This is a genomic window from Actinoallomurus spadix, from assembly GCF_024055725.1.
Lineage (GTDB): Bacteria > Actinomycetota > Actinomycetes > Streptosporangiales > Streptosporangiaceae > Actinoallomurus > Actinoallomurus spadix.
Map to the genome: position 1 here is coordinate 1 of NZ_JAMXMX010000021.1, position 56,290 is coordinate 56,290.

At 71.1% G+C, this 56,290-nt stretch carries 54 protein-coding genes (1 of these 54 cut by a window edge); 22 read left to right on the forward strand and 32 right to left on the reverse strand.

Features of this window, described 5'->3' with window-relative positions:
- Positions 1–61 precede the first annotated feature (61 nt).
- Positions 62–2,239, forward strand: coding sequence for an MMPL family transporter (locus NE235_RS26750; protein ID WP_252807816.1), 2,178 nt, complete (start codon positions 62–64; stop codon positions 2,237–2,239).
- A 79-nt stretch (positions 2,240–2,318) separates the two neighbouring features.
- Here NE235_RS26750 and NE235_RS26755 read toward each other — a convergent pair whose 3' ends face one another.
- Both NE235_RS26755 and NE235_RS26760 read right to left on the reverse strand, forming a co-directional pair.
- Complete coding sequence (locus NE235_RS26755; protein ID WP_252807818.1) at positions 2,319–3,320, reverse strand: 1-aminocyclopropane-1-carboxylate deaminase; 1,002 nt, start codon at positions 3,318–3,320, stop codon at positions 2,319–2,321.
- Positions 3,317–3,976 carry a GntR family transcriptional regulator gene (locus NE235_RS26760; protein WP_252807820.1) on the reverse strand — a complete coding sequence of 220 codons (660 nt, stop codon included), beginning with the start codon at positions 3,974–3,976 and terminating at the stop codon, positions 3,317–3,319. Before NE235_RS26760 ends, NE235_RS26755 begins: the two co-directional genes overlap by 4 nt.
- A 181-nt stretch (positions 3,977–4,157) precedes the next feature.
- Between NE235_RS26760 and NE235_RS26765 the strand changes: the two genes are divergently transcribed.
- Entirely contained in the window at positions 4,158–4,982 is an 825-nt protein-coding gene (locus tag NE235_RS26765; protein WP_252807822.1) for a HipA family kinase, read from the forward strand.
- Positions 4,979–5,353: a DUF3037 domain-containing protein gene (locus NE235_RS26770; RefSeq protein ID WP_252807824.1), complete on the forward strand. Its 375-nt coding sequence runs from the start codon at positions 4,979–4,981 to the stop codon at positions 5,351–5,353. Before NE235_RS26765 ends, NE235_RS26770 begins: the two co-directional genes overlap by 4 nt.
- Before the next feature lie 20 nt (positions 5,354–5,373).
- Here NE235_RS26770 and NE235_RS26775 read toward each other — a convergent pair whose 3' ends face one another.
- From NE235_RS26775 to dxr, 10 genes are all read right to left on the reverse strand, one after another.
- Complete coding sequence (locus NE235_RS26775; protein ID WP_252807826.1) at positions 5,374–6,129, reverse strand: enoyl-CoA hydratase/isomerase family protein; 756 nt, start codon at positions 6,127–6,129, stop codon at positions 5,374–5,376.
- A 452-nt stretch (positions 6,130–6,581) separates the two neighbouring features.
- Positions 6,582–7,481, reverse strand: a complete 900-nt coding sequence (locus NE235_RS26780) for a hypothetical protein (RefSeq protein ID WP_252807828.1) — start codon at positions 7,479–7,481, stop codon at positions 6,582–6,584.
- Between the two features lie 107 nt (positions 7,482–7,588).
- Positions 7,589–8,431, reverse strand: a complete 843-nt coding sequence (locus NE235_RS26785; protein ID WP_252808034.1) for a GNAT family N-acetyltransferase — start codon at positions 8,429–8,431, stop codon at positions 7,589–7,591.
- 247 nt (positions 8,432–8,678) lie between these two features.
- The gene (locus NE235_RS26790) at positions 8,679–10,265 is read right to left on the reverse strand and encodes an alpha/beta hydrolase (RefSeq protein ID WP_252807830.1); all 1,587 of its coding nucleotides are present in this window, start codon (positions 10,263–10,265) and stop codon (positions 8,679–8,681) included.
- Between the two features lie 228 nt (positions 10,266–10,493).
- Positions 10,494–12,041, reverse strand: coding sequence for an alpha/beta hydrolase (locus NE235_RS26795; RefSeq protein WP_252807832.1), 1,548 nt, complete (start codon positions 12,039–12,041; stop codon positions 10,494–10,496).
- A 193-nt stretch (positions 12,042–12,234) separates the two neighbouring features.
- Complete coding sequence (locus tag NE235_RS26800) at positions 12,235–13,464, reverse strand: alpha/beta hydrolase (RefSeq protein WP_308206164.1); 1,230 nt, start codon at positions 13,462–13,464, stop codon at positions 12,235–12,237.
- Positions 13,465–13,908 (reverse strand): hypothetical protein, encoded by a 444-nt coding sequence (locus NE235_RS26805; RefSeq protein ID WP_252807834.1) that lies wholly within the window; start codon positions 13,906–13,908, stop codon positions 13,465–13,467.
- Between the two features lie 236 nt (positions 13,909–14,144).
- The gene (gene ispG / locus NE235_RS26810) at positions 14,145–15,302 is read right to left on the reverse strand and encodes a flavodoxin-dependent (E)-4-hydroxy-3-methylbut-2-enyl-diphosphate synthase (RefSeq protein WP_252807836.1); all 1,158 of its coding nucleotides are present in this window, start codon (positions 15,300–15,302) and stop codon (positions 14,145–14,147) included.
- Positions 15,303–15,413: 111 nt separating this feature from the next.
- Positions 15,414–16,595 (reverse strand): site-2 protease family protein, encoded by a 1,182-nt coding sequence (locus tag NE235_RS26815; RefSeq protein ID WP_252807837.1) that lies wholly within the window; start codon positions 16,593–16,595, stop codon positions 15,414–15,416.
- Complete coding sequence (gene dxr, locus NE235_RS26820; RefSeq protein ID WP_406567645.1) at positions 16,592–17,845, reverse strand: 1-deoxy-D-xylulose-5-phosphate reductoisomerase; 1,254 nt, start codon at positions 17,843–17,845, stop codon at positions 16,592–16,594. Before dxr ends, NE235_RS26815 begins: the two co-directional genes overlap by 4 nt.
- A 173-nt stretch (positions 17,846–18,018) precedes the next feature.
- On the opposite strand from dxr, the gene NE235_RS26825 reads away from it, so the two are divergent.
- The 3 genes from NE235_RS26825 to NE235_RS26835 all read left to right on the forward strand — a co-directional run bounded on the left by NE235_RS26825 (position 18,019) and on the right by NE235_RS26835 (position 20,693).
- Positions 18,019–19,128 carry a trypsin-like serine peptidase gene (locus NE235_RS26825; protein ID WP_252807838.1) on the forward strand — a complete coding sequence of 370 codons (1,110 nt, stop codon included), beginning with the start codon at positions 18,019–18,021 and terminating at the stop codon, positions 19,126–19,128.
- Between the two features lie 64 nt (positions 19,129–19,192).
- A complete protein-coding gene (locus NE235_RS26830; RefSeq protein WP_252807840.1) occupies positions 19,193–20,158 on the forward strand; it encodes a trypsin-like serine peptidase in 966 nt (321 codons plus the stop codon).
- Between the two features lie 49 nt (positions 20,159–20,207).
- Entirely contained in the window at positions 20,208–20,693 is a 486-nt protein-coding gene (locus NE235_RS26835; RefSeq protein WP_252807842.1) for a GNAT family N-acetyltransferase, read from the forward strand.
- Positions 20,694–20,804: 111 nt separating this feature from the next.
- On the opposite strand, the gene NE235_RS26840 is transcribed toward NE235_RS26835, so the two are convergent.
- Positions 20,805–22,910 carry an MMPL family transporter gene (locus NE235_RS26840; RefSeq protein WP_252807843.1) on the reverse strand — a complete coding sequence of 702 codons (2,106 nt, stop codon included), beginning with the start codon at positions 22,908–22,910 and terminating at the stop codon, positions 20,805–20,807.
- A 108-nt stretch (positions 22,911–23,018) separates the two neighbouring features.
- Here NE235_RS26840 and NE235_RS26845 point away from each other — a divergent pair, with 108 nt between their 5' ends.
- The gene (locus NE235_RS26845) at positions 23,019–23,774 is read left to right on the forward strand and encodes a TetR/AcrR family transcriptional regulator (protein ID WP_252807845.1); all 756 of its coding nucleotides are present in this window, start codon (positions 23,019–23,021) and stop codon (positions 23,772–23,774) included.
- Here the strand turns inward: NE235_RS26845 and NE235_RS26850 are convergent.
- The gene (locus tag NE235_RS26850) at positions 23,732–24,379 is read right to left on the reverse strand and encodes a thiaminase II/PqqC family protein (protein ID WP_252807848.1); all 648 of its coding nucleotides are present in this window, start codon (positions 24,377–24,379) and stop codon (positions 23,732–23,734) included. The genes NE235_RS26845 and NE235_RS26850 overlap by 43 nt on opposite strands.
- Positions 24,380–24,411: 32 nt before the next feature.
- Entirely contained in the window at positions 24,412–25,131 is a 720-nt protein-coding gene (locus NE235_RS26855; protein WP_252807849.1) for an adenylate kinase family protein, read from the reverse strand.
- Positions 25,132–25,378: 247 nt separating this feature from the next.
- Between NE235_RS26855 and NE235_RS26860 the strand changes: the two genes are divergently transcribed.
- Entirely contained in the window at positions 25,379–25,597 is a 219-nt protein-coding gene (locus NE235_RS26860) for a hypothetical protein (RefSeq protein WP_252807851.1), read from the forward strand.
- A 184-nt stretch (positions 25,598–25,781) separates the two neighbouring features.
- On the opposite strand, the gene NE235_RS26865 is transcribed toward NE235_RS26860, so the two are convergent.
- From NE235_RS26865 to NE235_RS26880, 4 genes are all read right to left on the reverse strand, one after another.
- Positions 25,782–26,975, reverse strand: a complete 1,194-nt coding sequence (locus NE235_RS26865; protein ID WP_252807853.1) for an extracellular solute-binding protein — start codon at positions 26,973–26,975, stop codon at positions 25,782–25,784.
- A 325-nt stretch (positions 26,976–27,300) separates the two neighbouring features.
- Positions 27,301–27,597, reverse strand: a complete 297-nt coding sequence (locus tag NE235_RS26870; protein ID WP_252776407.1) for a hypothetical protein — start codon at positions 27,595–27,597, stop codon at positions 27,301–27,303.
- Between the two features lie 531 nt (positions 27,598–28,128).
- On the reverse strand, positions 28,129–29,619 hold the full coding sequence (locus NE235_RS26875; protein WP_252807855.1) for a CoA-acylating methylmalonate-semialdehyde dehydrogenase: 1,491 nt from the start codon (positions 29,617–29,619) through the stop codon (positions 28,129–28,131).
- The gene (locus NE235_RS26880; protein WP_252807857.1) at positions 29,616–30,878 is read right to left on the reverse strand and encodes an aspartate aminotransferase family protein; all 1,263 of its coding nucleotides are present in this window, start codon (positions 30,876–30,878) and stop codon (positions 29,616–29,618) included. The genes NE235_RS26875 and NE235_RS26880 overlap by 4 nt, the downstream gene beginning before the upstream one ends.
- A 126-nt stretch (positions 30,879–31,004) precedes the next feature.
- Between NE235_RS26880 and NE235_RS26885 the strand changes: the two genes are divergently transcribed.
- On the forward strand, positions 31,005–31,250 hold the full coding sequence (locus tag NE235_RS26885; protein WP_252807859.1) for a ribbon-helix-helix protein, CopG family: 246 nt from the start codon (positions 31,005–31,007) through the stop codon (positions 31,248–31,250).
- A gap of 2 nt (positions 31,251–31,252) precedes the next feature.
- Positions 31,253–31,681, forward strand: coding sequence for a type II toxin-antitoxin system VapC family toxin (locus NE235_RS26890; RefSeq protein WP_252807861.1), 429 nt, complete (start codon positions 31,253–31,255; stop codon positions 31,679–31,681).
- Between the two features lie 6 nt (positions 31,682–31,687).
- On the opposite strand, the gene NE235_RS26895 is transcribed toward NE235_RS26890, so the two are convergent.
- On the reverse strand, positions 31,688–31,963 hold the full coding sequence (locus tag NE235_RS26895; protein ID WP_252807862.1) for a 4a-hydroxytetrahydrobiopterin dehydratase: 276 nt from the start codon (positions 31,961–31,963) through the stop codon (positions 31,688–31,690).
- Positions 31,964–32,004: 41 nt separating this feature from the next.
- On the opposite strand from NE235_RS26895, the gene NE235_RS26900 reads away from it, so the two are divergent.
- Positions 32,005–33,723, forward strand: a complete 1,719-nt coding sequence (locus NE235_RS26900; RefSeq protein WP_252807865.1) for a PucR family transcriptional regulator — start codon at positions 32,005–32,007, stop codon at positions 33,721–33,723.
- Positions 33,724–33,873: 150 nt separating this feature from the next.
- Positions 33,874–34,626: a DUF6082 family protein gene (locus NE235_RS26905; protein WP_252807867.1), complete on the forward strand. Its 753-nt coding sequence runs from the start codon at positions 33,874–33,876 to the stop codon at positions 34,624–34,626.
- A 240-nt stretch (positions 34,627–34,866) separates the two neighbouring features.
- On the opposite strand, the gene NE235_RS26910 is transcribed toward NE235_RS26905, so the two are convergent.
- Positions 34,867–35,748 carry a helix-turn-helix domain-containing protein gene (locus NE235_RS26910; RefSeq protein WP_252807869.1) on the reverse strand — a complete coding sequence of 294 codons (882 nt, stop codon included), beginning with the start codon at positions 35,746–35,748 and terminating at the stop codon, positions 34,867–34,869.
- A gap of 354 nt (positions 35,749–36,102) precedes the next feature.
- Between NE235_RS26910 and NE235_RS26915 the strand changes: the two genes are divergently transcribed.
- Complete coding sequence (locus NE235_RS26915; RefSeq protein WP_252807871.1) at positions 36,103–36,525, forward strand: ATP-binding protein; 423 nt, start codon at positions 36,103–36,105, stop codon at positions 36,523–36,525.
- A 122-nt stretch (positions 36,526–36,647) separates the two neighbouring features.
- Here NE235_RS26915 and NE235_RS26920 read toward each other — a convergent pair whose 3' ends face one another.
- A complete protein-coding gene (locus NE235_RS26920; RefSeq protein WP_252807873.1) occupies positions 36,648–37,844 on the reverse strand; it encodes a glycosyltransferase 87 family protein in 1,197 nt (398 codons plus the stop codon).
- 444 nt (positions 37,845–38,288) lie between these two features.
- Between NE235_RS26920 and NE235_RS26925 the strand changes: the two genes are divergently transcribed.
- Positions 38,289–39,320 (forward strand): S1 family peptidase, encoded by a 1,032-nt coding sequence (locus NE235_RS26925; protein ID WP_252807875.1) that lies wholly within the window; start codon positions 38,289–38,291, stop codon positions 39,318–39,320.
- A 143-nt stretch (positions 39,321–39,463) separates the two neighbouring features.
- Here the strand turns inward: NE235_RS26925 and NE235_RS26930 are convergent, their stop codons facing one another.
- On the reverse strand, positions 39,464–41,053 hold the full coding sequence (locus NE235_RS26930) for a DUF2079 domain-containing protein (protein ID WP_252807877.1): 1,590 nt from the start codon (positions 41,051–41,053) through the stop codon (positions 39,464–39,466).
- Complete coding sequence (locus NE235_RS26935) at positions 41,050–41,460, reverse strand: HIT family protein (RefSeq protein ID WP_308206160.1); 411 nt, start codon at positions 41,458–41,460, stop codon at positions 41,050–41,052. The genes NE235_RS26930 and NE235_RS26935 overlap by 4 nt, the downstream gene beginning before the upstream one ends.
- A 56-nt stretch (positions 41,461–41,516) precedes the next feature.
- On the opposite strand from NE235_RS26935, the gene NE235_RS26940 reads away from it, so the two are divergent.
- Together NE235_RS26940 and NE235_RS26945 are read left to right on the forward strand one after the other, a co-directional pair.
- Positions 41,517–42,221 carry an ATP-binding cassette domain-containing protein gene (locus NE235_RS26940; protein WP_252807881.1) on the forward strand — a complete coding sequence of 235 codons (705 nt, stop codon included), beginning with the start codon at positions 41,517–41,519 and terminating at the stop codon, positions 42,219–42,221.
- Positions 42,218–42,910 carry a hypothetical protein gene (locus NE235_RS26945; protein WP_252807884.1) on the forward strand — a complete coding sequence of 231 codons (693 nt, stop codon included), beginning with the start codon at positions 42,218–42,220 and terminating at the stop codon, positions 42,908–42,910. Before NE235_RS26940 ends, NE235_RS26945 begins: the two co-directional genes overlap by 4 nt.
- On the opposite strand, the gene NE235_RS26950 is transcribed toward NE235_RS26945, so the two are convergent.
- A complete protein-coding gene (locus tag NE235_RS26950) occupies positions 42,907–43,419 on the reverse strand; it encodes a DivIVA domain-containing protein (RefSeq protein ID WP_252807886.1) in 513 nt (170 codons plus the stop codon). The two genes, NE235_RS26945 and NE235_RS26950, sit on opposite strands and share 4 nt — an antisense overlap.
- Positions 43,420–43,529: 110 nt before the next feature.
- Between NE235_RS26950 and NE235_RS26955 the strand changes: the two genes are divergently transcribed.
- Positions 43,530–43,997, forward strand: coding sequence for a general stress protein (locus tag NE235_RS26955; RefSeq protein WP_252807888.1), 468 nt, complete (start codon positions 43,530–43,532; stop codon positions 43,995–43,997).
- Positions 43,998–44,096: 99 nt separating this feature from the next.
- On the opposite strand, the gene rlmN is transcribed toward NE235_RS26955, so the two are convergent.
- Positions 44,097–45,197 carry a 23S rRNA (adenine(2503)-C(2))-methyltransferase RlmN gene (gene rlmN, locus NE235_RS26960; RefSeq protein WP_252807889.1) on the reverse strand — a complete coding sequence of 367 codons (1,101 nt, stop codon included), beginning with the start codon at positions 45,195–45,197 and terminating at the stop codon, positions 44,097–44,099.
- 203 nt (positions 45,198–45,400) lie between these two features.
- Here rlmN and NE235_RS26965 point away from each other — a divergent pair, with 203 nt between their 5' ends.
- On the forward strand, positions 45,401–46,543 hold the full coding sequence (locus NE235_RS26965) for a suppressor of fused domain protein (RefSeq protein ID WP_252807891.1): 1,143 nt from the start codon (positions 45,401–45,403) through the stop codon (positions 46,541–46,543).
- A gap of 80 nt (positions 46,544–46,623) precedes the next feature.
- On the opposite strand, the gene NE235_RS26970 is transcribed toward NE235_RS26965, so the two are convergent.
- Genes NE235_RS26970 through rpsB form a run of 5 tightly spaced genes read right to left on the reverse strand, consistent with a single transcriptional unit; the run spans position 46,624 to position 50,683 of the window.
- Positions 46,624–47,499, reverse strand: a complete 876-nt coding sequence (locus tag NE235_RS26970) for a phosphatidate cytidylyltransferase (protein WP_252807893.1) — start codon at positions 47,497–47,499, stop codon at positions 46,624–46,626.
- The gene (frr, locus tag NE235_RS26975) at positions 47,499–48,056 is read right to left on the reverse strand and encodes a ribosome recycling factor (protein WP_252807896.1); all 558 of its coding nucleotides are present in this window, start codon (positions 48,054–48,056) and stop codon (positions 47,499–47,501) included. Before frr ends, NE235_RS26970 begins: the two co-directional genes overlap by 1 nt.
- Before the next feature lie 14 nt (positions 48,057–48,070).
- Complete coding sequence (gene pyrH / locus NE235_RS26980; protein ID WP_252807897.1) at positions 48,071–48,838, reverse strand: UMP kinase; 768 nt, start codon at positions 48,836–48,838, stop codon at positions 48,071–48,073.
- A 54-nt stretch (positions 48,839–48,892) separates the two neighbouring features.
- The gene (gene tsf, locus NE235_RS26985) at positions 48,893–49,729 is read right to left on the reverse strand and encodes a translation elongation factor Ts (protein WP_252807899.1); all 837 of its coding nucleotides are present in this window, start codon (positions 49,727–49,729) and stop codon (positions 48,893–48,895) included.
- Between the two features lie 36 nt (positions 49,730–49,765).
- Positions 49,766–50,683: a 30S ribosomal protein S2 gene (gene rpsB, locus NE235_RS26990; RefSeq protein WP_252807901.1), complete on the reverse strand. Its 918-nt coding sequence runs from the start codon at positions 50,681–50,683 to the stop codon at positions 49,766–49,768.
- Between the two features lie 279 nt (positions 50,684–50,962).
- Here rpsB and NE235_RS26995 point away from each other — a divergent pair, with 279 nt between their 5' ends.
- Positions 50,963–51,946 carry a M23 family metallopeptidase gene (locus tag NE235_RS26995; protein ID WP_252807903.1) on the forward strand — a complete coding sequence of 328 codons (984 nt, stop codon included), beginning with the start codon at positions 50,963–50,965 and terminating at the stop codon, positions 51,944–51,946.
- A gap of 34 nt (positions 51,947–51,980) precedes the next feature.
- Here the strand turns inward: NE235_RS26995 and NE235_RS27000 are convergent, their stop codons facing one another.
- Positions 51,981–52,964: a tyrosine recombinase XerC gene (locus tag NE235_RS27000; RefSeq protein WP_252808048.1), complete on the reverse strand. Its 984-nt coding sequence runs from the start codon at positions 52,962–52,964 to the stop codon at positions 51,981–51,983.
- Between the two features lie 478 nt (positions 52,965–53,442).
- Here NE235_RS27000 and NE235_RS27005 point away from each other — a divergent pair, with 478 nt between their 5' ends.
- From NE235_RS27005 to dprA, 3 genes are all read left to right on the forward strand, one after another.
- Positions 53,443–53,799: a YraN family protein gene (locus tag NE235_RS27005; protein WP_252807905.1), complete on the forward strand. Its 357-nt coding sequence runs from the start codon at positions 53,443–53,445 to the stop codon at positions 53,797–53,799.
- A gap of 2 nt (positions 53,800–53,801) precedes the next feature.
- Positions 53,802–55,367 carry a YifB family Mg chelatase-like AAA ATPase gene (locus tag NE235_RS27010; RefSeq protein ID WP_252808050.1) on the forward strand — a complete coding sequence of 522 codons (1,566 nt, stop codon included), beginning with the start codon at positions 53,802–53,804 and terminating at the stop codon, positions 55,365–55,367.
- 215 nt (positions 55,368–55,582) lie between these two features.
- Positions 55,583–56,290, forward strand: partial view of a DNA-processing protein DprA gene (gene dprA / locus NE235_RS27015; protein ID WP_252807907.1) — the 5' portion only. The gene runs 447 nt beyond the window's last position; 708 of the gene's 1,155 nt are visible here — the first part of the coding sequence; it begins with the start codon at positions 55,583–55,585; the stop codon falls past the right edge of the window.

A 56,290-nucleotide genomic window follows, 5' to 3' on the forward strand; every position in this document is an offset into this window, starting at 1 on the left:
CCCCGTCGCCCTGGGCATCCAGAGCGACTCACTCCAGACAAAACGATCTTAGGGAACGCTGATGAAGGGAAACCTGGCCGCGCGGTTGGGCGGCTGGAGCGCCCGCCACAGGAAAACGGCGATCTTGGGGTGGGTGCTGTTCGTGGTCGCGGCCGTCCTCATCGGCGGAATGCTGGGGCAGGAGCGGCTCACCGACGGTGAGGAGGCCACCGGGGACTCCGGGCGGGCGGTCCGCATCCTCGAGGAGGCCGGCATCAAGAGCCCGGCCACGGAGATGGTGCTGATCCACAGCACGGCCCCTGACGGATTCCGCGCGGCGGTTCCGGACGTGACCCGCGCGATCCGGGGCACCGGGCGGGCGGCGACCGTACGGGAGCCCCTGGTGTCGCGGGATCACCGGGACGCACTGGTGCAGTTCGACATGGCCGGTGACCCCAAGACCGCGGCGGACCGGGTGGCGCCCGTGCAGGCGGCGGTGGCGCGGGCGGCGGCCGGTCATCGTGAGGTCCGGGTGGAGGAGTTCGGCGACGCGTCCGGTGAGCGCTGGTTCAACAAGACCCTGGGCAGGGACTTCTCCCGGGCGGAGCTGACCGCCGTGCCGCTCGCGCTGGGCATCCTGCTCGTCGCCTTCGGCGCGCTGCTCGCCGCCGTCGTACCGGTGGGGATCGCCCTCACGGCGTTCCTGGCGGCCAACGGGCTGCTCGCCGTCATCAGCCACGCCATGCACATGGACGGGTCGGCGAGCTCGGTGATGCTGCTGATGGGGCTCGCGGTCGGCGTCGACTACTGCCTGTTCTACCTGCGGCGGGAGCGCGAGGAACGGGCCGCCGGGCGGGACCGGGAGACCGCGCTGCGCATCGCCGCGGCGACGTCCGGCCGGTCGGTCCTGGTGTCCGGGCTGACGGTCATGGTGGCCATGGCGGGGATGTTCCTGTCCGGGATGGCGATCTTCGAAGGCTTCGCGGTCGCGACGATCCTCGTGGTGCTGATCGCGGTGATCGGCTCGGTGACGGTCCTGCCCGCGCTGCTGTCGCTGCTGGGCGACAAGGTGGAGTTCGGGCGGATCCCCCTCCTACGCCGCAGGCGGTCGACCGGGCGCTTCTGGAACGCCGTCCTGCGGCCGGTGCTGGCCCGCCCGGGCGTCTCCGCCGCGCTGGCCGGGGCGTTCCTGCTGGCGCTGGCCGCCCCGGCCCTCGGGATGCACACCGAGAAGCTCCGGATGGATCAGCAGCTGCCGAAGAACGCCTCCCTGATCACGACCTACCACCACATCAACGCGGCGTTCCCCGGCGGGCCCGACCCGGCCCTCGTCGTGGTCAAGGCGCCCGACGTCCGGGCGCCCCGCGTCCAGCAGGCCATCCAGACGCTGCGGGACGCCGCGCGGCGGGACGGGGAGTTCGGGCAGCCGGTCCGCGTCGAGGTCCACGCGGCGGCGAACGTCGCCACGATCAGCGTGCCGCTGACCGGCACCGGCTCGGACGCCACCTCACGGCACGCCCTCACCACCCTGCGGCAGCACCTGGTGCCCTCGGCGTTCCACGGGGTGGCGGAGGCGCGCGTCGGCGGCACCCTGGCCTCCTCCACCGACTGGAACGCCCGGCTGCGCGGCAGCATCGTGCCGGTCTTCGTGTTCGTGCTGGGCGTCACGTTCCTGCTGATGCTGATCTCGTTCCGTTCCGTGCCCATCGCCGCCACGGCCATCGCGCTCAACCTGCTGTCGGTCGGCGCGGCGTACGGGGTGATGGTCGCGATGTTCCAGCACGGGTGGGGTGCGGGTCTCGTCGGCACCCACGGTGTGGGGGCCATCGAGGCGTGGCTGCCGCTGTTCGTCTTCGTCGTCCTGTTCGGGCTGTCGATGGACTACCACGTCTTCGTGGTGTCGCGGATCCGCGAGGCGTACGACCGGGGAACCCCGACCACGGCGGCGGTGGCGCAGGGCATCCGGGCCACCGCGGGCGCCGTGACCAGCGCAGCGGTGATCATGGTGGCGGTGTTCGCGGTCTTCGGCACCCTGTCCATGCAGGACTTCAAGCAGATGGGCGTCGGACTCTCGATCGCCGTCCTGCTGGACGCCACGATCGTACGGGCGGTGCTGCTCCCGGCGGTGATGACGCTGCTCGGCGAGCGGAACTGGTACCTCCCCCGCGCGCTGTCCTGGCTCCCCGGCCTGTCCCACGGCGAGCCGCCGGCCGCCACGCCGACCGTGCCGCAGCCGGTGTACGTCCCGACGAAGGGCTGAGCGTCGCGGGACCCGGGACCTGACTCACCAAGGGAAGTCAGGTCCCGGGCTTTTTTGGATGGACGGAACGGTCGGCGGTTCAGCGGAACAGCGCGGCGTATCCGTTGAGCGCCGGCTGACCGCCCAGGTGCGCGTACAGAACGTTGGATCCGGCCTCGATCTCCCCGTTCGCCACCAGATCGACCATCCCGGCCATCGACTTGCCCTCGTACACCGGGTCGGTGATCATCCCCTCCAGCCGCGCGGCCAGCCGCATGGCCTCCAGCGTCCGCTCGTCGGGGATGCCGTACGTCCCGGCGTGGTAGCGCTCGTCGAGGACGATCTCGTCGTCGGAGACCTCCGTCCCGATCAGCTCCGCGGTGTTCCGGGCGATCCGGGCGATCTGCTCCCAGGTCTCCTTCGGCTTGGCGGAGCCGTCGATGCCGATGATCCGGCGGCCCTCGCCCGCGAATCCCGCGACCATCCCGGCCTGCGTGCTCCCGGTGACCGAGCAGACGATGATCGTGTCGAAGCGGACGCCGAGCTCCCGCTCCTGCTCCTCCACCTCGCGCGCCCAGTTCGCGAAGCCGAGGCCGCCGAGGCGGTGGTCCGACGCGCCCGCCGGGATGGCGTACGGCCGGTCGCCACGGGCACGGACGTCCTCCAGGGCCTGCTCCCAGCTCTGCTTGAACTCGATGCCGAACCCGGCCTCCACCAGGCGCACGTCCGCGCCGAGCAGGCGGGACAGCAGGATGTTGCCCACCCGGTCGTACACGGCGTCGGGCCAGTCGACCCAGCTCTCCTGCACCAGGACGCACTTCAGGCCCAGCCGGGCGGCCACGGCGGCGACCTGCCGGGTGTGGTTGGACTGCACGCCGCCGATCGACACGAGGGTGTCGCAGCCCTGGGCGAGCGCGTCCGCGGCGAGGTACTCCAGCTTGCGCGTCTTGTTGCCGCCGAACGCGAGGCCGGAGTTGCAGTCCTCGCGCTTGGCCCACAGCGTGACCCCGCCGCCGAGGTGCTCCGTCAGCCGGGGCAGCGGGTGCACGGGCGAGGGCCCGAACAGCAGGCGCTCGCGGGGGAAGTCGTCCAAAGTCGTCACGAGGTCTCCTCTTCCAGAAGGTCACCGAGCGTGGCCCATATCTCGGCGGTGGCGGCCACGGCCGCCTCGGTGTCACGCGCGGCGCACGCGTTGATCAGGCGGTCGTGCAGGGCGATGGACCGCCGGCCCGGGAGGGAGCCGAACCGCAGCCGCTCCAGCCGCCGGATCAGCGGCAGGTACCGCTCGATCGTCGCGGCCACCGCGCGGTTGCCCGCCGCGGCCACCGGGACGTCGTGCAGCTCGTCGTCGGCGGCCAGCGCCGCCGGGACGTCGCCTTCGTCGAGGGCGGCGGCGAAGCGCGCGTTCGCCGCGCGCATCGTCTCCAGATGCCGATCGGTCAGCACCGGCACCGCCGCCCGGACGGCGAGCTCGTGCATGGCGCGGACGACGGCGTACGCGTCACGGACGTCGCGGAGCACGAGCGGCGTGACCCGCGTGTAGGCGTGCGGCTTGGTCTCGACGAGCCCCTCGTCGGCGAGCCGCGCCAGCGCCTCGCGCACCGGTGTGCGCGACAGCCCGACCCGCTCGGCCAGCTCACCGTCGCGGATGATCTCGCCGGGCGCGAGGTCGCCCTCGACGATCGCGTCGCGGAGCATGCGGTACGCCTGGTCGCGCAGGAGGGCGCGGTCGAGGGGACGAAGCCGTTCGGTTGGCATGCAATATATTAGATATTGGATTGCTCAACGCGTCAACACGGTCTGTGTCATCTGCATCATCCCCCCGACATGGGCGTTCATAGGATCGCTTCATCACCGGAGCGTGTGCGCGTCAGCGGCGGGGGCCGGCATGCGCGCACGTCGTGCTCGCATGCCGCCACACGCCCGGTACGGTTGGCCCGTGCTGCCGAACGTCACCGCCACGCGCTACGTGACACCCCTCCGGGAGGGCGGTTCCCTCCCCGCCATCGTCGAGGCCGACGACCTGGGTACGTACGTCGTGAAGTTCCACGGCGCGGGACAGGGCCGCAAGGCCCTCATCGCGGAGATCATCGCCGGTGAGCTGGGCCGCCGCCTCGGCCTCCGGGTGCCGGACCTCGTCACCGTGGACATCGACCCGGTGATCGCCCGCCACGAGCCCGATCCCGACATCCAGGACCTGCTCAAGGCCAGCCCCGGCCGCAACCTCGGCGTCGACTACCTGCCGGGCTCCCTCGGCTTCGACCCGCTGGCCTGGACACCCGAAGCCGACTTCGCCGCCTCCGTGCTGTGGTTCGACGCGCTGATCGGAAACGTCGACCGCAGCTGGCGCAACCCTAACCTCCTGGTCTGGCACGGCGACGTCTGGCTGATCGACCACGGCGCCGGCCTGTATTTCCACCACGCCTGGGCCTCGGCGGACAAGCTGATCTCCCGGCCGTACGACGCGAGCGACCACGTCCTGGCGACCTTCGTCGACGACGCCGGCCTCGCCCGCGCCGCCCGCGACCTCGGTCCCAAGGTCACCGAGGACCTGCTGCGCGAGGTCGTGGCCCTCGTGCCTGAGGAGTGGCTGGCCGACGAGCCCGGCTTCGGCTCCCCTGCCGAGGTCGCCGCCGCTTACGTCGCGCACCTGCGGACCCGCGCGGCCACGCCGGAGATCTGGCTGCCCGAGGTCGGCGAGGCCCGGCCGGCGACACCCCGGGCCGAGCACCGCCCGTCGGCCCGACCGAAATGGCTGCAATGAAGATCTTCGAGTACGCCGTCCTGCGCGTGATCCCCCGCGTCGAACGCGGCGAGACCATGAACGTCGGAGTGATCCTCTACTGCCAGGCCCGGGACTTCCTCGGCTGCCGGACCCACGTCGACGACGTACGGCTCCGCGCGCTGGCCCCGGACCTCGACGTCGACGGGGTGCGCGCCGCGCTGGAGGCGGTCGACGGCGTCTGCTGCGGCGGGCCGCGCGCGGGTCAGGCCGCGGGTGAGTCCCTCGGTTCGCGGTTCCGCTGGCTCACCGCGCCGCGCAGCACCGTCGTGCAGCCCGGCCCGGTCCACTCGGGCCTCACCGCCGACCCGGCCGCCGAACTCGACCGCCTGCTCGACGTCCTCGTCCGCTGACCTCGCGGACCCGCGGAGAACTACGGCGAGGCCGCGCGCGGGTCCCGGAGGAACGTCGCGATCCCCCGCTGGAAGTCCTCGAACGCGACGGGAGGCCCGCCCGCCTGCGCCTTCGCCGCCGCCCACGCCGGTGAGAGCACGGCCCCGACCGCGTGCTTGGCGGCCCGGACCGCCGCGCTCGGATGGCGCGTGATGGCCAACACCAGCCTGCGGGTGGCCGTGGCCAGCTCCGCGTCCGGCACGCAACGGGTGGCGAGCCCCAGGCTCACGGCCTCGGCGGCGGGCACCAGGCGGCCCGTGTAGAGGAGTTCCCGCGCGACGCCGGGCCCGGCGAGCATGACCAGCCGAGCGGCGAACGCCGGGCTGACGAGGATGCCGAGCCGCGCGATCGGCATCCCGATCCGCGCGCTCTCCGCCATCACCTGCAGGTCACAGGCCAGGGCGAGCTGGCACCCGGCCCCGGCGGCGACACCCTCCACCTGCGCGATGACCGGGACGGGCAGATCCTCGATGGCGGTCAGCGCCGCCTCCATGGCGGCGAAGCTGTCCGCCACGTCCGTGACGTCCGCCTCGACCCACTCCCGCATGTCCGACCCGGAGCTGAACATGCCGCCCTGGCCGCGGACGACGACCACCCGCAGGTCGGCCTCGCGAGCGAGCCGCCGGAACGTCCGCTCGAGCTCGCGCCAGTCCGCGCTGTCCAGCGCGTTGCCACGCCGCCCGTCACCGACCGTGATCTCGGCGACCTCCACGTCCCGCTGCGACCTGATCTTCATGGGAAGCCCCCTCCTCGCCACGCCGTCACCTCATCGGCCGAAACCCGGGGACTCAGCAGCTATGGTTCCCAGACGTCGGTGCCGTCACCGCGGCCGCGTGGTCGGTAGCGTTCTCTGAGAGGCGGGGACGGGGAAGGCGGGGTCGCTCAGTCGAACAACTCGTCGACAGACCTCACGACAAGGGCTCGCTCCAGCCACTCCTCGAACTGCCGCGCATCCGTGCACGTCTCTATACGAGCACGGGCGCTGTCCGAGACCTCGATGCCCCGAGCGGACAAAACGATGAGAATGACACGAACTCGCCCTTCCGCTCGCCCTTCCGCTCGCCCTTCCGCTCGCCCCACCGTCTTGCCTCGACCGAAGTGCTCCTTCGCGAACGGGCTGTAGACAGGCCAGGTCTTCGGAGACACGAACTCCTCCGGGGAATTCGGCGGACAGGGTGGAGATGAGGATCAGTCGAAGACCTCGTCCAGGGACGTGGCCACGATGGCCCGGTCGGCCCATCTTTCGATCTCTCGCAGGTCCTTGGATGTACGGATCCGGTCCCGGATGTTCTCCGGGACATCGAACCCCCGAGCAGCCAGGATTCGCAGGAGCATGCGCACCCCTTCTTCCGCGCGTCCTTCTTCGCGTCCTTCTTCGCGTCCTTCTTCGCGCCCCTCCTCCTTGCCTCGGCCGAAGTGCTCCTTCGCGAACGGGCTGTAGACAGGCCAGGTCGTTGAGGACACGAGCTCCTCCAGAATCTTCTGGACGGCCTTCGAGGCCATCTTGTAGGTGTACTCATAGTATGACGCGGCGTGTTCGGGCTCCATCAGAGGGAGCGACTCGACGAATACTTCGACCACGGGCCTGCGCTGCTCACCGTGCATCATCACCGACATCGCGGCCAGCTCCGGGTGAGCCGCCGCCTCCTTCGGGTCGGTGATGACCGGTACGGCGTCCGGGCCGAGCACCAGAGCTTGAAACGTGTAGCCGGGTAGCCCGGTCTTGATCGGCTCGGTGTAGTAAGCCGCCGCGCCTGGATCCGGGCACACGCACAGCACCGTCACCGGCCGCTGCAAGTGCAGCCACAGCGTGGCGGCATATCGGGGCAACTGCCGGCGCTTGGACTCGGACTTGGCCTGCTGGACCTCGACGATGATCCCGTGCAGCGGATGCCGGGTAGGACCGACCGTGATCACGGTGTCGGGCCGGAAGTCCTTCGACGGACGGTCGTTGAAGTCATTGCTCGCGACCTCCGCCGACCCCGCCTCGGGCACACTGATGCCCATCAGGTCGCGCAGCACCTCCACGGCGAACTCCGGCCGGTTACGGAACAACTCGTTGATCGTGTCATGCAGAGGGGATGGCATGCACGCAAAGTTATCGCATGATCACTTTGAGTGAGTGTCGCTTCGAACAAAGAATTGAACGACGGGCCGGTCATCGTGGCGGCGAACTAGGACAAAACAGGAACGAACTAGAACATCACGGACATGAAGGTGTCGACGTCGCGGAAGCCGACGCGGTGGTAGGTGGCGCGGGCCGGGGCGTTGAAGTCGTTGACGTACAGCGTCACCGCCGGCGCGATGCTGCGCAGGGCCTCGGTGACGACGGCGGCCATGCCGTGCACGGCGTACCGCCGGCCGCGCAGGTCCGGGTGGACCCACACGCCCTGGACCTGGCAGGCGTACGGCGTGACGGCGCCGATCTCGGCCTTGAACACCACGCGGCCGTCCTCGATGCGGGCGAAGGCCCGCCGGGAGCGGATGAGCTCGGCGACGCGGGCGCGGTACAGCACTCCCCCGTCGCCCGCCTGCGGTGAGACGCCGACCTCCTCGGTGAACATCGCCACGCAGGCCGGGTAGAGGATGTCGAAGTCGTTCATGGTGACGCGGCGGACGGCCGGGTCGGGCTCGACGGGCGGCGGCGACACCGTCGACATGACCGGCTGGACGGCCCGGATGGCGCGGGGCGGTCCCCAGAAGGGGCGCAGGGCGTTCCACATCTCGGTCACCGCGGGCACCGGGCCGACGATCGACGAGCAGCGGCGTCCCTGCGAGCGTGCCCGGTCCGCGAAGGACCGCGCGGCCTCGCGGTCGGCGGCGACCGGCACGAGGTTCGCGCCGGAGTAGCAGAGGGAGACCAGTCGGCCGCCGCGGTGGAACCCCCACAGCTCGGCGCCGAGGCGGCCCGGGTCGACGCCGGCGGCGTGCACCCGGGAGCCGACGAAGACGTTCGACACCGGGTCGGCGTCGAGGATCTCCAGGACCGCGTGACGGTGGCGGTCGTCCAAGAGGCGCACCGGAGACGTGCGCAGCATCGGACTCACGTTCTCTCCCGGGCGGGTGATCCGGCGCGTGGGGAGGCGGACCGCCGCGTCGACACGTTCGCTCCGCTCACCTTGTAAGGGTACGGGAGGAACGCGGCAAGATCGGTAATCAGGTGCGGCATGCCGCGCTCCGGCTTCATCCGGCGGTCCGGGGGGACGCTAAGGACCCCCGGCCGGAGCCGGGGGTCCTCACGAGCGGGTCCCGGTCAACGGGCCCGCGGGTCACCGCGCCGTGGCGTCACGGACGGCCGAAGATCGGCCGGGCGGGCACCTTCGGGGCGATCGACCGGGCCGCCACGGCGGCGCTGGACGGGACGGGGTCCGGAAGCGCCTTGCAGGTCGCGTCCGGGCCGGTGCCCGGCTTGTTCTTCGGCAGCGTGCCGTTGCTCAGGTAGGCCGCGACCTTGTCGTCGAGACAGGCGTTGCCGCCCAGCGTGTTGGCGTGGGTCTTGCCGCCGATCTCGGCGACCAGGCGGGACGGCAGGACCTTGTGCATCTCCACGCCGCCGGCGTACGGCGTCGCGGCGTCCAGCGTGGACTGGACCAGCAGCGCCGTGGACATGCCCTTGGCCTTGATCTTCAAGGCCGGGCCGCCCTGGAACGGCCAGTACGCGATCGGCGCGTTGAACCAGACGTTGGACCAGGTGTCGAAGTGGTTGCCCTGTCTGTAAAGCCTGGCCGCGTCGGCGTGCCACGTGCTCCAGGAGCGGGGCCACCGGGCGTCCGCGGCCTGGACGGCGTTGTAGACCGCGAAGCCGTTGTCGTCGGGCGACCGGATGACGTCGTAGAGGGTGACGAGCGAGTCCGCGTCGCCCTTGGTGGCGTACGCCGAGAGGGCGTCGGCGATCGGCGCGTACAAGCCGACGCTGTATCCGGCGTTGAGGACGGTGTCGTCCACCTCGTCACCGCCGAGCTTGCCACCGATCGGCTTGGCGAACGCGGCGGACCGGATGCTGTAGTACTTCCTCTCCACGGCGGCCTCGGTCTTGCCGAGGTGGTAGCGGGAGTTGTACTTGGCGATCCAGCCGAAGAAGAGCTTGATGTTCCGCTCGAACGCCTTCTCCTGCGACAACTGCCCCTTGTACCAGACCTCGCGGACGTCGACGTTGCCGTCGAGGACCATCCGGTTCACGCGCTTGGGGAAGAGCGTGCCGTACGTCGCGCCGAGATAGGTGCCGTACGAGAAGCCGTAGTAGCTGATCTTCTTCTGCCCGAGCGCGGCGCGGATCCCGTCGATGTCCCGGGCTGTGTCGGTGGTGCGCAGGTGCGGCAGCAGCCAGCCGAACTTCTTGGCGCAGGCCTGGGCGTACGCCTTGGACCGGGCTTTCCACTTTCCCTCGGCCTTGGCCGAGTGCGGGACGTAGTCCGGGCGGATCGGGTCGGAGTAGTGCGGGTCGCACGTCAGCGCGGGCCGGCTCGAACCGACGCCGCGCGGGTCGAACCCGATGATGTCGTACTGGGCCGGGATCTCCTTGTGGCCGACGCTGGTGAACATGTTCGCGAGGCCACCGGAGAGGTACAGGCCGCTGCCGCCGGGACCGCCGGGGTTGGCGAGCAGTACGCCCTTGTAGTGCTTGGTGTCGGTGTGCTTGAGGCGCGACACCGCGATCGAGATCTTCTTGCCGTTCGGGTGCCGGTAGTCCAGGGGCACCGGCAACCAGCCGCACTCGGCCTTGCCGGGGTTCGCCTCGCCGGTCGGGCACTTGCCCCAGGCGATCTTCGCGGCCGCCTGGGGCGCCTCCGTCTCCGCCTGCGCCGCCACGGTCACCGCCGCGCCGGACAGTCCGACGCCTGCCGCGGCGGCGATGACAACAAGTTTCTTCACATGACCCCCTTGCGTGCGGGCGCAGTAGAAGCCCGCACTGGTAGCAATGTGAAGAATTCTGTCGACCGAGAGAAAAGGGACAGATGAGACTTCTGTAAACGTTACTCAATCGTGATGTTCAACTGGTTGCGGTCGCCACCGAGGGCTGGCGACGCAGCGAAAAGCGGGTCTTCGCCCGAACCACGGCCCCGGCGGCCATGGCCGCCGGGGAACCGCCGCCGACAGGTTCTAAGGACGGCCGAGCACCGGCGGGAACCGGTCCGCGGTCAGCGCGCGGACTCCGGCCGCGACCGGCGGCACGGGCTCGGGCAGGCGGGCACAGTGCGACCGGTCCGCCGGCAGGGCGCCGGTCGCGAGGAAGGCGTCGAACTTCTCGTCGACGCACGCGTTGCCGCGCTGCACGATCCCGTGCGTACGCCCGCCGTCCTCGATCACCAGGCGCGAGCCCGCGAGCCGCCGGTGCATCTCGACCCCGCCGGCGTACGGCGTCGCGGCGTCGTTGGTCGCCTGGAAGAGCAGCACGGGAGGCAGGCCGCGCGTACGGCCGACGTCGACCGGTCGTCCGGCCCTGACCGGCCAGAACGCGCACGGCGCGTTGTACCAGGCGTTGGCCCACGTCTCGAACCGGAAGCCCGCGGCGTAGAGCCGCCCGTTGTCCCGGTGCCAGCGCGCCCAGTCCCTCGGCCACCGCACGTCGGTGCACTGCACCGCGTTGTAGACGGCGTACCCGTTGTCGTCGGTGGTGGCGCCGAACCGGTTGTAGGCGTCGACCAGCGGCGCGGGGTCACCGGCCCGGTAACGGGCGAGCGCGTTCGCCAGGAGCGGCCAGTACCCTCCCAGGTCGATGTAGCCGGCGACGAGGTAGGTGTCGTCGAACTCGTCGGCGCCCACGACACCGCCCGCCGGGGCGGCCGTCAGGCTCTCGCGGGTCGCGTAGAAGACGTCCCGTACGGCCTGTTCGGTCGCGCCCAGGTGGTACACCGCGTCGTACCTGGCGATCCAGGCGAACAGCGCGTTGATGTTGCCCTCGAACGCCCGGTCCTGGTCGAGGTTGTCGGCGTACCAGACGCCGCTCGGCCGGACGCTGCTGTCCAGGACCATGCGCCGGACCCGGCCCGGGAACAGCGTGGCGTACACCGCGCCGAGGTACGTGCCGTACGAGGCGCCGTAGTAGTTGATCTGCTTTTCGCCCAGGGCCGCGCGGATGGCGTCCATGTCCCGCACGGCGTCGGCGGTCGTCAGATGGGACAGCAGCGAACCGTACTTGCGCCCGCACGCCTGGGCGTAGGCCGCGGACCGGCCGAGCCAGGCGGACTCCAGCGACGGGGTACGCGGCACGTAGTCGGGGCGTACGGGCTTGAAGTGGCCCGGGTCGCAGCTGAGCGACGGGCTGCTGCCGCCGACCCCGCGCGGGTCGAAGCCGATGACGTCGTAGGCGGCCCGCAGCCCGGCTGGGAGGTGGTCCGCGATGCGCAGCGCGAAGTCGCGGCCGGTGCCGCCGGGTCCGCCGGGGTTGACCAGGAGCACCCCCTGGTAGCCGGTCGTCCCCGTGTGCCGGGCGCGGGACAGCGCCAGGGTGAGCTGCGCGCCGCGCGGAGCGGCGCGGTCGAGCGGCACGCGGAGGGTGGCGCAGTCCAGTCCGCCGAGGTTCTCCTCGGCGCACGGCGACCAGGCCGGTCCGGCGGCGGGCCCGGCGGGCCGCGCCTGCGCCATGATCGGTGCGGCGCTCAGCGTGATCGACCCGGCGATGGCCGTCGTGATGGCGAGCTTGTTCACGTAACCCCTTTCCCACGGGGAGCCCACGACTGCGCTCCCCGTCGCGCGTACGCACGATGGTGGTGATCCGGAGCGCGGCCGGGAGGGGCACGGCGAAGACCGGCCGTGACCGGCCGGGTTCGGGCGCCGCCGCGAACTGCGAGAGCCCCCGGCCGAGGCGGCCGGGGGCTCTCGCGACTCTACTCAGTGATCACTATTTGAGGATCGCCGCCGCGTCGGCCGTCGCCGAACCCGCCTTCGCGGTCGCGCCCGGCGCCGGCAGGGCCGGGGCCTGGCAACGGGCGTCGGCGCCGGGCCGGTCCGGGGGCAGCGCGCCCCAGCCCAGGTAGGCGGAGACGAGCGTGTTGGCGCAGGTGTCGCCGTTCGGGGTCAGCGCCACGCCGTGGTTGATGCCGCCGTTCTCCACCAGCAGGCGGGAGTTCGGGAAGCGCTTGTGCACCTCGACCGCGCCAGGGTACGGCGTGGCCGCGTCCTCGGTGGCCTGGACGAGGAGGATCGGGGGCAGCCCCTTCTTGCCCTGGATCTTCACGGGGGTGCCGCCGGGCACGGGCCAGTACGCGCACGGGGCGTTGTACCAGACGTTGCCCCAGGTCAGGAACTCGTTGCCCTGCCGGTACAGCTTCCAGTTGTCGTGCTCCCACTTCGCCCAGTTCGTCGGCCACTGCCGGTCGACGCACTGCACGGCCTCGTAGACGGCGTAGTTGTTCTGGGTGAGGAAGTCGTCGGCGGGGAAGCCGCCCCACTGGTCGAGCAGCGGCTGCGGGTCGTGCTTGACGAAGTAGTCCGACAGCGCCTGGGCGTGGTCGACCCAGGTGTAGTCGCGGTAGGCGTCGGCCTGGACGGTGTCGTCCAGTTCGTCGGGGCCGAGCTGCCCGTTGACCGGGCTCTTCGCGAGCGCCGCGCGGATCTTGTAGTAGTTCGCCTTGACCGCGTCGTGCGTTGCGCCGAGGTGGTAGACCGCGTCGTACCGGGCGATCCAGGTCAGGAAGGTCTCGAAGCGCTTCTGGAAGGCCACGTCCTGGTCGAGGTTGTCGTCGTACCAGACGCCGCTGGGCCGCACGACGCTGTCGAGGACCATGCGGCGCACGCGGGTCGGGAACAGCGTCGCGTAGACCGATCCGAGGTACGTCCCGTACGAGTACCCGTAGTAGCTGATCTTGTGCTGGCCGAGCGCCTGGCGGATCGCGTCCATGTCGCGCGCCCAGTCGGCGGAGGTCAGGTGCTTCAGCGCGGAGCCGTACCGCCGGCCGCAGTCCCGGGCGTACTTCTTCGCCTTCGCCCGCCAGGCCAGTTCCTCGGCCTTGGAGGCGGGCGTGTAGTCGGGCCGGGCCTTGCCGGGCGCCTGGTACGACGGGTCGCAGATGATGCCCTTGCCGCTGCCGTCGATGGAGCTCGCGCCGACGGCGCGCGGGTCGAAACCGATCTAGTCGTACGTCGCGCCGACCGACGTCGGCAGGCCGTAGGTGCCCTTGGCGAACCGGGTGGGCAGGTCGCGCCCGTGCCCGCCGGGGCCGCCCCGGTTCAGCAGGACGACGCCCTGGTAGTGCTGGATGTCGGTCGCCTTCGCGCGGGTCAGCGCCAGCGTGATCTGGCGGCCGTGCGGATGGGCGTGGTCGAGCGGGACCTTCAGGGTGCCGCACTCCAGGCCCTGCAGCCGTGTGCCCTCGATCGGGTCGTTGTCCGGGCACGGCGTCCAGGCGATCCCGGCGGCCACGGCCTGGGCGGACTCTCCGGCCGGGGCGGGCGCGCGGCCGGCGGCCCCCGCCGGGGCGTGCGTCGGCGCGGCCGTACGGCCGGCGGCTCCCGCCGGTCCGGCGCCGGTGAGGGCCAGGCCGACCGCGGCCGTGACCACTACGAGTTTCCTCACTTGTCCCCTCCTCCGCGCGACTCCCCACTGAGCCCCGCAATTCGGTGGATGCCGGGGCATTGTGCGCGGGCGACGGGTGGGGTGATCAAGAGTCAGGAAACGAGGATGCCGAATCGTGACAAATACAGAAATATCCGCCAAAGCGGCGGACTAGGCGTTTCGTAGTCGGCCCGGAAAAGGTGACAGCCCTCCCGGAGCGATTCCGGAAGGGCCGTAAAAGACCTTTGTCAATCGTGTCAGGAGACGGTGACGGCGGCGCCGGGACCGTCACCGGTCACGTCGACGCCCATCTCCTCGGCGATCCGGACGGCCTCCTCGATCAGGGTCTCCACGATCTGCGACTCGGGCACCGTCTTGACGACCTCGCCCTTCACGAAGATCTGCCCCTTGCCGTTCCCGGACGCCACGCCCAGGTCGGCCTCGCGCGCCTCGCCCGGGCCGTTCACGACGCAGCCCATGACCGCGACCCGCAGCGGGACCGGGAAGTCCTTGAGCGCCGCGGTGACCTCGTCCGCCAGCGAGTAGACGTCCACCTGCGCGCGGCCGCAGGACGGGCAGGAGACGATCTCCAGGCCCCGCTCGCGGAGGTTCAGCGACTCCAGGATCTGGATGCCGACCTTGACCTCCTCGACCGGAGGCGCCGACAGCGACACCCGGATGGTGTCCCCGATGCCCTCGGCCAGCAGCGCGCCGAACGCGACCGCCGACTTGATCGTGCCCTGGAACGCCGGGCCCGCCTCGGTGACGCCGAGGTGCAGCGGGTAGTCACAGCGGGCCGCGAGCTGCCGGTACGCGTTGATCATCACGACCGGGTCGTTGTGCTTGACCGAGATCTTGATGTCGCGGAAGTCGTGCTCCTCGAACAGGGAGCACTCCCACAGCGCCGACTCGACCAGCGCCTCGGCGGTCGCCTTGCCGTACTTCTCGAGCAGGCGCTTGTCGAGCGAACCGGCGTTCACGCCGATGCGGATGGGAACGCCCGCGTCCTTGGCGGCCCGGGCGATCTCACCGACCTTGTCGTCGAACTTCTTGATGTTGCCCGGATTCACGCGCACCGCCGCGCAGCCCGCGTCGATCGCCGCGAAGACGTACTTGGGCTGGAAGTGAATGTCGGCGATGACCGGGATCTGCGACTTACGGGCGATCGCGGGCAGCGCGTCGGCGTCGTCCTGGGACGGCACCGCGACGCGGACGATCTGGCAGCCCGAGGCGGTCAGCTCGGCGATCTGCTGCAGCGTCGCGTTGACGTCGGCGGTGAGGGTGGTCGTCATCGACTGCACCGACACCGGCGCGTCGCCGCCGACCGGCACGTCGCCGACCATGATCTGCCGCGACTTGCGACGCGGAGCGAGCGGCCTCGGTTTGGCCTGCGGAATTCCAAGATCGACGGTCATCGGACACGCGGCGTGGAGCTCACACTCCGTGCGCCGCGCCCTCCTTCCAGTGGGTGCTCGGCAGTGGTTCCAAGATTAGGCAACCGGCGGGGGTGCTGCACACGCGAGGGCTCACTGGGGCAACTTGAGCGGATTGACCAGGTCGGCGAGGAGCAGCAGGACACCCAGCCCGACCAGCAGGACGACGAAGGCGTACGTCACGGGCATCAGTTTGGTGAGGTCGACCGGGCCCGGGTCGGGCCGGCCGCGCACGCGGAAGACCCACGCCTTGATCCGTTCGTAGCAGACCACGGCCAGGTGACCGCCGTCCAGCGGCAGCAGCGGGATCAGGTTCAGCAGGCCGACGAAGAGGTTGAGCGACGAGACGAGCAGCAGGAACATGCCCAGTTTCGCACGCCAGCTCTCGCCGGAGGAGAACACCTGTCCCGAGGCCTCGGCTCCGCCCACGACACTGCCGGCCTGGCCACCGGGCGTGCCGGCGCGCTCGCGGGAGAACAACTTGGGGATCGCCTTCGGGATGTCGACGACGATCTTGCCGATCGCGACCGTCATCTGGCCCGTGAAGCGGCCCGCGAACCGCACCGCCGCGACCGGGCCGAGCGTGCGGATCCGCGCCGCCGGCTCGACCCCGAGGTAGCCGTGGCCGTCCAGCCGCCCGATCCGGGCCGTCACCGTACGCCGGGCGCCGTGGCGTTCGACGACCACCGGCACGGCGCCGCCCGGCGCGGCCCGCTGGATCAGGCCGGACAGGCCGTTCCAGTCGCGGACCGGCGTCCCGGCGAAGGACACGACGCGGTCGCGCGGCCGCAGGCCCGCCGCCGAGGCGGGCGAGACCGGGTCGCGGGCCGTGCAGGCCGCGCCGCTCACCGGCACGCACGGCGAGACCCGGCGGACGACGGTGGTGGCGTTCCCGCCATCCGGGACGCCCACCGCCGCCGCGAGGACGACCAGCAGGAGGAACGCCAGGATGATGTTGACCACGACGCCCGCCACGATCACGATCACCCGCCGCGGCGCCGGCTGCCGGTAGAAGGCGCGCGCCTCGTCGGCCGGGTCGATCTCCTCCAGGGGCGTGTAGCCGACGATCTTCACGAAGCCGCCGAGCGGGATGGCCTTGATCCCGTACTCGGTCTCGCCCCGCCGCCGCGACCACAGGGTCGACCCGAACCCGACGAAGAACTGCGTCGCCTTCATGCCGAAGCGCTTGGCCGTGAGGAAGTGTCCCGCCTCGTGCAGCACCACCGAGAGGAGCAGCGCGAGGACGAAGGCCAGCACTCCGAGCAGATAGGTCAACCAGACGTCAGCTCCCGTGCTCGGGTCCGCGCCCATCGATCGGCGGCGAGCACGTCGTCCACGGTGAGCCCGCCGCCCGAATCCTCACTGATCATGGGGCCCGGAGCGGTCATGTGCTCGGACACTACCCGCGCGACCGTGTCGACAATCGCCGGAAAGGCCAGCCTTCCGGCGAGGAAGGCGGCGACGCACTCCTCGTTCGCGCCGTTGTAGACGGCCGGGGCGGTGCCCCCCGCCGAACCGACCTCCCGCGCCAGGCGCACGGCGGGGAACGCCTCGTCGTCGAGCGGGAAGAACTCCCACGTCTGCGCCCGCGTCCAGTCGATCGCGGGCGCCACGTCGGGCAGCCGGTCGGGCCACGCCAGGCCCAGGGCGATCGCCAGGCGCATGTCCGGCGGGCTCGCCTTGGCGAGCGTCGCCCCGTCGACGAACTCCACCATCGAGTGCACGATCGACTGCGGGTGGACCACCACCTCGATCCGGTCGAACGGCACGTCGAACAACAGGTGCGCCTCGATGACCTCCAGGCCCTTGTTGACGAGCGTCGCGGAGTTGACGGTGATCAGCGGGCCCATGGCCCAGGTCGGGTGGGCGAGCGCCTGCTCGGGGGTCACGTCGGCCAGCTCGGCGCGGGTCCGGCCGCGGAACGGGCCGCCGCTCGCGGTGACGACCAGGCGGCGCAGCTCGCCGCGGGTGCCACCACGCATGCACTGGGCGAGCGCGGAGTGCTCGGAGTCGACGGGCACGATCTGCCCCGGCTTCGCCCGGCGCTTGACGAGCGGGCCGCCGATGATGAGCGACTCCTTGTTCGCCAGCGCGAGGGTACGCCCGGCGTCGAGCGCCGCGAGGGTCGGCCGCAGGCCGGCCGCGCCGTCCACGCCGTTGAGCACGACGTCGCACGGCCAGGCGGCGACCTCGGCGATCGTGCCCGGCCCGGCGAGGAGCTTGGGCAGGCGGTACTCCCCCGCGGAGTAACCCCGTTTCTGCGCCTCGGCGTACAGCGCCAGCTGCAGGTCCTCGGCCACCGATCCCCGGGCGACGGCGACCACCTCGGGCCGCAGGTCGAGGACCTGGTGGGCGAGCAGGTCGACCCGGCCACCGCCGGCGGCCAGCCCGGCCACGCGGAAGCGGTCGGGGTTACGGCGGATGACGTCGATGGCCTGGGTGCCGATCGATCCGGTCGAACCGAGGATCACGACGTCTCGGCGGACGGCTGCGGACGGGCTTTCGTCGGGCATCACGCCCCCCATTGTCCCCCGTCCCCCGAGGCCGGCAGGCGGTCCCCACCGCAAACCGGGACGTGCCGTGGAATGTAGTGATTCCTGTGCGTAGTCAACTGAACACGCTTCGCGCTAAGGTTCCGGCCACCGTCTCACGATCGCGGCCGCGTCCCCCATGGCGGCCGCAGAAAGGCCCCAGGGTCATGACGAAGTCCCCCCGCCTCGCGGCCGTGTCCGTGCTGACCGGCGCGCTCCTGTCCGTCTCCCCGATGACGCCGTCTCAGGCCGGCGCGGCGCGCCCCGCCGGCGGAGCGGCCGGCCCGCGCGCGTCCGACGCCGCCCCCTCGGACGCCGCCCCCGGCCGCATGCTCCCCGACGGGCCCACCGGCCACGTGCGGCGGGCACCCCTTCCGGACCTGGACACCGGACGCCCGCGCCCGGCACCCGTCCCGGACCTGGGCACCACCGGCCCGGCGGTCCACCCGATGGCGGCCTCCCGCACGGACCGGGAGCGGCTCCTGCGGTGGTGGACGCCCGCCCGCATGCGCCGGGCCCACCCGCTGGACACCCTGATCGCGCCGGCGGCCGCGCGCCGGCCCGTCCCCGGCGGGCGCCCCGCCGGGACGCCGGCATCGGCGCCGTCCACCGGCGCGGCCTGGACCTCCGGCGGCAGGGTCACCCAGACCACCGGGCGCGTCTTCTTCACCTACTCCGGGCGCCCCGCGTCCTGCTCGGGTAACGCGGTGGCCGGCGCCAACCAGAGCACGGTGATCACCGCGGGGCACTGCGTCCGGCTCGACGGCGCCTGGCACACCGACTGGGTGTTCGTCCCCGGCTACCACGACGGCCAGGCGCCGTACGGCAAGTGGACGGCCGCGCGCACGCTCACCACCCCCCAGTGGGAGGCCCACGAGGACCTCGACTACGACGTGGGCGCCGCGACCGTCGATCTCCTGGGCGGCCGGACGCTGACGAGCGTCGTCGGCGGTCAGGGCATCGCCTTCAACCAGCCGCGGCACCGGCGGATGTACGCCTTCGGCTATCCCGCCCAGGCGCCGTACGACGGGTCGAGGCTGGTCTACTGCAGCGGCCGGGCCAAGGACGACACCAAGAGCCACGATGTCGGACTGACCTGCGACATGACCGCCGGATCGAGTGGCGGTCCCTGGTTCCTCGGCTTCGACGCGCGGACCGGCGCCGGCACGCAGAACTCCCTCAACTCCTTCAAGTACGACGCGGATCCGAACGAGATGTTCGGGCCGTACTTCGGCGCCGCCGTCAAGGCCCTCTACGACAAAGCACAGAACACCTGATCGGGGGCGGGGCTTTACTTCAAGTCATCATGTCGCCACCAAGGGTCATGCAGACTTATCGACCATGTCCAAGGCCGCGCGCATCACCTACGCCGTGTCCACCGCCGGTGCCCTCCTCGGCACGCTCGGCGCCGGGGCCCTCCGGACCGGGCCGGGCGTGGCGGGGGTGTCCGACCACGTCATCACCGCCGGCCGGTCGGCGACCCTGCGGTACTGGACCGTCCAGCGCATGACGCGTGCGCGCACCCCTCCTGAGCGGACGCTGCGACGGCCGGGGGCCGCCCGCGCGCCGGAGACCCCGCTCGGGGCGGCCGGCGCCCTGCCTCCGGCCCGGCACACCGCCCAGGGCGGCCCGGACCTGCCCTGGATCTCACCCGGCGCGGTGCGCGCCACCACGGGGAAGGTGTTCTTCACCATTAATGGAGCCGACTACGTGTGCTCGGCCGGCACGGTCAACGGCGCCAACCACGACCTCGTCATCACCGCCGGCCATTGCGTCCAGGACGTCGCCGGCGTCTGGGCCCGCAACTGGGTGTACGTGCCCGGGTACGACCATGGACTCCGGCCGTACGGCGCGTTCACCGCCCGGCGCATGTTCGTGCCCAGGTCGTGGTCGGGACGCCACGACGAGAATCACGACGTCGCCGTGGTCGCGCTGGCCACCGCCGGCGGCCGCCACGTCACCGACGTGGTCGGCGCCCAGAACGTCGCGTTCGACCAGGCCCGGGGCACCGTCGTCTACGGTTTCGGGTACCCCACGGGCGGACGTTACGACGGTGAGCGGCTGGCCTACTGCAACGGACGCACCCATCCGGACGCCCACCGCCTCACTCAGGACCAGGGGCTGCGCTGCGACATGTCCGAGGGCGCGAGCGGCGGTCCGTGGCTGGCCCGGTTCGACGCCCGGACCGGCGTCGGCGTGGTCACCTCGGTCAACAGCTTCAAGTACTCCGACGACCCGGCGACGATGTACGGCCCCTACTTCGGGGCCTCGGTCCGCCGGATCTACGAGGAGGCCCAGCGGGCGTGAACACGAAACCACCGTCGCGGCGGCGACGGATTCCCTACTCTGACCCGGCATGACCCATAGTCCCCGCGTGGAAGTGGTCGAGGCGTCCTTCGACGACCCGATCGTGACCGGCCTGCACGTCGAGCAGGCGGCCGAGTTGGCAGCCCGGTTCGGCGTGGCCGCCGACCGCCCCTCGCCGGGCGCGCCGGGAACGGCATTCCTCGTCGCCCGCGAACGCGAACGCGCGGCGCCGATCGGCTGTGTCGGGCTGCGCTGGGTCAGTGCCGGAGACGGGTCCGCCGATCAGGCCGCCGAGGTCGGGCACGTCTACGTACGGCCGGAGTACCACGGCTTCGGTGTGACCCGGCTGCTGCTGCGGGCGGCCGAGGACCTCGCCCGGCGGCGCGGGTGCCGGAGCGCCCGCCTCAAGGCCGCCGACCTGCGCGACGCAGCGCTGTACGAGTACAGCGGGTACGTCCGCATCGCGCCGTTCGACCCGCACCCCGTCCGGAGCATCTGCTTCGAGAAGAGACTGCGGGCCGAGACCGGCCGCTGACGGGCTCGGGCGGCCACCCCGGGCCAGGCCCGCCCGCCGGCCGGCGCGGAGGAGAGCCGACCGCCGACCGGATCGGGCGGACACCGCGGCCCCGTACCGGCCGCCGGAGGCTCAGGCGGACTCGCGGATCGCGACACGGGCGTGGAGGCGCCGGAGCGGTCTCGGCAGCCACCAGTTGGCCCGGCCGAGGAGCCGCATCGTCGCGGGCACGAGCAGCGCCCGTACGAGGGTGGCGTCGACCACCACGGCGACGAGCAGCCCGACGCCGATGAGCTTGATGAAGGAGACGCCCGAGGTCGTGAACGCGGCGATCACGACCGCGAGCAGGAGGGCGGCGTTGGTGATGATCCGGCCGGTGCTCTGCAACCCGGAGGCCACCGCACCGGTGTTGTCCCCTGTACGCTGCCACTCCTCGCGGATCCGGCTGAGCAGGAACAGCTCGTAGTCCATCGAGAGCCCGAACGCCACGGCGAGGATGAGCACGGGCTGGGACGCCTCCACGTTCCCGGTGGAGGTGAAGCCGAGCGCGCCCGCGAGGTGCCCGTCCTGGAAGCCCCACACCATCACGCCGAACGCGGCGCTCAGTGACAGCGCGTTCATGACCAGCGCCTTGAGGGGCAGGAGGATCGATCCCAGCGCCGCGAACAGCAGCGCGAACGTCACCACGCCGACGAACAGCGCCGCCCGTGGCAGAACGTGGCCGAGGCTGCTCAGCAGGTCCGTGAGCTGGGCCGTCTCCCCTCCGGCGTACGCGGTGCCCGGCGCGGGCAGGGTCCGGATCCGCCGGACCACGGCGCGGGCGGCGCCGGACTGCGGGTCGCCGTCGAGCCGCACGGCGACGAGGGCCGCGTCCCGGCCGGTGTCGGTGACCTCCGCTCCCGTGACGCCGGGCACGCCGCGCAGGCGGCCGAGGTAGGCGTCTACCTGCGGGCGCGGCACGCCGCCGGTGACCACGACGTCGATGGGGGCCGGTCCGCCGCGCGCGAAGTCCCGGTCGAGGGCCGTGGCCACTGTACGGCCCTCGGCGCCGCCCGGCAGCGCGCGGACGTCCACGCTCCCGAAGCGGATCCCGAGGAAGGGCGCGCCGAGCGCGAGCAGCACGATCGTGACCCCGACCGCGTACGCCACGGGCCGGCGCATGACGCTGTGCGCGAGCCGGAACCATGCTCCCCGCCCCTCCCGGTCCGCGCGCCGCCTCGGCAGCACGCGCAGCGCGTCGACCCGGCGGCCGAGGACCGCGAGCAGCGCCGGCAGGAGCGTGAGGGCGGCCACCATGTCGACGAGCACGACCGCGATGCCGCCGAGGCCCATGGACCGCAGGAACATCTGGGGGAACAGGAGGAGGCCGCCGAACGCGATGGCGACCGTGATGCCGGAGAACCCGACCGTGCGGCCGGCCGTCGCCATCGTCCGGGTGAGCGCTTCGCGTTCGGAGTTCGTACGGCCGAGTTCCTCACGGAAGCGCGTCACGATGAACAGGGAGTAGTCGATGGCCAGGCCGAGCCCGAGCATGGTGATGATGTTGACGGCGAAGGTCGACACGTCGGTGGTCATGGTGGCCACGCGCAGCGCGGTGAAGGCGCCGAGGATGGCGACGACGCCGATGGCGAGCGGGAGCAGCGCGGACACGACACTGCCGAAGATGACCACGAGCAGCACCAGAAGGATCGGCATCGAGATCATTTCGGCCCGTGCCAGGTCCTTGGAGGTCTGCTCATGCAGCTGGCTGTTGACGGCGACGGTGCCGCCGCGCAGGGTGGTCAGGCCCGGCGCGGCGAACGCGTCCCGGATCTTGTCGTACGTCTTGACGCGCGCGGGCACGTCGGCGCCGCTCAGCCGCACGGCGGCGTACGTCGCGTGGCGGTCCCGTGACACGAACGCCGGCGACCCGGTGCTCCAGAAGGTCGTGATGCCCCGGACCTGGTCGCGGGGCAGCCGCGCGAGGGTTCCGGTCACGGCGTCGCGGAACGCCGGGTCGTCCACCGTGCGCGACGCGCTCTGGTAGAGCACGACCAGGTCGCCGGCGGGCGGGCCGATCCGTTCGTTGATGAGCGCGGTGGCGCGGGCCGACTCCGAGTGCGGGTCCTCGAATCCGCCGCTTTTGAGCGAGCCGAAGACCTGGGTGCCCCAGACGGCGGCGATGACGACGAAGACGGCGGCCGCGGCCAGCACCCACCGGTGCCGGTGGTGGATCAGGCGGCCGGATGACTCCAGCATGGGTCCGCTCCCCGAGATAGTGTGACGACGGCGGTCACTTGAGTGAACGCCGTTAACGTGAACACCGTAAACGGAAGCACACGTCGTTAACTACCGTCAAGGAGAGTCGTGACGACCCGCCGCGAACGCCTTCGCGAGGCCACCGTGCGTGAAATCCAGGAAGCGGCGCGTCAGCAGTTGCGGGCCAACGGTCCCGGAGGCATCTCCCTGCGGGCCATCGCCCGCGACATGGGCATGACGGCCCCCGCGCTCTACCGCTACTACGCGAGCCTGGACGACCTCGTCAGGGCCATGATCGAGGAGTACAAGGACGAGATCGGCGTCGCGCTGGAGACCGCCCGGGACTCGGTGCCCGCCGACGACCTCGGCGGCCGACTCGCCGCCGCCGCGCGGGCGTTCCGGCGCTGGGCGCTGGACCATCCGCCGGAGTTCACGATGGTCTTCGGCGCTCCGCCGCCGGGCTACGAGCCGCGGGAGGACGGCGGCGTGCCGTCGACGGGTGGTTTCGGCGGCATCTTCTTTGCGTTGATGGCCGAACTGTGGCAGCGCGAGCGGTTCCCCGTTCCGGCGGACGAGGACATTCCGGCCGAACTACGCGGACACCTCCAGCACTTCGCCGCGTCCTGCGGTCTCGACCGCGCCGGGCTCCCCCTCGGCCTGATCCGGCTCTTCGCCGGCTGCTGGGTCCGGCTGTACGGGCTCGTCGCGATGGAGGCGTTCGGGCACGTTCACTTCATGCTCGACGACGCCGAGCCGCTCTTCGAGGCGGAGCTCGCCGACATGGCCGCGAGCCTTGGCATCGGACCGCTCCTACCGCCCGGTCACAGCCCTTCGGCGAGCGCCGCCCAGAACGCCGCCTCGTAGGCGTGCAGCAGGCGGGCCGCCCGCAGCGCCTCCCGCGGATCCTCACCCGCCGCGAGGCCCTTCTCGATGACGGCGGTCGCCTGGGCGGTGAAGCCGGGCGGCGGAACGGCGAAGTACCGGAAGAAGGCCACGGCCTCGTCGGTGAGGCCGTAACGCGCCGTCAGGGCGTCCGCCGCCCGTCCGCAGTAGGCACCCCACTCCTGGAGGTTGGCCAGCATCGCGAGGGCGAGACCGCTGCGCGTGCCGGACAGCGCGCTCCACGCGAGGTAGGCCGGGTAGGCCTGCGCGAGCGGACGAGGCTCGTACGCGCGCAGGTCCTCCTCGGTCCAGCCGAGCGCGGCGGCGAACCCCGTGAGGAGCCCCAGCGCGGTGCCCTCACCGCCCGCCAGCGCCAGGAACAGGTCGCCCGCCGGCGGCTCGGGGAACCGCGCGGCGAAGAGCGCGAAGCTGCGGCGGTCGCTGCGCACGATGTGCCACTGCTCCCCCGCCAGCCAGGTCAGCCGCTCGCGCGGCACCGCCGCCACCTCCAGGAGCTCGAGGAAGCGGTTGTCCTCCGGCGGGTTGTCGTCGCGGGCGCGGCGGACGAGCTCCTCGGCGTCGGTCATGCCTTCAAGGCCAGCACGCGGGGCCACTCCCGTCAATCGGAACCGGCCACCCGCTCCGCCGGGCCGGTCGTGGGAGGCGCCTCGGCGCCGCCGGCCGCGGCAGGCTGGTGCTGCCGGCCGTCGAGACCGAGACGCTCGCGGATCTCCCGCTGCACGGCCTCGGGGGCGCTGCGGGCGTCGACGACGAAGACGTACTCCTTGCGCCGGAACAGCTCCAGGACCGGGTCGGCCTTGTCGTGGTAGTCCCGCAGGCGGGCCGCGAGCGCCTCAGGGGTGTCGTCCTCCCGGGTGACCAGTTCGCCGCTGCAGACGTCGCAGCGACCGGCGCGTTTCGGACGGTCCTCGATGAGGTTGTAGTCCATACCGCAGACGGAGCAGAGCCGCCTCGACAGGACCCGGCGGCGGACCTCCGAGTCCGGCAGGTCGAGGTGGATGACACCGTCGATGTCGTAGCTCTCCAGGAAGAACTCGGCCTGGCGCCGGCTCCGCGGGAACCCGTCGACGATGAAGCCGTAGTTCCAGTCGTGCTGCTCGAGGCGGTCGCGCACGATGCGCTCGACCAGGTCGTCGCCGACGAGCTGCCCGGCCGCCATGACCCGGCGCACCTGCGCCCCGATCTTCGTATGCTGCTTGACGTGCCATCGGAAGATGTCGCCGACGCTTATCTGCACCAGGTCGAAGTCTCGAGCCAGCATGTCGGCCTGGGTGCTCTTGCCGCTTCCCGGGACGCCCATGATCACGTACTTCCGCATCGTCAGCAGAATGGCACAGGTCACACTCCGCTGTCAGCCCGGATGCGAATGGACACGCCGACCGGAGTTCCGGCCAACACCCACGACAGTTGAGTGCTGACCAAAACCCGGGGCTAATCCCGGAGAATCGTATGCGCCCGGCAATTCTCCGAGGCTTTGCCCCTCCTTGTGGGTTCCCACACGTACGCCTCACCAGCACACCGATAGAAATAGGAGCCGAACGGAGCCGAGGAGTTGGGGGGACGTCATGGCCCGTTCCACACCGACATTCGATCCGGAGGGTCTCACCCTCGAGCAGTGCTGGGGCGAGGCGTGCGTGATCTGCCACAAGAAGTGGCCCCGACCACGCATCCACGTCGGCCGACTGCCCGACGACTCTCGTGTGTTCGCCTGCGACGACTGCGCTCCGGCGCTGCGCATCCCGGTCCAGCAGACGCGGGGCCGGCGCGCGAAGATCAGGGCCTAACCGGAAAAGGAGCGTCCCGGGTCCGGGGGGAGCCCGGGACGCCCGATGAGAGACGCGCGCTCGGCGGGGGGGGGGGGGGGGGGGGCCGTGCGCGCGTCTCCTCGTCTCACGAGCCGCCGCCGTGGTTCGGGCACCCGCCCTCCCGCCTCCTCCGGCGGCGCGAGCGCCCGGCACGGCACCGGGGTCACCGGCGGGCGGTCTGCCAGGCGCGGGTCCAGTCGGCGTAGTCCGTACAGCCCTCGCCGCCCTTGCCGCAGTCCTTCGCCGGCGTACGAGAAAAGATGATCTTGTTGAGGTACGCCCGGTCGCCGACGTGATAAGCGGTGCAGAACTGCGGGCGCAACCGGTCGTGGCCGCACGCCTCGGGGTTGGCCGGCGCGACGCCGTACCACTCGGCCACCTGCTGCTGCACCTCGGGAGAGCTCACCCAGTTCAACCACTGGTACATGCAGTTCGGATGGTCCCCCCGGGCACCGATCATCCAGGCGTCCATCCAGCCGGTGACGCCCTCCCGCGGCGTCACCCCGGCGACCGAGCGACCGCTCCGGCTGAGCACGTCGACCTGGTACGGCCAGGCCTGGGCCAGCGCGGCCCGCCCGTCGGCGAACGGGGCGATGGCGTCCGACGGGTTGCGCCAGTACGTGCTGACGTACGGATGCTGCTTCTTGATCACAGAGGCGGCCGCGGCGAGCTGCCTGGCGGTCAGCGCGTACGGATCCTTGATGCGCAGCTTCGGGTCGTGCGCCTTGAGGTAGAGGGCGACGTTCCCGAGCGTCAGCGGGCTGTCGCGCACCACGAGGCGGCCGGAGTACTTCCCGGCCTCCGCCGGGTCGAACAGCGCACCCCAGCTGTCCGGCGCCGGGCGCACGACCCGCTGGTCGTACATGAGGAGGTTCGCGCCCCAGGTGAACGGCACGCCGTAGGGCTTGCCGGCCTTGGTCAGCTGCGCGCGGAGGACGGGTTCGAGGTCCTTGTAACCGTCGATGAGGTCGGGGTTGACCGGGACGACCTGGTGGTCCGCCACGAGCTGCCCGGCGATCTCCGGAGGCGCCGCGACGCCGTCGTAGTGGAGGTTCGGCTTGGACATCAGCTGCAGCATCTCCTGCGGATCGGCCGCGTACTTGAGGTCCACCCGGCACCGGGTCTTCTTCTGGAACGGCGTTATCCAGTCGACCCGTGGATCGTTGGAGCCGTCCTCGGCGTAGCCGCTCAACGTCAGGAGGGCGACCGAGCCCTCACCCGGCCCCAAGGTGTCGGCCGCCCGGACGACCTCCTGTTTCACGTGGTGGCCGCCGTCTCCGCTGCAGCCTGCCAGGCCGAGCACGGCGGCCAGCACGGTGGCCCACACGGCTGCCGCGCGCCGTCGTGATCGCCTCATGCCGCTCCTGTCTCATCGCGAACACATCTGCGGCGAGCGTAACGACCTGAGTGCGCCGGTGCCGACCGGACCCACGAGGTAAGGGCCTGTCCTGGACCTCCCGTCCGCGGGACGGCGGGGTTCCGAGGCAGGCCCTCCGGGAAATGGAGGTCCGGGCAACCGTGCCGGGGGCTACACGGTTGCCCGGACTCCCTGCGGCCTCAGGAGAGCGCCCCTCTGCAAGTCACGCCTGTCACGGAGGTGTTGGAGGGGGAGGCGGCGTGACTGGCAAATGCTCGCCTGAGACCGCGGCTTCGGTGCGGCCGGTCGTGTCGCGGACGGCGGGTCATCGGAACGGGCCACCGGGCCTGGAGGCCGCGGGAAGCCTGCTCCGCGCCGCGCCCGGGGACGGGCCGCCGCTCTGGTAGGGGACTCGCGGGCGCGCCTTGAGCGCCTCTATGGACTCGACCAACTCCTTCACGGTCGGAGCCTCGATGAACTCACCCGGCTCCCGGTCGTGCGGGGGAAGCGCCCACCAGTGTCCGGTGGCCTCGCCGAACCAGATCGTCCACTCCGGGTAGCGCGCCGCCAACACGGCGAGCAGTGAGAACGGCGTCTGGTCGGGCGAGTCGTCGGCAGACATGGGGTGCTCCCTGGTGACCGGGGAACTTCTGAAGTTTGCGCCAACAGCTATCGACAGGTCGAGTGTGTCGTATGCCACAGAGCAGGTCAAGGGCTGCAGCTAGTATTTGTAGTTTTGCCTGTCAAACAGCCGGGTTAGTGCGAACCAATACCCCACCGTCGGCGCCGTGACCTTTCACGATCGATCGGCATGCCGGCACACCCGGAGCGCGCCGTAGATGATCTTGTGCAACCCCCGCGGATCGACCCCTCGGCCCATGGTGACCCACCCTGCCGCCGGAGGCCACCCTCCGCCACCCCGCTTAGACCTTCAGGTGACAGGACTCCGTTTACATACCGACCGGAAATCCCTTAGTGCGCGAATTGGATTCACGATGCAAGCGTCCGAATTTCCCACCTGGCACCGCAAAGGGCATGCGCCGCTTTTCTCCCCCAATAACGGCATATGGGCACGAGCCACCCCTGGGACGGCGGCCGGTGGACGGGAGGTGACCGCACCCGCCGGGACGGGCGCGGTCACCTCTCCGTCAGGTCACCCGTTGGTGGGGAAGCCCAGGTTCACGCCACCGTGGGAGGGATCCAGCCACCGCGAGGTGACGACCTTCCCGCGCGTGTAGAAGTGCACGCCCTCCGTGCCGTGCATGTGCGTGTCCCCGAACAGCGAGGCCTTCCACCCGCCGAACGAGTAGTAGGCCATCGGCACCGGGATCGGGACGTTCACACCGACCATCCCGACCTCGACCTCGTTGCAGAACCGCCGGGCCGCGCCACCGTCGTTCGTGAAGACGGCGGTGCCGTTGCCGTACGGGTTGGCGGCGATCAGCTTCATGCCGCTCTCGTACGACGCCGTCCGGACGACCGACAGGACGGGACCGAAGATCTCATCCCGGTAGCAGTCCATCTCGGGCGTCACGTGGTCCAGGACCGTCGGCCCCAGCCAGAAGCCCGACCCGTCCGGCAGTTCGTGCTCGCGCCCGTCGACGGCCAGCGTGGCACCCTGCGCGGCACCACCGTCGAGGTAGGACGTGACCTTGTCGCGGTGCGGCCCCGTGATCAGCGGGCCCATCTCCGAACGGTCGTCGTCGCCGGGGCCGACCGTCAGCCTCGCCACCCGCTCCTTGATCTTGGCGACGAGCTCGTCGCCGACCGGGTCGACCGCGACGACCGCCGAGATCGCCATGCACCGCTCCCCCGCCGAGCCGAACCCGGCGGAGACCGCCGCGTCGGCGGCCAGGTCCAGGTCGGCGTCCGGCAGCACCAGCATGTGGTTCTTCGCGCCGCCGAGGGCCTGCACCCGCTTGCCGTGCGCCGTGCCCGTCTCGTACACGTACCGCGCGATCGGGGTCGAGCCGACGAAGCTCACCGCGCGTACGTCGGGGTGGGTGAGCAGCGCGTCCACCGCGGTCTTGTCCCCGTGCACCACGTTGAACACCCCGTCGGGCAGCCCGGCCTCCCGCCACAGCTCGGCGAGGAGGAGCGAGGCCGACGGGTCCTTCTCCGAGGGCTTGAGCACGAAGGTGTTCCCGCAGGCGATGGCGAGCGGGAACATCCACATCGGCACCATCGCCGGGAAGTTGAACGGTGTGATGCCGGCGACGACGCCCAACGGCTGGCGGATGGAGTAGGAGTCCACCCGGGTGGAGACGTTCTCGGAGTAGCCGCCCTTCAGCAGGTGCGGAATCCCGCAGGCGAACTCGACCACCTCGAGACCGCGGGACACCTCCCCCGCCGCGTCCGCCCGTACCTTGCCGTGCTCGGACGTGATCAGCGCGGCCAAGTCGTCGCGGTGCCGGGCGACGAGCTCACGAAAGGCGAACAGCACGTTCGCGCGCTTGGTGAGCGACGCGTCCCGCCACGCCGGGAACGCCTCGCGTGCCGCGGCCACGGCCCCGTCCACGTCCTCGGCCGACGCGAAATCGACCCGGCCGCTCACCTGCCCGGTCGCCGGGTCGTAGACGTCGCCGTACCGCTCCGCCGTCCCCGTCCAGGGCTTGCCGCCGATCCAGTGCGTGATCCGCTTCATGCGATCGCCTCCAGCGCGTCGACGAGGATGCCGAGGCCTTCCCTGCCCTCGTCCTCGGTCAGCGTGAGCGGTGGCGCCATGCGCAGCGTGTTGCCGTACAACCCGCCCTTGCCGATGAGCAGGCCCCGGGCCTTGGTCTCCTCCAGCATCCGCGCGGCGAGTTCCGGCTCGGTCAGCTCGATCGCGAACATCAGGCCCTTGCCGCGCACCTCGGTGACGTACGGCATGCGGGCGGCCGCCTCGCGCAAGCCGTCGATGATCTGCCCGCCGACCTTGGCCGCGTTGGCCTGCAGGTCGTGATCGAGGATGTAGTCGAGCGTCGCGTTGGCGGCGGCGGTGGAGATCGGGTTGCCGCCGAACGTCGACAGGCCGGTCGCGTGCAGCGAGTCCATCAGCTCGCGGCGCGCCACGAGACCGCCGATGGCGAAGCCGTTGCCGAGCCCCTTGGCGAAGGTCATCATGTCCGGCGTCACGCCGTGGTTCTGGATGCCCCAGAAGCTCTGGCCGGTACGGCCCCAGCCGGTCTGCACCTCGTCGGCGATGAACAGGATGCCCTGCTCGGCGAGGACCTCCTGGTACGCCGCGTAGAGTCCGTCCGGCGGGCAGGTGTACCCGCCGACGCCCTGGATCGGCTCGGCGATCACGGCGGCCACGTCGCCGGCCGTGACGGTGGCAAGGGTGTGCCGCAGGTCCTCCACGCACACCGTGATGTAGTCCTCGTCCGACAGGCCGCGGAACTGCGGGAGGTGCCGGTCCCCGCCATGCAGGAAGTACACGCTGAGCGGGGAGAGCGCGTTGTTCTTCCACGTGCGGTTACCGGTGACCGAGATCGCCCCGAACGACCGGCCGTGGTAGCTCTGCCGCATGGCGAGGATCTGGTTGCTCTTGCGCGCGTACGTCGCGAGCAGCAGCGCCGTCTCGTTCGCCTCGGTGCCGGAGTTGGTGAAGAACACCTTCGCATCGTCGATGCCGGAGAGCCGGGCGATCTTCTCGGCGAGCTCCACCTGGCCGCGCATCAGGTAGAGCGTCGAGGTGTGCACGACTCCGGTGCGGAGCTGCCGCTCGACCGCCTCGCGTACCTCGGCGAGGTCATAGCCGAGCGTGTTGGTCACGATACCGGCGAAGAAGTCCAGGTAGGAACGGCCGTCCGCGTCGGTGACACGGCTGCCCTTCCCGCCGACGATCTCGATCGGCTCGTCGTAGTAGAGGGCCATCCAGTTCGGCATGACCGCGCGATGGCGTGCAAGCAAGTCCGACATGACACGAGTCTTCCCGCTGACCCCCCGAACGCACCAGCCAGCAGAGTGTCAGCACCCGCCCGCCACAACTGGCAACCTGTCGGCCGCCCACCCCTCGACGGGACCTACACATGTTAATGTATGCACATGATGACCCATCGCCTTCAGCTGCTGCTCGACGAGGAGCGGTACGAACGGGTCAGCGCGCTCGCCCGTCAGCGGCAGGTCTCCGTCGCCACGGTGATCCGAGACGCGATCGACCGCGGCCTGCCGGCGGCGCCGAGACGGCGGTCCGCCGCCGCCAAACGGATCCTCTCAGCCGACCCCATGCCCGTAGGCGACGTAAATGAGCTGGTCGCCGAGTTGAACGAGCTCCGCGGGCGCACAACATGATCGTGCTCGACACCACCGTGCTCGTGTACGCGGTGGGAGCCGACCATGAACTTCGATCTTCCTGCCGGGACCTCGTCCAGGCCATCGCCGACGGCGAGATTCGGGCGACGACGACCGTCGAGGTGATCCGGGAGTTCACCCATGTCCGAGCGCGCCGCCGCACGCGAGAAGACGCCGCCGAACTCGCTCGTGACTACATCGAGCTGCTCTCCCCGCTTCTCATCGTCGAAGAACCGGACCTACGAGAGGGACTGCGGCTCTACACGGAGGGAACCCGCTTGGGAGCGTTCGACGCCGTGCTGGCCGCGGCGGCCCACTCGGTGGGTGCCGAGGCACTCATCTCCGCCGACGCCGCGTTCTCCTCGATCGCCAGCCTCAATCACGTCTTCCCCGACAAGAAGGGGATCGCATCGATCCTCGGCTCCGGCTGAGGAAATTCACAGCTCGTTGAGGCGTCGGGCGAGACGGAAGTCGTACTCCGTCAGGCCGCCCGCGACGTGCGTGCTCTGCGTCAGGGTGACCCGGTTCCAGCGGATCGTGATGTCCGGGTGGTGGTTCAGCTCCTCGGCGACCTCCGCCACCCGGTTGACGAACACCATCGCCTCCTTGAAGTCCGCGAACGTCAGGGTCTTGACGATCGCGTCCTCGGCGAGTTCCCAGCCGGGGACCGTCGCCAGCTCGCGGTCGATCGCGTCGGCGTCCATCCGCTCCATCGGGTACCTCCTCACGTCGGCGTTTGCATAGCATCACAGATGTGCTGCCCACTCTGGCCGACGTCCTGCGACTCGACGCGGTCCGGCGGGGCGAGCCGCGGATCGTCGCCGGCGCGGACCACCTCGACGCCCGTGTCCGCTGGGTTCACTCCGCCGAGGTCACCGACATCGCCCATCTGCTGCGCGGTGGTGAGCTGGTGCTCACCACCGGCATCGCGCTGCCGGACGACCCGCAGCGCCTGCGGGCGTACGTCGCCGACCTCGCCGAGGTGGGCGTCAGCGGCCTGTTCGTCGAGCTCGGCCGCAAGTACGCGCGCACACTGCCCGACGCGCTGGTCGCCGCGGCCGAGGAGCACGGCCTCCCGCTGATCGCCTGGGCGCGGGAGACCCCGTTCGTCGACGTGACCGAGGCGGTGCACGCCCGGATCATCGACGCGCAATTGGCCGAGCTGCGCGCCTCGGAGAAGCTGCACGAGGTCTTCACCCAGCTGTCCGTCGACGGCGCGCCGCCGGCCGAGGTGGTCCGCCAGGTGGCCGGCCTCGTCGGGCGCCCCGTGGTCCTGGAGAATCTCGCCCACCAGGTCCTCGCCGCCGAGCTGGCCGGCTCCGACCCGGCCGAGCTGCTGACCGGCTGGGAGACCCGTTCGCGGTCCGTACGCCCCAAGGAACGCACGGCCTACGACGAGTCCTCCCGGTGGCTGGTCACCGTCGTCGGCGCGCGCGGCGAGGACTGGGGGCGGCTCATCATCACCTCGATGGACCCGCCCTCGCCCCGCGACGTCGTCCTCATCGAGCGGGCTGCGACGACCCTCGCCCTCGGCCGGCTGCTCGACCGGCACGCCGAGAGCCTCGAACGCCAGGCCCACGGTTCGATCATCAGCGGCATCCTCGCGCACGCGTACGCCGACCCGCAGGAGGCCGCGGCCCGTGCCCGCGCCCTCGGCATCCCCCTCACCGGCCGCCGCCTGCTCGGGATCGTGGTGCTCCCCCGCCCGCCGGCCCCGTCCACCCCTCCGCCGGCGCTCGGCCTGGCGAACGGCGGACCGGCGGCGGCATCGGTCACGGACCTGGCCGAGGCGACGGCCGCCGCCTGCCGCGAGGCGAACCTGTCCGCTCTCGTCGGCGCCCTCGACGAGAGCTCACCGCAGGCCAGGGTCGGCGTGCTGGCCTCCCTGCCCTCCCGAGCCGCCGAGGACGACGTCCTGTGCGAGGTGGCGCAACGGCTCCGCGCCCACCACTGCGGACCGGCGCCGGCGGGCCGCGCCCGTACGGCGGCCGGCCGCCCGGCGCAGGCACGCGGCGGGGCGGAGGCGTTCGTCATGGCGGTGGGGTCGACCGTCGAGTCCGTACGCGACGTCCGCCGGTCGTTCCTGGAGGCCGAGCAGGTCGCCGACGTCGCCGCCGGGCGCAACGACGGCCGGCTGTTCTACCGCCTGCCCGACCTGCGGCTCCGCGGCCTGCTGCACCTGCTGCGCGAGGACGCGCGGCTGCAGACGTTCACCGAGCGGGAGCTCGGCCCGCTGCTCACCTACGACGCGCAGCGCGGCAGCGACCTCGTCCACGTGCTCGGTGTCTACCTCGGCAGCGGCCGCAACAAGGTCCTCGCCGCCCAGCGAGCCCACCTGTCCCGGCCCGCGCTGTACGAACGGCTACGCCGCATCGAACGCGTGCTCGGCGCGGACCTCGAGGACGTCGAGTCATGCGCGTCCCTCCACGTCGCCCTGCTCGCCCTGGACGCCCTCCGCAAGGACCGCACCTGACCTCCCGCACGCCTGAGACCGATCCCGGTCACCCGACGAACCTCGCGTGCGAACGGGCACTGCCGAGCACCCCGGTGCGTCGTAGATACGGAAGGACTCGTTCCGACGCGAGGTGACCATGGACGCCCTCCCCACCGGACAGCGCTCACCGTGGACATACGACATCGCCGGCCCAGTACGTCGCGCATCACGGCCTGCCGCGATCGTCTCCCTCGCCGTGGTCTGGCGCTCATTACGCTGTCACCGCTCGCACTCGAATTCATCGCCGACAGGCGTCACGTCGACTGGACTCGGCTGGGTAACGTCGGCCAGGCGTATGGAGCGATATCGGCGATCCTCAGTGCCTTCGCGCTGGTCGCCGTCTCCATATCACTCGCCCTCCAGGCGAAGGAGAGCCTGGCGAACAGGCGACAGGTCAACCGCAGTATTCACATGAGGTTGGCGGAGCTCGCCATGAGCGACCCGGTCTACATGCAGTGCTGGGGACCCGGAGCCGACAGGATGCCGCACGATGAGAGCCGACGCGCTCAGTTCTTGAACCTCATGGTCTCGTTCTGGTACATGCAGTGGGAGTTGCGGGACATATCCGACGAAGGCCTGAGGTCGATGGCCGCCGACAATCTCTTCCACACCGAAGCCGGGCGGAGATTCTGGCTCGACCAACGAGAGCGGTGGACGGCCAATTCAGTCGGGTCTCGACTGAACAGATTCCGCGAAGTCCTGGATGAGGCCTTGGCCTCGGCGCTCCAGACCGCACTGGGCGACCAGGCTAAGCAGCGCTTGAACGAGAGAACGACCAGAATGGAGACCTACCGCGCGGCCGGAGTGATCGCCGCCGCGTCGACCGCCACGGCGGCGTGTCTCCTCGCCCGCCGTCTCATGCGCGGTCGGAGGCTCCGATGACTCGCGCCCCTTTCGCATCCTGCGAGGAGCCGTGCACCGCACCGCACTCGCGACGGCGAACGCGATGCGAAATCACGGCAAGGCGCCGTGATATTCACACGACTCCTTGCCGGATCCCGTTACTTCGCCGGAGGGCTACCCAGGGTTGTGCAGTCGGCAGCCACTCCGTCGATCCAGGTCACTTCGACGCAACCGCTCGAGGCGTTGCTTCGTAGGGACTTCCGCCAGCTAGGGGTCGGTTTATCGGTCATCCAGCCCTTCCTTGGTTTCTTCTTCCGCCAGTCGGCGGAGCATGGTGGCCGAGTCGACGATGCCGAGCGCCTCGGCGACGAGATGATCGAAGACGCGCGAGTAGGCATCGACGTGTGCGGGGTCCTCCACATAGAGGGCTGCGTTGAGCGCTTCGATGTAACCCACATCCGGCATGAAACGCTCGGGGAACTCCAGGATCGCGAAGGTGCCCTCCACGCCTGGGTGGGCGCCCGCCCGGTGCGGGAGGACCTGGATGGTGACGTTGGGAAGCTCGGCCATCTCGACCAGGCGGGCATATTGAGCTCGCATCACTCTCGCCCCACCGATCATCCGGCGCAGGGTGTTCTCATCGATGACGCACCACAACTGCAGCGGCGGGTCCCGTTCGGTGAGCAACGCCTGCCGGTTGAGGCGGACCTCGACCCTCTGCTCGACCTGGGAGTCGGAGGCGAGCTGCATGAGACCGGCACGGATGACCTCTCGCGCGTAGTCCTCGGTCTGCAGCAGGCCGTGGACGACCAAGGCGTCGTAGCAGTGCAGTGAGCGTGCATCGGCCTCCAGAGCGATGTAGGTGGCGTAGGCGGCGGGCAGGGTGTCGGTGTAGCGATGCCACCAGCCGCGCTCGCGGGCGTCGCGGGCCAGCTCGACGAGGTCGTCGCGGTGGCGGCCGTCCACCTTGTAGACGTTGAGTAAGCGTTGCAGCTCGGCGGGCTTGATCCGGCGGACGGCGGTCTCCACCCGGCCGAGCGTCGCGCGGCTCCAGCGCAGCCGCTCGGCCGCCTGGTCGAGGGTCAGTCCGGTCTGTTCGCGAAGACGGCGCAACTCGATCGCGATGCGGCGTTCGCGGATCGTAGGGGAAGGATCCGGCACGCACCCAGTGTGACGATGTCACTTACTGCGAGCAATCGATTTCGGATAGTTACTGCGAAGTAGATTGTGAGAATTCTCAGTGAATCACTTGCGCGCACACGCAGCGGAGACGCACTATGCGTAAGAACGCGAACACGCCATGTGATCGAGGGAGTGGCAGGACGTGGACACGGCGGTGAACCGCAGGCGCGTCCCGGCGCCGGCGGTTTGAGCCCGCCGCCCGGCCGGCTCGGGCCGTCCCCGGTCCGCCCGGCGCGTCCCGTGTCGGACTCCCAGAGCCGGGGGAGATCGCGCGTGATCCCCGGCCCTCGGCACTCAGCCCATTCGACGGGAGGGCGCACCACCGTGACCGCCATGCTCCACGAGACGACGCCGACCGCATTCACCGCCCCGATGTGCTGGCGGCGCACCTTCCCCGGCCGCCCCGACCAGGCACGCTGCGTCCGCCGTTTCGTGGCCTTTCTCCTGGAGGACTGCCGGCAGGCCGACGACGCAGTTCAGGCCGTGGCCGAGCTGGCCGGGAACGCCCTCATCCACACCCGCTCCGGCCGGCCCGGCGGCTCGTTCGTCGTCGAGGTCCGCCGAGGTGAGGGCTGCCTGGCGGTCTCCGTGACCGACCAGGGCGGCTCACTGGACGACAGCGGCCCCCACCGGAGACGGCACGACGACCTGGCCGAGAACGGCCGCGGGCTGCCAATCGTCGCGGACCTCGCCACCCGCGTCAGGTGGACCGGCGACCCGGAGCACGGCCACACGGTGACCGCCATCTTCGCCTGATCGGCCTGCCGTCCGATTCACGGCCCTGCCCGGTCCGATTCTACGCACGGTCCGCTTTCACGCCCCGGTCCGCTTTCACGCACGGCGCGCGCCGGAGATCGAGGGGAGCCGCGCAGGCCCGATCACTTGGCGGCGGGGACCAGTTCCGTCTCCGGTGCCGGTGCCTTCTCGACGGACTCCGGCCGGCGACGCTGCCAGGGCATGGCGAGGGCCAGGAGCGCGATGACCGCGACCGAGCTCATCGCCCACCATTCGTGGTTCTCCCACCAGCCGGTGTCGTCGAACTGCGTCAGGTAGATGTACCCCGTGCCCGCCCACACGGCGGCCAGGGCCATCGCGGGCCGGCTCCACCGGGTCGGCCGCGCGCACAGGAACGGCACGAACCACATCAGGTACTGTGCGCCCATCCGCGGGGTGACGAGCATGAACGCCAGGAGGATCGCGGAGGTCTGGTCGATGCGGTCGGCCCGCCACCACAGCCACATCACCAGCGCGATGGTGCTGTAGAGGATGATCTGGCCGACCTTGGCGGCCGTCGGGGCCAGGGTCCAGTCACCGCCCGTCATCCAAGCGGTCCAGCCCCATTCGCCGACGATGGGACGCACCTCGCCGAGGTACCGCGCGACGTCGAGCATGTTGGACCAGCTGGAGCTCACCACGAGGGGAAGGGTCGCGAGGAAGAAGACGGGGACGGCACCGGCTGCGACCAGCCCGTACAGGCGTTGCCGCCACGTGGGCAGGATGGCGAGGACCACCGGGAGAAGGATGATCGGCCAGCTCTTCGCCGACAGCGCGAACCCGAACATGGCGCCCGCCCAGGCGCCGTTCAGGCCGGTCCCGCCGTTCTCGGCGCCGTCGCGCGCCGACCGCGCGAGGAGGTAGGCGCCGACGAGGAAGACCAGGGAGATCGGCTCGACCTGCCCGTGGATGACGGCGATCATGAGGGCGATCGGGTTGCAGGCGTACTGCAGCCGCGCCGACGCGGCGTGTTTCCGCCCGGCGAGACGGCCGACCAGGACGATCAGCACGACGTCCGCGATGAGAGTGCAGACCCGACCGGCGATCTCCCACGGGAGGCCGGTGGCCAGCGCGAGCGCGTAGAAGTAGGGGATCATCGGCAGGAAGTGCCAGGATCCCTGACTCGCCAGCACGGGGTCCTGGTGGTGCAGGATCGCCCGGCCGGCCGCTCTGAACCCCTCGTTGTAGTCGACGGGCTGCCAGGAGTCGCTCGACGCGGAGATCAGCAGGATCAGCCGCAGCGCGATGCCGATCGCCAGAACGACGGGCAAGGACGGCCGCCAGCGGCGCCAGTGCCCCACGGCGGCCAGGATCACGCCTGCGACCAGGACAAATGCTGTGAATTCCGGATGGTCCATTGCTAGCCAAGACTCTCACATGCCGAGGCCGTTACCACGCCCGGCCCAGGTACTCACAGCGAACTCTCAGCTTCCCTTGACCTTGACGGCCCCTCCTCCCCACCGTCGCCCTGACCCGCAGCCTGACCACGGCGGTGACCGGATCGCGATCTTCAGTGCCGACCAGCTCCGTTACCGCCTGACGTTCGATTGGTCCGCCTTGACCGATTCTGGACTTACGTTTGACCTTGCGACTTTTGACTTGGTTTGTGAAGATCTGCGCAGGCCAGGTAATCGGATCTCGACCCCGCCCGGGCGGCCCTCACCGCCCGTGAGCCGAGCGCCATTGCCACGCCGTCCCTCGGGCACGCCACCGGGGCGCGCCCGCCACCCCTGAGGGAGGCTCGTGTGAGATTCACTGCTCCTCGGCGCGCTGGACTCGTCGCGGCAGCCGCCACGCTCATCGGCGGCTCTCTTCTCGCCACGTCGGCCCAGGCGTCCGTCTCGCAGCCGGATCCGTCGCACCTCGCCACGAAGCTGGCCCAGAAGCTGGGCTCCCGCTCCGCCGGCTCGTACCTCGACCGGTCCACGAAGAAGCTCGTGGTGACGGTCAGCTCCAAGTCGGACGCCACCGCCGTACGCCAGGCCGGCGCCGTCCCGAAGATCGTGCCGTTCAGCGGCGCGCAGCTCCAGAAGGCCATCGACGTCCTCGACCACACGGCCAAGATCCCCGGCACCGCGTGGGGCGTGGACCCGACCACCGACCAGGTCGTCCTTTCCGTCGACACCTCGGTCACCAGCGACAGGCTCGTCAAGGTCACCTCCGCGGCCCAGCAACTGGGTAGCGCGGTCCGGATGGAGTACGTGCCCGGCGTCTTCCACCTCGACGGCTCCGGCGGTGACGCCATCTACAGCGGTGGGTACCGCTGCTCCCTGGGCTTCAACGTCGTCAGCGGCAGCACCTACTACTTCCTGACCGCCGGGCACTGCGGCAACATCGGATCGGCCTGGTACAGCAACTCCAGCCTCACCACGAGGATCGGCACCCGCCGGGCCAGCAGCTTCCCCGGCAACGACTACGCGATCATCACCTACGCCAGCGGCGTCTCCCACCCGGGAACGGTCGGCAGCGTGGACATCACCTCGGCCGGCAACGCGGTCGTCGGCCAGTCGGTGACGCGCCGCGGCAGCACCACCGGCATCCACTCCGGTACCGTCACCGCGCTCAACCAGACGGTCAACTACTCCGAGGGCACCGTCAGCGGCCTGATCAGGACGACGGTCTGCGCCGAGGGCGGCGACAGCGGCGGTCCGCTGTACTCCGGCGGCACGGCGCTCGGCCTGACCTCCGGTGGCAGCGGCAACTGCACCTCTGGCGGCACGACCTACTTCCAGCCGGTCACCGAGGCGCTCTCGGCGTACGGAGTGAACGTCTACTGATCTGTTCTCACCGATCCCCGCTCGCGGGCCCCCGGAAGCGCGGCATCTTCCGGGGGCCCGCCCCTTTCCGGAACGGCGCCCCCTGCCCAACTCTCTCCTGGGGACCGTGCCCGGTCCTGGGCCATGGCTCAGCGGGGCGCGGCTCAGCGGGTCGCGCGCAGGTCGGGGGTCACGGCCGGGTCGTGCAGCACCACCCAGCCGTCCTCACGCAGCACCACGGTGTACCCCCGCTGGAGCAGGTACCGTACGCGGTCGCGCTGCGCGCCCAGGCCCGGGAAGGGGAACGTCGCGCGGGTGGTATCCGCGACCACCCACGGCGCCCAGCGGACGCGGGTGTCCCACAGCAGCACGCGGGCCCGGCCGGACAGCTGCGGTCCGACGATGTTGGCGGCCTCGACCAGGGCGCCGCGGGGCACGGCCGCGACCGCGTCTGCGGCGGCACGGGCGTGCGCGTCCCGCCGGTAGAACGCCGGGTCGAAGAAGTGCTTGAAGGCGAAGCGCGGCACGACGAGGGCGGCGGCCAGCAGCGTGGCGACCGGCCAGAGAAGGTCGAGGCGGAGACGGCGCACGTTCGGCTCGGGCGGACGCCGACGGTGCGCGAGCCCGGGCGGGCGCAGGCGGTGCGCGAGCGGTCCGAGCAAACGCAGGCGGTGCGCGAGCGGACCCGGCAGACGCAGCCGGGACAGTCGGCGGGCGCCGTCGACGCCCGCCGCGACGAGCAGGGCCGTGAGCGCGACGTTGTAGTGGAACCTCGGCTCCCACCAGTTCCCGAAGCGGTTCGCGAGCATGCGCTCGGCCAGCAGCGGCAGCACGGCGACCGTGATCGGCGAGGCGAGCGGGACCAGGAGCAGGGGCAGGATGAGCCAGGCCATCGTCGTCGCCTTGACGCCGGGGGTGACGAGGAGCTTCAGCGCGGTCCACGGATGCGTCAGGGCGTGCACGGCGGCGTGCGGCAGGTCCCGGCCCAGGGCGTCGTAGGCCCAGTAGTAGTCCGCCGCGCCGCCGAACGCCGGGATCAGCACCCGGGAGGCCAGCCATGTCCAGCCGAGACCGGCGGCCACGAAGACGGCCGCCAGGCGCCGCTCGCCCGGCCGGGTGAGCAGGTACAGCCCGAAGCCGGCGACGAGCAGGCCCATGTCCTCCTTGACGAGCAGCAGCGCACCGGCGGCCAGCAGGCACTGCCGCCGGTGGCCGGCGTCGTGCCGTTCGAGCATCATCATGGACAGGAGAGGCGTGAACGCCATCTCGTGGAAGTCGAAGGCGACCGTCTCGGCCACCGGCCAGGCCAGCGCGTACACACCCGCGACGCAGTGCGCCGCCCACGCCCCGAGCCTCCGCCGGGTGAACGTCCACAACGGAATGATCGTCAGCGCCAGCAGCACGGCCTGGGCGACCAGCAGCGTCTGCGGGCCGTCGTGGAGCCAGTACAGCGGCGCCAGGACGGCGAGGATCGGCGAGAAGTGGTCGCCGAGCACCGTGAAGTGCGGACCGAAACCATTGTGCACGCCTTTGACGATCGCGACGGGCAGGTGGAACCGACTGTAGGAGCGCACCGCCTGATCGAAGATCACCAGGTCGTACGTCGTCGTGCGGAAGGTCCGGTAACGCACGAGCGCGAACACCGAGTAGACCGCCGCCGCGGCGACGACGAGCGCGCCGGCCACGACCACGTCGCGCCGGGCACGTCCCGGGCTCACCGCCGGGCCGGTCGCCTCGGGCGTCACCGTGATCATCCGAGCGCACCGCGGATGCGGTCCGCGTACGCGCGGGCCTCGTCGTCGGAGTCGTACTTCGTCCGCGGCCAGAAGAACCCGCGCAGCCCGTCCTTGCGGTTCCGGGGAACGACGTGGACGTGAAGGTGGGGCACGCTCTGGCTGATCCGGTTGTTCATCGCGACGAACGAGCCCGCCGCGCCGAGCTCGCTCTCCATGACGGCCGACAGCCGCTGCCCCGCGGCGAAGAGCGGCTCGAGGAGGTCGGCCGGCAGGTCCGCGAGGGTCTCGTAGTGGGTGCGCGGCACGAGCAGCGTGTGCCCCTTGAACAGCGGCCGGGTGTCCAGGAAGGCGACGACGGGACCGTCGTCGAGGACCACGTGGGCGGGCCGCTCCCCTTTCACGATCTCGCAGAACAGGCAGTCCATGGTGGGCATTCTTCCGCTTACGGTCGTCTTATCGGCCGGCAATAGGCTCCTGACCCGTGCGATTCAACCAGGTGGCCTTCCGGTACCGCCGTCGCGCGCCGTGGGTCCTGCGCGACGTGACGCTGACCGTACCCCGTGGTCGGATCATCGAGGTGAACGGCCGTAATGGAGCGGGCAAATCAACACTCCTCCGGCTCGTCGCCGGGGTCGTGCCGCCGGTCCGGGGAAGCGTCGGCGACCGGCCGCCGTCCGTCGGGTACGCGCCGGAGCGGTTCCCCGCGGGTCAGCCGTTCACCGCGCGGGCCTACCTCGGGCACATGGCCGCCGTCCGGGGTGTTCCCGCCGCGCGTGTCGGGGAGTGGGCCGAGCGGCTGGGCTTCACCGGCCTCCTGGACACCCGGCTGCCGGACCTGTCCAAGGGCAGCGCGCACAAGGCCGGGCTGATCCAGGCGCTCCTGGCCGCGCCGGGGCTACTCGTGCTCGACGAGCCGTTCGCCGGCCTCGACGCGGGGACCCGCGCGGCGCTTCCGGCACTGCTGGCCGAGCTCGCCGCGGAAGGATCGTCCGTCATCGTCAGCGACCACCAGGGCGACCTGCGAAGCGTGCCGGGCGTCGTGCGCTGGCAGGTCGCGGACCAGACGGTTCACGAAGGGGACCCGCCCGAGGAGCAGACGGTGGTCGAGGTGATCGTGGCCCGCTCGCAGGCGGAGGACCTGGTCGGCCGCCTCAAGGCGGACGGATACGAGGCGCGGCTCCGATGATCGCCGCGATCCGATTCCAGCTCAGCGGGTACGCGCGGTCCACGCGTGCCCTGCCCCCGGTGCTCGCCCTCGCGCTGCTGCTGGGGATCGTCTTCTCGGGCCCGCTCGGCGGCACCCCGGCGGAGGCACGGTCCGGGGCGCTGACCGCGCTCGGTGACCTGGCGGCCCTGTACTTCCCCATCTGCGCCTGGGCCGCGCGCGGCCTCCTGGACACCGAACCGGACGCCCAGCGGCACATCGGTGTGGTCACCCTCGGACGGTGGCGGGCGATGGCGTGCGGGTTCGCCGCGGCGTTCGTGTTCAACGTCTGCCTGGCGCTGATCGCCGGTGCCGTTCCCCTGGTCGAGGCCGCGCGATCCGGCGTACGGGCGTCCCAGCTGCTGCCGGCGATGGCCCTGCTGCTCCTGGCCGCGCTGGCCGCCACGGCGCTCGGAGCGCTCGCCAGCCGGGCGCTCATCCCCTCCCCCGGCCGGTCGGTCCTCGTGCTGCTCGGCGTCTACGTCCTCGACCTGCTGCTGGGCCTCGGTCCGCTCCGCGTCGTCACCGTGCCGATGATCGAGTGGATGGGGGCGGCCGGGCGCGGGCCGTCCGCGTTCACCGACGCCCTGCCGTGGTTCGCGCTGCGCACGCTCGCCTGGGCGGTCCTCGCGACGGCCCTGTACGCCCGCCTGCGCCGTATGCGCGCTTAGCGGGTACGCGCCAGCCGGTCGATCTCGGCTGCGAGGTGGTCGAGGAAGCCGTCGACGTCGGGCTGGGCGTACCCGGGCCGGAGCCGGGTGGTCGCGAACCGCGCGGCCCGGATGTCGGCCGACCGGGGTCTGCGCCCGCGTAGTTCGGCGATCAGCCGGTCCAGGAACGCGTCGACCTCCCGCTCGTCGTATCCCTCGCTCAGCCGGGTGGGTACGAAGCGTACGTTGCGGACGAGCCCGATCAAGCGGTCGGCGTCGGCCGCGGAGAGCCGCCGCCCGTCGCCGTTCTCCTTCAGCTCCAGCTCCCGCAGGTACTCCTCGAGCCGCTCGTCGACCGCCTGGACCCGGTAGCCACGCAGAGCGATCGCGAACCGCACCGTGCCGACCTCCGCCGCCGTGACCGGCGGCGCGAACAGCTGCGCGCGGCCGAGCGTCCCCTCGATCCGGGCGACGAACGCGTCGACCTGGTGACGGTGGTAGCCGCGGAGGGCGAGCGGGAAGTCCGGCATGGCCCGTATTCTCCCTGAAACCCCCATCGAGCACCGGAAAAAGGGTGTGCGCCGTGCGGTCGGCGGAATATCTGACAGGTAGGTCGTCACACGGATCGGGGGAACTGGAGATGACGGCAGAGAATCTCGCCGGGCCGAACAAGGTGGTGCTCGGCGACTACGCGAGCCACGCGGCGGCACAACGTTCCGTGGACATCCTGGCCGACCGGGACTTCCCGGTGGAGCACGTCACCATCGTCGGCTGCGGACTGCGGCTGGAGGAGCGGGTGCTCGGCCGCTGGACCGTCGGCAAGGCCTTGGCGGCCGGCGCGAGTTCCGGCGCCTGGGTCGGCCTGCTGATCGGACTGGTGTTCTGGATCGTCAGCCCCTGGCACGCCGGCGCGGTGATCTCGGCGATAATCCTTGGTGCGATCTTCGGTGCGGTGTTCGCCGGGGTCGCGCACGGGCTGCGCCGCCAGGCGTTCGCGTCGACGAGCGCGGTGGTCGCCGACCGGTACGACGTGCTGGTCGACGCGGAGTTCGCCGCTGAGGCCAGGCGGCTGCTGGCCGCGATACCCGCCACCGAGCGGCCGCACTGATCGGCTCCGCGCGGCGCGTTGCTCGGCTCCGCGCCGTACTGGCCGCTGCGCGCACCGTGCCGGTTCGCTGCGCGCAGCGCCGGTCGGGCCGTCGGCGCGCTACTCGACGGTCTTGGCGGCGAGCTGGCCGCAGGCGCCGTCGATCTCCTGGCCGCGCGTGTCGCGTACGGTCACGGGGACGCCGTGGGCCTCCAGCCGGCGGACGAACTCCGTCTGGTCCGACGGCCGCGACGCGGTCCACTTCGACCCGGGCGTGGGGTTCAGCGGGATCAGGTTGACGTGCACCGGGTGCGCCTTGATGAGCCGGCCCAGCAGGTCGGCCCGCCACGCCTGGTCGTTGATGTCCTTGATGAGGGCGTACTCGATCGAGATCCGGCGCCGCGTCCGCTCCGCGTACGCCCAGGCGGCGTCGAGGACCTCCGCGACCTTCCAGCGGGTGTTGATCGGCACGAGCTCGTCGCGCAGCTCGTCGTCCGGCGCATGCAGGGACACCGCGAGACGAACCTTGAGATCCAGGTCGGCGAGCTGGTGGATCTTCGGGACCAGCCCGACCGTGGAGACCGTGATGTTCCGCTGGGAGATGCCCAGCCCGCGCGGGCTCGGGTCGCTGAACCGGTGGATCGCCCGGACGATGGTGGAGAAGTTGGCGAGCGGCTCGCCCATGCCCATGAAGACGATGTTGCTGACCCGGCCCCGGCCGCCGGCGATCTCACCGCGGTCGAGGGCGCGGGCGCCCGCGACCACCTGCTCGACGATCTCGGCGGTCGAGAGGTTCCGCGTGAGGCCGGCCTGACCGGTGGCGCAGAACGGGCAGTTCATTCCGCAGCCGGCCTGGGAGGAGACGCACATGGTCACCCGGTCCGGGTAACGCATCAGGACCGACTCGACGAACGTGCCGTCGAACGCCTTCCACAGCGTCTTGCGGGTGGCGCCGTCATCACAGGTCAGATCGCGCACCGACGTGAGCAGAGGCGGCATCAGCTCGGTGACGAGGCGGTCCCGGACGGCGGCCGGCAGGTCGGTCATGTCGGCCGGGTCGTCGGCGAGCCTGCCGAAGTAGTGGCGCGACAACTGGTCGGCGCGGAAGGGCTTTTCGCCGAGCGCCCCGACGGCCTCACGCCGCTCGTCCCAGGACAGATCGGCGAGATGGCGTGGTGGCTTCGCCCGGCGCGGAGCGGCGAAGGTGAGCTGAGCGGGCATGTCCGTTCCAGTGTGGCAGACGCCGGGGAGAGCTTCGTACGCCCGCCTGCCACAGCCTCGTACACCCCGCCCCGCATGACCTTGTACGCGGGTCGGCACAGCCTCGTACGCCGGCGCCGGACCTCCACGCCGGGACCGACCCCGAAGGTCAATGCCGCTGTCAATGCCGCTCGGAGGGCCGCACACTCACTACAGTCCCATCTATGCCGGTATTGCGCAGAACGCCGCAGGAGACGCGTGTCCTGATCAGTGACACCAGCCCCTACGGAAGCCGTGTCCTCGAAGTCGAGTCCGATCACATCGCGACGGCGGCGTACCTCCGCCGCGGCGACGGACAAACCGTGGCCGCGACCTGGATCGCCAACCATCAGGACGCGTCTCCCCACCCTGACCTCGCGCGGTTGAACGCGGGCCTGGTACCGGCCATGCCGGCGAACCACACCAAGCACCCGAAGGGGCGGCCGGCACCGGATCCGCGGTCGTTGGAGGTCGTCTGGTTCGAGGAGGGCGACGGTGCGGCGGTGCTGGAGGACGGGCAGCCGCTCTGCGTGATCCCCGGCTGGTCGGACATGGACCGTGGGCTGCCCGGGTACAGCCGCGAGGCGCTCGGCCAGAGCCCGTTCGCGTTCGCACTGGACGATGAGATCGAGGACCTGGGCCCGCGCATCCTGCAGGCGCAGGCGTTCTGGGAGTGGCGGAACGGTGACGGCGCCTGGGAGGGGTTCCAGCAGTCGGTGCTGGGACACCTGCTCGGCCGTCTCGGGCCGGGCGGGTACTACTGGCACGACGTCGGCCGGCAGTGGCGCGCCCGGTCCGGTGGCTCGGCAGGGGGCGGCGAGCAGCCCGTCGTGGGGGTGTCGGAGCGACCGGCCCTGGACGACCGGTCCTACCGGGTGCTGAGCACGGTGGGCATGAGCTGCCAGCGGATGCCCACTGTGGAGTTGTACGAGGACAACGTCGGTGAGCACGCCCGGATCGAACTCGCCGTGGCCACGACCCTGCCCAGTCAGCGGGCGGGCAGCATCTTCCCCTGGCTGGCCCAGTATCCGTGGCGCGCGGTCACGTCCTTCGCTCCGGGCGACAACGTGAAGTGGTACCACGAGGCGAAGACCTTCCCGCTCGGCTCGAGCTGGGAGGGGGTGCTGCTGCTCGACGACCCGGGCCGGCTTGCGGGTCCGGCGGCCCCGGACATGCGCGGGTTCTCGTTCGGTGGCGACCCGGTGCAGTGGCTGTGGCTCGTGCCGATCACCGAGGCGGAGCGGCAGTTCGGCAAGGACGAGGGCCCGGACGCGCTGATCGAGCGGCTGGCTAGGAAGGGCCGCAGCTGGATCGTCGGCGAGGACTGAAACCGGAGCCGCGTCGGCGGCCGGGCGGGACTCCCCGCCCGGCCGCCGGTCACGACCTCTTCAGGATCCGGAAAGAGCGGTCAGGCCGGAACGAACGCCTGGAAGAGCAGCCAGACGACCGGCACGGTGGCGAGCAGGGAGTCCAGGCGGTCCATGACCCCACCGTGCTCGGGCAGCAGGGTCCCCATGTCCTTGATGCCGAGGTCCCTCTTGATCATCGACTCGATGAGGTCGCCGAGCGTGGCCGAACAGACCGCGGCGGCACCGACGATGACCCCCTGCCACCAGGCGCCGTCCAGCAGCCAGGGCAGCAGCAGGCCGCCGACCACCATGCACGTCAGCGACGAGCCGGTGAACCCCTCCCAGGTCTTCTTCGGGCTGATGGCGGGAGCCATCTTGTGCGAGCCCAGGAACGAGCCCGCGAAGAAGCCACCGATGTCGCTGGAGATCGTCACCGCGATGAAGACGATGATGCGGTTTGGGCCGTCGTCCGCGTCGAGCATGAGGACGGCGAACCCGGCGAGGAACGGGACGTACGCGGCGGCGAACACGCTCGCCGTCGCGTCCCGGACGTACCCATCCTGGCCGCCCGCCAGCCGCCACAGCAGAACCGCAAGCACCGTCAGGGCGAACGTCGCGACCAGCGCGGTCGTCCCCCAGACGTAGGTGCCGACCAGCATCGCCAGGCCGCCCGCCGCGAGCGGGACCGGCGGGATGCGGATGCCCTTCGTCCCGAAGGCCCGGATGAGCTCCCACCCGGCCACGCCGATGAAGAGCACGAGGACGCCGAGGAAGATCTCCTTGACGGTGTAGAGGGACACCAGGACGACGGCGCCAAGGCCCAGGCCGACCCCGACCGCGATGGGGAGGTTCCGGCCTGGCCTACGCTTCTTGCCCGTTTCCGCCGTTACCTCCGGAATCTCCGGGGCGGGCGTGGGGGCCTGCTCGAGTCCCACTAGACCTCGAGCAGCTCGGCTTTCTTGTGCTCGAGCAGCTCGTCGATCTTGGCGACGTGCTTGTGCGTGAAGTCGTCCAGCTCCTTCTCCGCGCGGCGCACGTCGTCCTCGCCCGCGTCGCCGGCCTTGGCGAGCTTGTCGAGGGCGTCCTTGGCGTGGCGGCGAATGTTACGGATCGAGACCCGCGCGTCCTCCGCCTTGTGCCCGGCCACCTTGATGAACTCCTTGCGACGCTCCTCGGACAGCTCCGGGAACACCACACGAATGATCTTCCCGTCGTTGCCCGGGTTGACACCGAGGTCGCTCTCGCGAATGGCCTTCTCGATCGCGGTCAGCGACGACGCGTCGTACGGCTGGACGATCACCATGCGGGGCTCGGGCAGCGTGAACGACGCCAGCTGATTGATCGGCGTCGGCGCCCCGTAGTAATCCGCCGTGATCTTGTTGAACATCGCAGGCGTCACACGACCGGTACGGATGCCGTTGAAGTCATCCTTGGCGACCGTGACGGCCTTATCCATCTTGTCCTCGGCCTCGAGGAGGATCTCGTCGATCACCTTCGGCTCCTGTTTCAGCTCTCCGCCGGACTTACCAATGTGCCGATCTTCTCACCGCGGACGGCCCGCACGATATTCCCCTGTCCCATCAGGTCGAAGACCACGATGGGCAGGCCGTTGTCCATGCAGAGGCTGATCGCGGTGGCGTCCATGACCTTGAGACCGCGCTGGAGAACCTCGCCGTACTCCAGCCGGTCGAACCGGAAGGCGTCCGGATTCTTCTTCGGGTCGGAGTCGTACACGCCGTCCACCTGGGTGCCCTTCAGCACGGCGTCGGCGTTGATCTCCAGCGCCCGCTGCGCGGCGGCCGTGTCGGTGGAGAAGAACGGCTGGCCGAGACCGGCACCGAAGATCACCACACGCCCCTTCTCTAGGTGGCGAATGGCCCTGCGCGGGATGTACGGCTCCGCGACCTGCCCCATCGTGATCGCCGTCTGCACCCGCGTGTCCACGCCCAGCTTGTTCTCGAGGAAGTCCTGGAGCGCCAGGCAGTTGATCACGGTGCCGAGCATGCCCATGTAGTCACTGCGGGCGCGGTCCATGCCCTGCGCGGACATCTGCACGCCGCGGAACATGTTGCCGCCGCCGCAGACGACCGCGACCTGCACGCCTTCGCGTACGACCTCGGCGATCGCCTCGGCGATGTGCCGTACGACCGCCGGGTCGATGCCGAGCGCCTCACCACCGGCGAAGGCCTCGCCGGAGAGCTTCAGAAGCACCCGCTTCCAGCCATGATGAGACGACAGAGCCGCCGTCGTGTCGGTGATCTTACTGTCCTGCACGGCGGCGGCTCCTTCGTTGTCTCTCAGCGGCTGGTCGTCCTCAGGGGCGGAGCGTCAGAGCTGGCCGACCCGGAACCGGGCGAAGCGCTGGACGTTCACGCCGGCATCCTGGAGGACCTTACCGACCGTCTTCTTCGGGTCCTTAACGAACGGCTGCTCGACCAGGACGAAGTCCTTGAAGTAGGCCTTCACCCGGCCCTCGACGATCTTCGGGATCGCCTGCTCGGGCTTGCCCTCGTCACGGGTGATCTGCTCGGCGAGCGCCCGCTCCTTGGCGACGACGTCCGCCGGGACGTCGTCGTTGGTGAGATACTTCGGGGACATCGCCGCGATCTGCTGCGCGATCTCCTTGGCCACCTCGGGGGCCTCGCTGTCGAGCTCGACCAGCACGCCGGTCGCCGGCGGCAGCGACGGGTCGGACTTGTGCAGGTAGCTCGCGACGTAGGCGCCCTTGAAGTGGGCGAAACGGCCCACCTCGAGCTTCTCCCCGATCTTGGCGCTGTTCTCGTCGATCAGCTGCTGAACCGTCTTGCCCGGCTCGATCTCCGCGGCCAGCAGGGCGTCGCGGTCGGCCACATCGCTGTTCGCGGCGAACTCGACGATCTGGTCGGCCAGGGCGATGAAGCCCTCGTTCTTCGCGACGAAGTCGGTCTCGCAGTTGAGCTCGAGGATCGCGCCGTCCCCGGACCCGTTGAAGTGCTCGGCGACCAGGCCGTTCGCGGCGGTGCGCTCGGCGCGCTTGCCGACGTCCTTGGCGCCCTTGAGGCGCAGCAGCTCGACCGCCTTGTCGAAGTCGCCCTCGGCCTCCTCGAGCGCCTTCTTACAGGCCATCATCCCGGAACCGGTCATGTCCCGGAGCTTCTTGACGTCGGCGGCGGTGAAGTTCGCCATTGTGGTCTTGTCTCTCTCGTCGTCGGTCGTGGGCCGTCAGGATTCCGAGCCGGTCTCCGGCTGCTCGGCCGGCGCGGCCTCCGAAGCCTCGGCCTGCGGAGCCTCGGCCTGCGCCTCCGGAGCCTCGGCCTGCGCCTGCGGAGCGGCCTCGGCCGCCTCACCCGACTCGCCCTTGCTCTCCAGCAGCTCGCGCTCCCACTCGGGCAGCGGCTCCTCCGCGCCCACCGCGGCGGGCTTCTCGTCACCCGACGGCGCGGCACCGGCGCGGGCCATCAGGCCGTCGGCCACGGCGTCCGCGACCACGCGGGTGAGCAGGCTGACGCTGCGGATGGCGTCGTCGTTACCCGGGATCGGGTAGTCGACCTCGTCCGGGTCGCAGTTGGTGTCGAGGATCGCCACCACCGGGATGCCCAGCTTGCGGGCCTCGTTGACGGCGATGTGCTCCTTCTTGGTGTCGCAGACCCACACCGCGCTCGGCACGCGGGCCATGTCGCGGATACCGCCGAGGGTGCGCTCGAGCTTGTCCTTCTCACGCTTGCGCATGAGAAGCTCCTTCTTCGTCATACCCGAGCCGGCGACGTCGTCGTAGTCGAGCTCCTCGAGCTCCTTCAGACGCGTCAGGCGCTTGTGCACGGTGGAGAAGTTGGTGAGCATGCCGCCCAGCCAGCGCTGGTTGACGAACGGCATGCCGACGCGCTGCGCCTGCTCCGCGATCGACTCCTGCGCCTGCTTCTTCGTGCCGACGAACAGGATCGTGCCGCCGTGGGCGACGGTCTCCTTGATGAAGTCGAAGGCGCGGTCGATGTAGGACAGCGACTGCTGCAGGTCGATGATGTAGATGCCGTTGCGCTCGGTGAAGATGAAACGCTTCATCTTCGGGTTCCACCGGCGGGTCTGGTGCCCGAAGTGGACGCCGCTCTCGAGCAGCTGCTTCATGGTGACGACGGGTGCCATTGCCCGTGGTCCTCCTGTCCGGCCCAGTCGCTCTCTGGGCCACGTTCCGGTTGTTCTGCGTCCGTGCGCACCCCTGCCATGACGCCTGTCATGGACCGTGAGGGCCGCCCCACCAACGAATCGGTGGCCGGCGGACGCGTGAATTCGGTCATGCGACCGTTGAGGCAAGTGTACCGGCGGCTCACCCCACCGTGGACTCCGCGCCTCGAACCCGGGGTTTTCCACAGCTTCGGTCCGGGTCCTGCCCGAGGCGTGACGGGCGCGAGCATGCTGTGTCCCATGGTCTTGCCCGTAATGCTCCTGGTCATCGCGACGCCGTTCCCCGTGGTCCCGGCCGCCTCCTCCCCACCGATCGCCACGCAGGTCGCGCCGGCCGCGCAAGACCCGGCAACCGTGCCGTTTCCCATGGCCACGCGGATGCCGGAGGCGACCGCCTCGGCCGTTTCGGTGGCCGCGCCGGTCGTGACCACCGCGGCGGCGCCGGTCGCGGTGGCCGTCCCGGCCGCCGTGCGGGTCGTCCCGCCTGGGGCCGGAGAAGCTCAGTGGCGGTGGCCGTTACATCCGCCCCCGCCCGTGCTGCGCCGCTTCGACCCGCCCGCTCACCCTTGGGAGCCCGGGCATCGGGGGGTCGATCTCGCCGCGCCTCCCGGTCGAGCGGTCTTCGCCGCCGGCGCGGGGCGTGTCACCTTCGCCCGCGACCTGGCCGGACGCGGTGTGATCACCATCAGCCACGGCACTTTTCGGACGACCTACCTCCCCGTACGCCCGGCCGTCCGCTCGGGGCAGACCGTGGTCACGGGCGCCCGGATCGGCGTGGTGGAGGCGAGGCCCGGTCATTGCGGGCAGGAGAGCTGCCTGCACTGGGGTCTGCTGCGGGATGACTCCTACCTCGACCCGCTCTCACTCCTCGGTCTCGGCCCCGTGCGCCTTCTCCCCTGGTGGCGCTCCTCGTCGGACGCCGCCGTGAGCGGCGGGTCAGGACGAACACCGCGTGCGCCGAGCGACCCCGCCGAGCAGGGCGAACGCCCCACGGTTCGTCGGCCGACCGGCCGTCCGCCCACCTCACCGCAGGGCGGTCCGCCCCCGGCGCGGGCTCCGGTGGGCACGGCTCCGGCGATGCGACCGGCCGGCGCGACGAGCGCGATCGGCGCGGCCGCCGGCCCCCTCGCCGTCACCGCGGCGGCGGGGCTCGCCCTCGCGGGATTCCGCACCCGCGGCCGGAGGAGCCGGGGCTCCCGGCCATCGCTCACCGGTAAGCGATGACGATCACGCGGGCCGCTCTTAGGCGGAGACGGCGTCACGCCCTCGGATGGGCCTGCCGGTAGACGGCCCGCAGCCGCTCCGCGGAGACGTGGGTGTAGACCTGCGTCGTCGCCAGGGAGGAGTGCCCGAGGATCTCCTGGACGCTGCGCAGGTCCGCGCCTCCTTCGAGGAGATGGGTGGCCGCGCTGTGCCGAAGGCCGTGCGGGCCCATGTCGGGAAGGCCGAGCGCCGCGAGCCGGTCGTGCAGGGCGCGACGGACGACCGTGGGATGGACCCTGCCCCCACGGGAGCCGAGGAACAGCGCCGGACCGCTGCGCTCGTTCACGAGGCACGGGCGCCCCCGCGCCAGCCATGCCCCGACCGCCCGAGCGGCGGGCGCGCTCATCGGAACCGTCCGCTCCTTGTCCCCCTTGCCGATCACCCGGATCGTACGGCGCGTGGCGTCGATGTCCTCGACGTCCAGACCGCACAGCTCCCCGATCCGGATCCCGGAGCCGTAGAGCAGTTCGAACACGGCCTGGTCGCGAAGCGGGAGGGGGCCGTCGCCGCCGTCCGAGCCGGCGACGGGAGCGTCCCTGACGACCGCGGGAACGTCCTCGCCGACGGCGTGAGCGTCTTCACCGGCGTCGCCCTCACCTTGGGCCGGTGCCCATTCGAGCAGTGCGATGGCCTCGTCCTGGCGCAGCACCCGCGGCAAGGTCCTCCCCTGCTTCGGTGTGCCGAGCAATGCTCCGGGATCGGCCGGCAGCGTCCCTCGGCGGTGGGCGTAGGCCGTGAACACTCGCGCCGAGGCCGTCCGGCGGGCGAGCGTCGCCCGCGACCTGCCCAGGGCGTGCTGCGCGGCCAGCCAGGCACGCAGCATCCGGATATCGAGGCCCGCGAGGTCGCCGAGGCCCATCCGGTGCGCGTGCGCCAGGAGATCGGCGACATCGCCCAGGTAGGCGCGCACGGTATGACCGGACAGACCTCGTTCGGCCCGCAGGTGCCACTCGAACCCGGCGAGCACCGCGCCGAACATCGCGTCGAACGCCTCGTCGTCCTCCGCGTCGGAATCGCCGGCAGGCCGCCCAACGGGCGCCCCGGCGGATCCGGCGGACTCCCCAGCGGGCCGCCCGGCAGGCTCGGCGGAGTCTCCGGCAGGGTGCTGGGTGGGCTCTCCGACAGGTCCGGCCGAGGGCTGCGGTTCGGCCGGCCCTTCGTCCCGTCCCACACCGGGCGGCTCGGCGAGACTCGATCGGGGCCGCTCGGCGGGCCGTACGCCGGTCTCCTCGTTCGCTCCCATGGCGCTCCCTCGGTGGCTCGTCACTGCCGGAACCGCGAAGCGGCCCCGCGTCCGGCCGCGGCGCCGGCTTCACGGCCCACCGTACGGAGGACACCCTGCGCGACCGGCAACGGCGAATCAAGCGACCGCACCGCCGGACCGCTTATCCACAGAACTCGGTTCGGTCGACACGGGCGCTGCGCGCTCCGGCACCCTCGACGTGGGAGGTGAGCGCATGCAGGCGAAGGACACGCTCGGACGGCAGGGCGAGCAGGCCGCCGCCGAGCACCTGACCCGGCTCGGGTGGCAGATCCTCGACCGCAACTGGCGCTGCGGCGAAGGTGAGCTGGACATCGTGGCCCGCGACGGCACCGAGTTGGTGGTGTGCGAGGTCAAGACCCGCTCCAGCATCGCCTTCGGCACGCCCGCCGAGGCGGTGACCCCGGCCAAGGCCGCGCGGCTACGGCGCCTGGCCGGCCGCTGGCTGGCCGCCCACGGCGTCGGCCACGCCACCGCCCGCATCGACGTCATCGGCCTGCTCGCCGACGGGCCCGACCGCTTCACCGTCGACCATCTGAAGGGGGTGTGCTGACGATGGCACTGGCCCGCACGCGTGCCGTCGCCCTGCTGGGCGTGGACGGGGCTCTCGTCGACGTCGAGGCCGCGATCACCAGCGGTGTTCCTGGCCTGCACCTCGTGGGCCTGCCCGACACTGCGCTCAACGAGGCACGCAGCCGCGTCCGTGCGGCGATCCTCAACAGCGGTGAGCAGTGGCCCAACCGGCACGTCACCGTGAGCCTTTTTCCCGCGAGCATGCCGAAGAAGGGCAGCGGTTTCGACCTGGCCATCGCCGTGGCGCTGCTGGGCGCGGAGGACGCGTTCCCCGCCGACGCCTGCGCGGGCACGGTAATGATCGGAGAGCTGGGTCTCGACGGCCGGGTCCGTCCCGTGGCGGGGGTGCTGCCCGCGGTCCTCGCCGCCGCGGACGCGGGCGCCGAGACCGTCGTGGTGCCGAAGGCGAACCTCGCCGAGGCGTCACTCGTTCCGGGCGTGCGGGTCATCGGCGTCCGTTCACTGCGCGCCCTGGTGGCCAGGCTCCGTGACCAGCCGCTCCCGGAGGAGTCGGAGTCGGACGACGGATCCGCCGAGGAGGAGGCGACGCCGTCGCGAGGCAACGGCCTGGCGGCTCGTTCACGGGCGCGACGCGGCGATCTGGACCTCGCCGACGTGCGCGGTCAGGCCGACGCGCGCAAGGTGCTGGAGGTCAGCGCCGCCGGTGGCCACCATCTCCTGCTCACCGGTCCGCCCGGATGCGGGAAGACGATGCTGGCCGAGCGCCTGCCCACCCTGCTGCCGGAACTCGACCACGACGCCGCCCTGGAGGTCACCGCGATCCACTCGGTGGCGGGCGGTCTTCCGACCGGGCAGCCGCTGATCATCCAGCCGCCGTTCTGCGCCCCGCACCACACGGCGTCACGGGCCGCCCTGGTCGGCGGCGGCAGCAACCGGCTCATCCAGCCGGGGGCGGTGTCGCTGGCGCACCGGGGCGTTCTCTTCCTTGATGAGAGTCCCGAATTCGCGGCCGGAGTGCTAGACGCGTTACGCCAGCCGCTGGAGGAGGGAGAGGTGGTCATCGCCCGGTCCGGGGCGACGGCCCGGTTCCCGGCCCGGTTCACGCTGCTGCTGGCGGCGAACCTCTGCCCGTGTGCGGCCGCCAAGGTCCGTGACTGCAAGTGCCCTCCGTCGATGCGTGAGCGGTACCTCGCCCGGCTGTCAGGGCCGCTGCTCGACCGGATCGACCTGAAATCGGACTTGAAAGAGGTGACCCGTGCGGAGCTGCGGTACGACCTGCAGCTGGCCGAGTCGAGCGCGACGGTCGCCGAGCGGGTGCTGGTCGCTCGCGACCGGGCCCGCAGGCGGCTGGCCGATCTGCCCTGGCGGACCAACGCCGACGTCCCCGGGCGGGAGCTGCGGCGCCGGTTCGCACCACCGCACCGGGCGCTCGCGGCGCTCGACGGGCCGTTGGCCGATGGGCGGCTCAGCGCGCGCGGCCTCGATCGCGTGGTGCGGGTCGCCTGGACCCTCGCGGACCTCGCCGGAAAGGACGCCCCGACCGCGAGCGAGGTCGACGAGGCGTTCGGGCTCTGGCAGGGGCGCTGAAAACCGCGGCAGGTCGTCCCTGCGGATGCCGCTCACCCGTCGCTCCGGACGCCGCCCGCCCCAGAGGCCGCAGTCCCAGGCGCCGCTCGCCCACCCACCGCAGAGGCCGTGGCCCCCTGATCCACCCACGCAGACACCGCTCGCCCGCTCGCCCCAGAGGGCGTATGCCCCTGGTCCCAGACGCCGCGTACCCCACTCGTCCCAGAGGAGGCACCATGATCCCGGCGGAGGAACGGCTCGCCCGCGCTCTTCTGACCCGCATCGCCGAACCCGGCGATGAGTTGTTAGGACGTCTCATCGCGCGCGAGGGAGCGATCGGCGCGCTGGAGGTCATCCGCTCGGACGCACCGCCGGGCACCGATCCGGCCGGCCCCGGAGAGAAGACCGTGGCCCGGCGCTTCGCCGCCTGGCGGGCCAGATTGCCCGGCACCGACCCGGAACGGCTCCTCGCCGAGTGCGACGCGCTGGGGGGACGGCTGGTGTGCCCGGGAGACGCGGAATGGCCGTCCCAACTCGATGATCTCGGTTACCGCCGGCCGTACGCGCTGTGGGCGCGAGGTGATCAGGATCTGCGGTTCGGCTGTCTGCGGTCCGTGGCGGTCGTGGGTTCCCGGTCCGCCACCTCATACGGGATCAACGTCGCCGCCGAGATGGGCGCCGAGCTCGCCGACCGGGGATGGACGGTGGTGTCCGGGGGCGCCTTCGGCATCGACGCGGCGGCGCATCGGGGGGTGCTCGCGGCGGACGGTCTGACCGTGGCGGTGTTCGCCTGCGGATTCGACGTGACCTATCCGAGTTCGCACGCCGGGCTGTTCTCGGAGATCGCCCGTTACGGCCTCCTGGTCAGCGAGCTGCCGCCAGGTGCCTCACCGACCCGCGGCCGTTTCCTGGTGCGCAACCGGACGATCGCGGCGCTGACCCGC

Excerpts from the sequence above, each read along its gene's own strand:
- NE235_RS26840 (WP_252807843.1), bottom strand. The coding sequence starts at position 22,910 with ATGCTGGAGTCATCCGGCCGCCTGATCCACCACCGGCACCGGTGGGTG.
- NE235_RS26945 (WP_252807884.1), top strand. The coding sequence starts at position 42,218 with ATGATCGCCGCGATCCGATTCCAGCTCAGCGGGTACGCGCGGTCCACG.
- NE235_RS26830 (WP_252807840.1), top strand. The coding sequence starts at position 19,193 with ATGTCCAAGGCCGCGCGCATCACCTACGCCGTGTCCACCGCCGGTGCC.
- NE235_RS26935 (WP_308206160.1), bottom strand. The coding sequence starts at position 41,460 with ATGGACTGCCTGTTCTGCGAGATCGTGAAAGGGGAGCGGCCCGCCCAC.
- NE235_RS26750 (WP_252807816.1), top strand. The coding sequence starts at position 62 with ATGAAGGGAAACCTGGCCGCGCGGTTGGGCGGCTGGAGCGCCCGCCAC.
- NE235_RS26865 (WP_252807853.1), bottom strand. The coding sequence starts at position 26,975 with ATGAGGCGATCACGACGGCGCGCGGCAGCCGTGTGGGCCACCGTGCTG.
- NE235_RS26850 (WP_252807848.1), bottom strand. The coding sequence starts at position 24,379 with ATGACCGACGCCGAGGAGCTCGTCCGCCGCGCCCGCGACGACAACCCG.
- NE235_RS26860 (WP_252807851.1), top strand. The coding sequence starts at position 25,379 with ATGGCCCGTTCCACACCGACATTCGATCCGGAGGGTCTCACCCTCGAG.
- NE235_RS26835 (WP_252807842.1), top strand. The coding sequence starts at position 20,208 with ATGACCCATAGTCCCCGCGTGGAAGTGGTCGAGGCGTCCTTCGACGAC.
- NE235_RS26875 (WP_252807855.1), bottom strand. The coding sequence starts at position 29,619 with ATGAAGCGGATCACGCACTGGATCGGCGGCAAGCCCTGGACGGGGACG.
- NE235_RS26780 (WP_252807828.1), bottom strand. The coding sequence starts at position 7,481 with ATGCCATCCCCTCTGCATGACACGATCAACGAGTTGTTCCGTAACCGG.
- NE235_RS26775 (WP_252807826.1), bottom strand. The coding sequence starts at position 6,129 with ATGAAGATCAGGTCGCAGCGGGACGTGGAGGTCGCCGAGATCACGGTC.
- NE235_RS26825 (WP_252807838.1), top strand. The coding sequence starts at position 18,019 with ATGACGAAGTCCCCCCGCCTCGCGGCCGTGTCCGTGCTGACCGGCGCG.
- NE235_RS26955 (WP_252807888.1), top strand. The coding sequence starts at position 43,530 with ATGACGGCAGAGAATCTCGCCGGGCCGAACAAGGTGGTGCTCGGCGAC.
- rpsB (WP_252807901.1), bottom strand. The coding sequence starts at position 50,683 with ATGGCACCCGTCGTCACCATGAAGCAGCTGCTCGAGAGCGGCGTCCAC.
- NE235_RS26885 (WP_252807859.1), top strand. The coding sequence starts at position 31,005 with ATGATGACCCATCGCCTTCAGCTGCTGCTCGACGAGGAGCGGTACGAA.
- NE235_RS26855 (WP_252807849.1), bottom strand. The coding sequence starts at position 25,131 with ATGCGGAAGTACGTGATCATGGGCGTCCCGGGAAGCGGCAAGAGCACC.
- NE235_RS26995 (WP_252807903.1), top strand. The coding sequence starts at position 50,963 with ATGGTCTTGCCCGTAATGCTCCTGGTCATCGCGACGCCGTTCCCCGTG.
- ispG (WP_252807836.1), bottom strand. The coding sequence starts at position 15,302 with ATGACCGTCGATCTTGGAATTCCGCAGGCCAAACCGAGGCCGCTCGCT.
- NE235_RS27000 (WP_252808048.1), bottom strand. The coding sequence starts at position 52,964 with ATGTTCGGCGCGGTGCTCGCCGGGTTCGAGTGGCACCTGCGGGCCGAA.
- NE235_RS26950 (WP_252807886.1), bottom strand. The coding sequence starts at position 43,419 with ATGCCGGACTTCCCGCTCGCCCTCCGCGGCTACCACCGTCACCAGGTC.
- NE235_RS26760 (WP_252807820.1), bottom strand. The coding sequence starts at position 3,976 with ATGCCAACCGAACGGCTTCGTCCCCTCGACCGCGCCCTCCTGCGCGAC.
- NE235_RS26870 (WP_252776407.1), bottom strand. The coding sequence starts at position 27,597 with ATGTCTGCCGACGACTCGCCCGACCAGACGCCGTTCTCACTGCTCGCC.
- NE235_RS26895 (WP_252807862.1), bottom strand. The coding sequence starts at position 31,963 with ATGGAGCGGATGGACGCCGACGCGATCGACCGCGAGCTGGCGACGGTC.
- NE235_RS27005 (WP_252807905.1), top strand. The coding sequence starts at position 53,443 with ATGCAGGCGAAGGACACGCTCGGACGGCAGGGCGAGCAGGCCGCCGCC.
- NE235_RS26930 (WP_252807877.1), bottom strand. The coding sequence starts at position 41,053 with ATGATCACGGTGACGCCCGAGGCGACCGGCCCGGCGGTGAGCCCGGGA.
- NE235_RS26965 (WP_252807891.1), top strand. The coding sequence starts at position 45,401 with ATGCCGGTATTGCGCAGAACGCCGCAGGAGACGCGTGTCCTGATCAGT.
- NE235_RS26880 (WP_252807857.1), bottom strand. The coding sequence starts at position 30,878 with ATGTCGGACTTGCTTGCACGCCATCGCGCGGTCATGCCGAACTGGATG.
- tsf (WP_252807899.1), bottom strand. The coding sequence starts at position 49,729 with ATGGCGAACTTCACCGCCGCCGACGTCAAGAAGCTCCGGGACATGACC.
- NE235_RS26785 (WP_252808034.1), bottom strand. The coding sequence starts at position 8,431 with ATGCTGCGCACGTCTCCGGTGCGCCTCTTGGACGACCGCCACCGTCAC.
- NE235_RS27010 (WP_252808050.1), top strand. The coding sequence starts at position 53,802 with ATGGCACTGGCCCGCACGCGTGCCGTCGCCCTGCTGGGCGTGGACGGG.
- dxr (WP_406567645.1), bottom strand. The coding sequence starts at position 17,845 with ATGGGGGGCGTGATGCCCGACGAAAGCCCGTCCGCAGCCGTCCGCCGA.
- NE235_RS26915 (WP_252807871.1), top strand. The coding sequence starts at position 36,103 with ATGCTCCACGAGACGACGCCGACCGCATTCACCGCCCCGATGTGCTGG.
- NE235_RS26770 (WP_252807824.1), top strand. The coding sequence starts at position 4,979 with ATGAAGATCTTCGAGTACGCCGTCCTGCGCGTGATCCCCCGCGTCGAA.
- rlmN (WP_252807889.1), bottom strand. The coding sequence starts at position 45,197 with ATGCCCGCTCAGCTCACCTTCGCCGCTCCGCGCCGGGCGAAGCCACCA.